The organism is Pseudomonas sp. 05N433 (assembly GCF_056396925.1).
Map to the genome: position 1 here is coordinate 1 of NZ_JBFTML010000039.1, position 48358 is coordinate 48358.

Here is a 48358-nt window from a genome sequence, read left to right on the forward strand (position 1 = left end):
GTGCGTGCCTTTGACGGGGGCAGGGTTGTTCGTATCCGGGCTGATCCATACATCTCCGGCCAGCGGTGTCCGGTCGGGGAAGTAGGCCCAGGCAGCGGCGTCGTCGTCCATGTCCCAATAGCCGCCGAATCGCAAGTCGCCCACAGTGTTGATGTTGTCACTGACCAGAGTGAACTTGACGTTAGCCACGGCGCTCCAGGCGCCAAGCGCACCGGTCACGGCGTTTTGTTGAGCCGATGTCAGAGCGAAGCTGTTCAGGAATTCATTTTTTAAGCTGTATTTGGCAGAGAAATACGATTGGCCGGGGGTGACGAAACTATAGGTCAGCCTTGTCGCGAAGATGTCTGCGCCGAAGTCAGGGCTCAGCCAGGAGGTGCCATAGATCAGGCTGTCGACTTGTTGGTTACCGGTTAGAACAGATGGCTTTGTTAAAATGTAACCAAGAGGAGACGACATTCTAAATATCCTGAGAAGGCTGCGACCGTCCTGTATGTGGCCGCTACAAGGACGCGATTTTGCACCAGAGTCAGCGTCAATTGATATTACATGGCCACTATTTTTTTAATAATGGCGTCAAAAAACTGGCCAGTAAATCTGTGTCGACGTGCGACAGTGAGTCTTGAGGAATGCGCGCTGGTATCCTGTTCGAAATCGACTTATCAGGGCCTCCCGTGAACGCTCCGACCCCCACCCTCATCCGCGAAACCTTCCCCGTCGGCCCTTTGCAGTGCAACTGCACAATCATCGGCGACCCCATCACTAAAAAAGCCATCGTCGTCGACCCAGGCGGCAATCACGAGCTGATCCTGGCGCGGCTCGACGCCCTGGGCCTGAAGGTGGTCAGCATCATTCACACCCACGCACACCTCGATCACTTCCTCGCCTCCGGTCAGTTGAAGGAGAAAACCGGCGCGACCCTGCACCTGCATAAAGAAGATCAATTTCTCTGGGACAACCTGGAGATGCAGTGCCAGATGTTCGGTGTGCCTTACACCCCGGTGCCATCGCCGGATCGCTGGTTGGCCGATGATGAAGAGTTGGCGTGCGGGTGTGGCGTGGCGTTGCACACGCCGGGTCATACGCCGGGTTCCATGAGCTTTTGGTTTTCAGAGGCTAAGCTGCTGATTGCCGGTGACACGCTGTTCAAGCGTGGGGTAGGGCGCACGGATTTGTGGGGTGGTGATCAGGCAACACTCGTGCGATCGATCAAGCAGCGGTTGTATTCCCTCGACGAAGAGGCAACCGTGGTGTCCGGGCATGGCCCGGACACCTGTCTGGGCGATGAAATGCGCGGTAACCCCTTTGTAAGAGCTTGAAGGGCTCTGACGGAATTTTTGTCATTGCCAATGATCCAACACCCGCAAAGGTTCATTGCTTAAGTCCGTTGCACCACAGAATGCAAAAAAAGTAGGAGCTCCTCCATGTTCACCTCGCGTCGTTTGATCGTTGTCGCTACTGCAGTGGCTCTGTTGTCCGGTTGTGCATCGCCGAACCCTTATGACAACCAGGGTCAGGCCGATGGCAGCTCCACGGGCATGAGCAATACCGCCAAATACGGTGGCCTCGGCGCCCTGGCCGGTGCGCTGGCCGGTGCTGCCATCAGTCACGATAACCGTGGCAAGGGCGCGCTGATTGGCGCCGCCGTGGTGGGTGCTTCTGCTGCCGGTTACGGTTACTACGCCGACCAGCAAGAGAAAAAGCTGCGCGCCAGCATGGCCAACACCGGGGTTGAGGTGCAGCGCCAGGGCGATCAGATCAAGCTGATCATGCCGGGCAACATCACGTTCGCCACCGATTCGGCGAACATTGCCTCAAGCTTCTACCAGCCGCTGAACAACCTGGCGGGCTCGCTCAAGGAGTTCAACCAGAACCAGATCGAGATCGTCGGCTACACCGACAGCACCGGCAGCCGCCAGCACAACATGGACCTGTCCCAGCGTCGCGCCCAGAGCGTGGCGACTTACCTGACCTCACAGGGTGTCAGCGGCGCCAATCTGTCGGCACGTGGTGCCGGGCCGGATAACCCGATTGCCAGCAACGGTGATGCCAATGGCCGGGCACAGAACCGCCGCGTCGAGGTCAACCTGAAGGCGATTCCGGGCCAGCAATACGGCGGCCAGCAACAGCAAGGCACTGTCCAGCAGTACCCATGAGAGGCTGACCTCTCCCTGAAATGAAAATGCCCGATCCTTAAAGGATCGGGCATTTTTTTGTGTCGCTTGTTCAGGCGATGAAAAATTCAGAATAAAAAAGCCCTCGGACAATCACTCGTCCGAGGGCTTTTTGTGTCGCGCGAAACCTGATTACTTCTTCAGGCCGTAATGCTCATCGAGCATGCCCGGCGCGTTCGGGGCTTTGGGAGCGTAATCGCGAGGCGGTTCCTGATCGCGCGGTGGCGTCAGGCGTTCCCGTGGAGCCTGCACCGCGTCAGCGTGCAGGGCAGCCAGCAAGCGTTGGCGAGTCTGCTCGTCCAGGGCCAGACGGTTGGCACCCTCGGCGAGATGATCCTGCACTTCCTGATAGCTCTGAGTCAGTTTCTTGACCAGGGATGCAGTGCTGTTGAAGTGGGTGACCACTTCGTTCTGATACTTGTCAAAACGTTCCTGAATATCATCCAGCTGACGTTGCGTGCTGCTCGGAGCGGCATTCGGCACCAGGCGAGCGATCAGGAATCCAATGGCGACACCCACAACCAGGGCAAGAGTCGGCAACAACCAAACTAAGAGCGAGTGTTCCACGAGTCCTTCCTCTATAAACGGCTTTGCTTTACGTTAACGGCTCGAACCTGCGCTGTATACCGCGATTCACTCGCAATAGATTGGCACAGACAATTTGCTAGACGAGTCGACCCGATTCGAGGTCACGGAGTTCCTTCCTTGCTTATGCGCGAAACCCCTGTAGTGATTGATGGCCCGGTGGGTCAGTTGGAAGCCCTGTATCTGGAAAACATGAGCCCGGACAATGAGCAGCCCCGCGGCCTGGCGCTGATCTGCCATCCGAACCCGGTGCAGGGCGGCACGATGCTCAACAAAGTCGTCTCGACCCTGCAGCGCACCGCGCGCGATGCCGGTTTGATTACCTTGCGTTTCAACTACCGTGGCGTCGGTGCCAGTGAAGGCTCGCACGACATGGGCTCCGGCGAAGTCGACGATGCCCAGGCAGCGGCCGAGTGGCTGCGGGCCAAACATCCTGAATTACCTTTGACCCTGTTCGGTTTCTCCTTCGGCGGTTTTGTTGCAGCCAGTCTCGGCGGACGCCTGGAGGCCAAGGGTGAGCAGATCAAGCATCTGTTCATGGTCGCGCCTGCGGTCATGCGTCTGGGCGATCAGGATCAACTGCCGCACCAAGGTACATTGACCGTGATCCAGCCGGAAACCGACGAAGTGATCGATCCGCAACTCGTTTACGATTGGTCCGACGCACTCGATCGCCCCCATGAGCTGCTGAAAGTGGCAGAATGCGGACACTTTTTTCATGGCAAGCTGACCGATCTCAAGGATCTGATCCTGCCGCGTCTTTCGAATTGATTGCAGTCTGACAAGCGATTACCCATGACGACTCGTACCCGTATCCTCACCGGCATCACCACCACCGGCACGCCGCACCTGGGCAATTACGCGGGGGCTATCCGCCCGGCGATTCTTGCCAGCCGCGATAGCAATGCCGATTCGTTCTACTTCCTGGCCGACTACCACGCCCTGATCAAATGCGATGACCCGCTGCGCATCCAGCGCTCGCGTCTGGAAATCGCCGCGACCTGGCTGGCCGGTGGCCTGGACGTGGACCGGGTGACGTTCTATCGCCAGTCCGACATCCCGGAAATCCCGGAGCTGACCTGGCTGCTGACCTGCGTGGCCGCCAAGGGCTTGCTCAACCGTGCCCACGCCTACAAGGCGTCGGTGGACAAGAACGTCGAGAATGGCGAAGACCCGGATGCGGGCATCACCATGGGCCTGTACAGCTACCCGGTGCTGATGGCCGCGGACATCCTGATGTTCAACGCCCACAAGGTGCCGGTCGGTCGTGACCAGATCCAGCACGTGGAAATGGCCCGTGACATCGGCCAGCGCTTCAACCACTTGTTCGGCCAGGGCAAGGAGTTCTTCACCATGCCCGAAGCGCTGATCGAGGAAAGCGTCGCCACGCTGCCAGGCCTCGACGGTCGCAAGATGTCGAAGAGCTACGACAACACCATTCCGTTGTTCAGCAGCGCCAAAGAGATGAAAGACGCGATTTCGCGGATCGTGACCGACTCCCGTGCCCCGGGCGAAGCCAAAGATCCGGACAATTCGCACCTGTTCACCTTGTTCCAGGCTTTCGCTACACCGGCACAAGCCGACGAGTTCCGCAGCGAATTGCTCCAGGGCCTGGGTTGGGGCGAGGCGAAGAATCGCCTGTTCCAGTTGCTGGACAACGAGTTGGGCGAGTCCCGCGATCGTTATCACCAGTTGATCGGCCGCCCGGCAGACCTGGAAGACATCCTGCAGCTCGGCGCCAAAAAGGCCCGTGCAGTGGCCACGCCGTTCCTCAACGAGTTGCGTGAAGCGGTCGGCCTGCGTTCTTTCGTCGCCCAGACTCAAGTCGCTGCCACCACCAAGAAGAAAGCCGCGAAAGCCGCGCGCTTCGTCAGCTTCCGTGAAGACGATGGCAGTTTCCGCTTCCGTCTGCTGGCGGCCGATGGCGAGCAGCTGCTGCTGTCGCGCCACTTCGCCGATGGCAAAACCGCAGGTCAGGTGACCAAACAACTGCAATCCGGCCAGCCATTGGACGTGCGCAGTGAAGACCTGAACTTCAGCGTCTGGCTGGAAGGCGAGTGCGTGGCCGACAGCCCGGCCTTCGCCGACAGTGCTGCTCGCGATGCTGCCATCGGCGCATTGCGGGTTGCACTGACACCGGTTCAGGAATAAACAACGGTTCGGTCCGACCAAGGGCCGATTGCCATTCCCATGGGCCGTCGCTACAGTGACGGCCCGTTTTTGTTGCCTTGCTAACGAATTATGACGCCCCTAGAACGATACCAAGCTGATCTGAAACGCCCGGAATTCTTCCACGATGCTGCGCAGGAAACGGCAGTGCGTCATTTGCAGCGCCTGTACGACGATCTGGTCGCGGCCTCGCAGAACAAACCGGGCCTGCTCGGCAAACTGTTTGGCAAGAAGGACCAGGCGCCGGTCAAGGGCCTGTACTTCTGGGGCGGCGTGGGTCGCGGCAAGACTTACCTGGTCGACACCTTCTTTGAAGCGCTGTCGTTCAAGGAAAAGACCCGTACTCACTTCCACCGCTTCATGAAGCGCGTGCACGAAGAGATGAAGACTCTGGGCGGCGAGAAAAACCCGCTGACGATCATCGCCAAGCGCTTTTCCGACGAGACGCGAGTGATCTGTTTCGATGAATTCTTCGTCTCCGACATCACCGACGCCATGATCCTTGGCACGCTGATGGAAGAGCTGTTCAAGAACGGCGTGACCCTGGTCGCGACCTCGAACATCGTGCCGGACGGTCTGTACAAGGACGGCCTGCAACGTGCGCGCTTCTTGCCGGCCATTGCGCTGATCAAGCAGAACACCGAAATCGTCAACGTCGACAGCGGCGTCGATTACCGTCTGCGTCACCTCGAGCAAGCGGAGCTGTTCCACTTCCCGCTGGACGAAGCCGCCCAGGAAAGCCTGCGCAAGAGTTTCCGGGCCCTGACGCCGGAATGCACGGCTGCCGTCGAGAACGACGTGCTGATGATCGAGAACCGTGAAATCCGCGCCGTGCGCACTTGCGATGACGTGGCCTGGTTCGACTTCCGCGAACTGTGCGACGGCCCGCGCAGCCAGAACGACTACATCGAACTGGGCAAGATCTTCCATGCCGTGTTGCTCAGCGGCGTCGAGCAGATGAGCGTCACCACCGACGACATCGCCCGACGTTTTATCAACATGGTCGACGAGTTCTACGACCGCAACGTGAAGCTGATCATCTCCGCCGAAGTCGAGCTTAAAGACCTCTACACCGGCGGTCGCCTGACCTTCGAGTTCCAGCGCACGCTTAGCCGCTTGCTGGAAATGCAGTCTCACGAATTCCTGTCCCGGGCGCACAAGCCGTAGGACATTTCGGAAAATAAAAAGGGCCTGCATTGCAGGCCCTTTTTTATGCGCGCTGAAGAGCCAATCTGGATTGGTGTCCAGCCCTTAAGCTGCTTGTTGAAACTGCTGCCGATACTGATTCGGCGACAACTCCGTATGCTGGCGGAACAGTCGGGCGAAGAAGCTCGCATCGTCGTATCCGACTTCATAGCTGATGGTCTTGATGCTCTTGCGGCTGCCGGACAACAAGCCCTTGGCGGTCTCGATGCGCAGGCGTTGCAGGTAATGCAGCGGTTTATCGCCGGTGGCGGTCTGGAAGCGTCGCATGAAGTTGCGGATGCTCATGCCGTGTTCGCGGGCCACGTCTTCGAAGCGGAATTTATCGGCGAAGTGTTCTTCGAGCCAATGCTGGATCTGCAGGATGATCACATCCTGGTGCAGTTTTTGCCCGCCGAAACCGATCCGCCCCGGCGCATAGCTGCGTTGCACTTCGTAGAGAATGTCGCGAGCCACGGCCTGGGCCACGTTGGCACCGCAAAAGCGCTCGATCAGGTAAATGTAGAGGTCGCAGGCCGAGGTGGTGCCGCCGGCGCAATACAGGTTGTCGGCGTCGGTCAGGTGTTTGTCCTGGTTGAGGTGAACCTGAGGGAAGCGCTCGGCGAAAGCATTGAAGAAGCGCCAGTACGTGGTCGCTTCCTTACCGTTGAGCAGCCCGGCTTCGGCGAGCCAGAACACCCCCGTGGCCTCGCCACACAGCACTGCCCCGCGGGCGTGTTGTTCGCGCAGCCACGGCAGGACCTGTGGATAACGTTTGCAGAGCGTGTCGAAATCGTCCCAGAAGGCGGGGAGGATGATGACGTCGGCATTTTCCAGGCCGCCGTCCACCGGCATGATCACGTCGCTGAAGCTGTTCACCGGTTTGCCGTCGGGGCTGACCAGTCGGGTTTCGAACGCCGGTGTCAGGCCGTGGCCCAGTTGTTTGCCATAGCGCAGGCTGGCCAGATGGAAGAAATCCTTGGCTTGCATGAGGGTGGAAGCGAAAACCCGGTCGATAGCCAGGATGCTGACGCGCCGCAAGGGCTTGGAGGCTTGGTTAGACATAATTCAACTTTATTCTTATAGGGGAAAGTGGTCACCAGACGGCTGGATCGTCTTATTTTTTGTCGGATGTGTCCAGTGTCCTGTATCGGAAGCGAGGCTTAGTCTCTGAAGATCAATTCCGTCTGACAATAACGACAGGTGACGCATGATCCCCAGAACCTTGTTCAGCCCCGAGCACGAACTTTTTCGCGACAGCGTGCGAACATTCCTCGAAAAAGAGGCCGTGCCGTTCCATGGGCAATGGGAGAAACAAGGCTATATCGACCGCAATCTCTGGAACAAGGCGGGGGAGGCGGGGATGCTCTGTTCGCATCTGCCGGAAGAATACGGCGGGCTGGGGGCAGACTTTCTCTATAGCGCAGTGGTGATCGAGGAGGTCGGTCGTCTGGGGCTGACCGGGATCGGATTTTCTCTTCATTCGGACATTGTTGCGCCTTATATCCTGCATTACGGCAGTGAGGCGCTGAAACACAAATACCTGCCCAAGCTGGTGTCTGGCGAGATGGTCACTGCGATCGCCATGACCGAGCCGGGTGCTGGCTCCGACCTGCAGGGGGTGAAGACTACTGCGGTGCTGGAGGGCGACGAATACGTGATCAACGGTTCGAAGACTTTCATCACCAACGGCTTTCTGGCTGACCTGGTGATCGTCGTGGCCAAGACTGATCCGAAAGCGGGGGCGAAGGGCACCAGTCTGTTTCTGGTGGAGGCCAACACGCCGGGTTTCGCCAAGGGCAAGCGCCTGGAAAAGGTCGGCATGAAGGCTCAAGACACCTCGGAGCTGTTCTTCCAGGACGTTCGGGTGCCCAAGGAAAACCTGTTGGGCCAAGCGGGGATGGGCTTCGCTTACCTGATGCAGGAATTACCGCAGGAGCGCTTGACGGTCGCGGTGGGAGGCTTGGCGTCAGCCGAAGCGGCGTTGCAGTGGACGCTGGATTACACCCGTGAACGCAAGGCTTTCGGCAAGGCCATCGCCGACTTCCAGAACACCCGCTTCAAGCTCGCTGAAATGGCGACCGAGATCCAGATCGGCCGGGTTTTCGTCGATCGCTGCCTGGAACTGCATCTGCAAGGCAAGCTCGACGTGCCGACGGCGGCGATGGCCAAGTACTGGGGCACCGACCTGCAATGCAAGGTGCTCGACGAATGCGTGCAGTTGCATGGCGGTTACGGATTCATGTGGGAATACCCGATCGCCCGGGCATGGGCGGATGCGCGGGTGCAGCGGATTTATGCCGGGACCAATGAAATCATGAAGGAGATTATTGCGCGGTCGCTGTAATGCAGCGTGATCGTTCCCACGCAGAGCGTGGGAACGATCGTCGACGTAAGTTACGGTGCCGGATTCGGCTGATCCTGGTGTATCGCCTCAATGCCTGCCAGCACTTCATCCGACAGCTTCAAATCGACGCTGGCAATGTTGCTGTCCAGTTGCTCAAGCGTGGTGGCGCCAATGATGTTGCTGGTTACGAACGGTTGCTGCGTGACGAACGCCAGTGCCATCTGCGCCGGGTCCAGGCCGTGTTCACGAGCCAGTGCCACGTAACGACTGCACGCTGCTTCCGACTGTGGGTTGAAATAGCGGCTGAAGCGGCTGTAGAGGCTCAGGCGACCTTTGGGCGGACGCGCGCCACCTTCGTACTTGCCCGACAGAAAGCCGAACGCCAGTGGCGAGTAGGCCAGCAAGCCACATTGTTCGCGGATGGCAATTTCCGCCAGGCCGACTTCGAAGCTGCGATTGAGCAGGTTGTAGGGGTTCTGGATGGATACCGCGCGGGGCCAGCCACGGGCTTCGGCGAGGGCAAGGAAGCGCATGGTGCCCCACGGGGTTTCGTTGGACAGGCCGATGTGGCGGATCTTGCCAGCCTTGACCTGTTCGTCCAGCGCTTCGAGGGTGTCCTCCAGTGGCGTCAGATTGGCTTCGATCTTGTGTTTGTAACCGAGCTGGCCAAAGAAATTGGTACTGCGTTCCGGCCAGTGCAGTTGATAGAGGTCGATGTAATCGGTCTGCAAGCGCTTGAGGCTGGCGTCCACGGCTTCGCTGATGTGTTGGCGGTTGTGCCGCAGGTTTTTGTCGCGAATGTAGTCGATGGTGTTGCCGGGGCCGGCGATCTTGCTCGCCAGGATCCAGTCGGCGCGATCGCCGCGACTTTTGAAGTAGTTGCCGATGTAGCGCTCGGTGGTGGCGTAGGTGTCGGCCTTGGGCGGCACCGGGTACATCTCGGCGGTGTCGATGAAATTGATCCCGGCGCCCTTGGCGCGTTCGATCTGGGCGAAGGCTTCAGCCTCACTGTTTTGCTCGCCCCAGGTCATGGTGCCGAGGCAGATGGCGCTCACGTTCAGATCGGTACGGCCTAGCTGGCGATAGTCCATCGGGTGCTCCTTGGGCAAAACAATCATAAAAGCAGGTTGAAATATTTTTCGCAATCTGCATAATTGCGCACCTCTTTCTGCAGTGGAAGTGATGCGCCGCCGCCGAAGAATCTTGCCGTTGAACGGACGCGCCGACCCGAGCCCCCGAAAGCGTCTGTATCCGGCTGCCTTTGACTTGTCAAAGTACGCACTATTCAGTAAGATCCGCCGTCTAATTTACAGGGCGGCCCCTGAGGCTATAAAGAATGAAAACTTTTACTGCTAAACCGGAAACAGTAAAGCGCGACTGGTTTGTCGTCGACGCTGCTGGTCAGACCCTGGGTCGTCTGGCCACTGAAATCGCGAGCCGTCTGCGTGGCAAGCACAAGGCTGAGTACACTCCTCACGTTGATACCGGCGACTACATCGTCGTAATCAACGCTGAGCAAGTACGTGTTACTGGCGCTAAAACCACTGACAAAATGTACTACTCCCACTCCGGTTTCCCGGGCGGCATCAAGTCGATCAACTTCGAAAAGCTGATCGCTAAAGCCCCTGAGCGCGTGATCGAGACCGCGGTCAAAGGCATGCTGCCTAAGAACCCGCTGGGTCGCGACATGTATCGTAAGCTGAAAGTCTATGCGGGCGCTGCTCACCCTCATACTGCTCAGCAGCCCCAAGAACTGAAGTTTTAACGGAATAGTTCATTATGTCGGCGACTCAAAATTACGGCACTGGCCGTCGCAAGACTGCAACCGCACGCGTTTTCCTGCGTCCGGGCACTGGTAACATCTCCATCAACAACCGTTCGCTGGATAATTTCTTCGGCCGCGAAACTGCCCGCATGGTAGTTCGTCAGCCGCTGGAATTGACTGAGACTGTCGAGAAGTTCGACATCTACGTCACCGTGATCGGCGGTGGTGTAAGTGGTCAAGCTGGCGCAATCCGCCACGGTATCACTCGCGCTCTGATGGACTACGACGAAACTCTGCGCTCTGCTCTGCGCAAAGCTGGCTTCGTAACCCGCGATGCACGTGAAGTTGAACGTAAGAAAGTCGGTCTGCGTAAAGCGCGTAAGCGTCCGCAGTACTCGAAGCGTTAATTCGCTTTCACGTTCAAAAAGAACGCCCAGTTTCCTTGCGAAGCTGGGCGTTTTTTTATGGGCGCTATTTATCAACGAATTGCGCTGTGACAACTTGCCACATCCGCAGAGGCCCTATACTACAAGGCTTGGCAGTGGAGCCCTTCGGTAATTACCTTGTCAGAATTGGGGCTTTTCATTACCATTCGGCAAAATTTTTATAAGTTCAGATTTTTACTTAGTAGACGCCTGATTTAACAGGCCACAAAGCTGATGGGAGAGGACTGAATGAGCAATGACGGCGTGAATGCAGGCCGGCGTCGCTTCTTGGTAGCAGCCACATCCGTGGTGGGTGCTGCAGGAGCGGTGGGGGCTGCGGTCCCGTTCGTGGGGTCATGGTTTCCCAGTGCCAAGGCGAAAGCCGCAGGTGCACCGGTGAAAGTGAATGTCAGCAAAATCGAGCCAGGCCAGCAAATGATTGCTGAGTGGCGCGGCCAGCCGGTGTTCATCGTCCGCCGTACCGAGGAAATCCTGGGGAATCTGAAAAAGATTGAGGGCCAGCTGTCTGACCCCGCCTCCAAGAACTCGACGCAACCGACCTATGTCGACCCGCAGACGCGTTCGATCAAGCCAGAAGTCCTGCTGCTGATCGGTATCTGCACTCACCTGGGGTGCTCGCCGACCTTCCGTCCAGAAGTGGCACCTGCCGATCTGGGCAAGGATTGGGTCGGGGGCTACTTCTGCCCTTGCCACGGTTCCCACTACGATTTGGCTGGCCGCGTCTACAAGTCGCAACCCGCGCCTTTGAACCTGCCAGTTCCCCCGCATTCCTATGAGACCGATGACATTATTGTCGTTGGCGTCGATACGGAGAAAGCGTGATGAGCAAGTTCATGGATTGGGTTGATGCGCGCTTCCCCGCGACCAAAATGTGGGAAGACCATCTCAGCAAGTATTACGCCCCGAAGAACTTCAACTTCTTCTATTTCTTTGGCTCCCTGGCGCTGCTCGTTCTGGTCAACCAGATCGTTACCGGTGTCTGGCTGACCATGAGCTATACCCCGTCGGCGGAAGAAGCATTCGCTTCCGTCGAATACATCATGCGCGACGTCGAGTACGGCTCGATCCTGCGTCTGCTGCACTCCACTGGCGCTTCGGCGTTCTTCATCGTGGTTTATCTGCACATGTTCCGTGGCCTGCTCTACGGTTCGTACCAGAAGCCGCGTGAGCTGGTGTGGGTGTTCGGCATGCTGATCTACCTGGCGCTGATGGCTGAAGCCTTCATGGGTTACCTGCTGCCGTGGGGCCAGATGTCCTACTGGGGCGCCCAGGTGATCATCTCGCTGTTCGGTGCGATCCCGGTCATCGGAAACGACCTGACCCAGTGGATCCGTGGTGACTACCTGATTTCCGGTATTACCCTGAACCGTTTCTTCGCCTTGCATGTGGTTGCCTTGCCGATCGTGATCCTTGGCCTGGTGGTGCTGCACATTCTGGCGTTGCACGAAGTGGGTTCGAACAACCCGGACGGCGTGGACATCAAGAAACACAAAGACGAAAACGGCGTACCGCTGGACGGCATTGCTTTCCATCCGTACTACACCGTGAAAGATATCGTCGGCGTGGTGGTGTTCCTGTTCATCTTCTGCGCGATCGTGTTCTTCTTCCCGGAAATGGGCGGCTACTTCCTCGAGAAGCCGAACTTTGAAGTGGCGAACGCCTTCAAGACCCCTGAGCACATCGCTCCGGTCTGGTACTTCACGCCGTTCTACGCGATTCTGCGGGCCGTTCCGGACAAGCTCCTGGGTGTTGTTGCCATGGGTGCTTCGATTGCCTTGCTGTTCGTCCTGCCCTGGCTTGACCGTAGCCCGGTCAAGTCCATGCGCTACAAGGGCTGGCTGAGCAAGATCTGGCTCTGGGTATTCTGCATCTCCTTCGTGATTCTTGGCTGGCTGGGCGTCATGGCGCCTACCCCGGAACGTACGTTGCTGTCGCAGGTTTGTACCTTCCTGTACTTCGCCTACTTCATTCTGATGCCGTTCTACACCAGGCTCGAGAAGACCAAACCGGTTCCGGAAAGGGTGACTGGCTGATGAAAAAACTATTTGCTGTACTGATTCTTGCTGCGCTGCCAGCACTGTCCTTCGCGGCCGAACACGGCGGCCCAGAGCTGGAAAAAGTCGACATCGACGTTTCCGACAAGGCTGCCATGCAGGATGGCGCACGTACGTTCGCCAACTATTGCATGGGCTGCCACAGTGCCAAGTTCCAGCGCTACGAGCGTGTCGCCGATGACCTGGGCATTCCTCACGAGCTGATGCTCGAGAAGCTGGTGTTCACTGGCGCCAAGATCGGCGACCACATGAGCATCGGCATGCAGCCGGCTGACGCCAAGACCTGGTTTGGTGCGGCGCCACCCGACCTGACACTGGTGGCTCGCGTTCGTGGCACGGATTGGCTCTATGGCTACCTGCGTTCGTTCTATGAAGACCCGTCGCGTCCATGGGGCGTGAACAACAAGGTGTTCCCGAACGTCGGCATGCCTAACGTTCTGGTCGGCTTGCAGGGTCGCCAGGTGGTAGGCTGTAAACAGGTTCAAGTCGTCGATGACGGCAAGAAGCAGTTCGATCCGCTGACCGGCACCGCTTTGACTCATGAAGCCTGCGATCAACTGACCGTATTGCCGAAAACCGGCACGCTGACCGAAGAGCAGTTCAACGAGAAGGTCAAGAATCTGGTGACCTTCCTGGCCTACTCGGCCAACCCGGTGAAGCTGCAGCATCAGCGCATCGGTACCTATGTGTTGCTGTACCTGGCGTTCTTCTTCGTATTCGCTTACTTGCTCAAGCGTGAATACTGGAAAGACGTCCATTGATAACGTTGTAAGCCATTGCTGTTAATCGCACGCGCCCAGGGGCGTCTCTGAAGGTGTAACGAGTCTGGTGATCCAGGCGTTACGGGAGGCGCCCTCTGGGCGCGCGTGTTTTTCCGTTTTCGATAATTTCAACAAGCGAGGAGGACCGCCATGGGCGTGACCAATCGGTTGGCCTGTTACTCCGACCCCGCCGACCACTATTCCCACCGAGTGCGCATCGTACTTGCAGAGAAGGGTGTCAGCGCCGAGATCATTTACGTGGAGGCTGGTCGTCAGCCGCCTAAACTGATTGAAGTGAACCCTTACGGAAGCCTGCCCACCCTGGTCGATCGTGACTTGGCGTTGTGGGAGTCGACCGTGGTGATGGAATATCTGGATGAGCGTTACCCGCATCCGCCACTACTGCCGGTTTATCCTGTGGCGCGTGCCAACAGTCGCCTGCTGATTCATCGCATTCAGCGTGATTGGTGTGGCCTGGTGGATCTGATTCTGGATTCGCGGACCAAGGAAGCAGCTCGCGTGGTGGCTCGTAAAGAGCTGCGCGAAAGCCTGACAGGCGTGTCGCCGCTATTCGCCGACAAGCCGTTTTTCCTCAGTGAGGAACAAAGTCTGGTGGATTGCTGCCTACTACCAATACTCTGGCGATTGCCGATTTTGGGTATAGAACTGCCGCGGCCTGCCAAGCCGCTGCTTGATTACATGGAGCGCCAGTTTGCGCGTGAGGCTTTCCAGGCGAGTCTGTCTGGTGTCGAACGCGATATGCGCTAAGGCTTAAGGAGCCGCTATGAACTCCAGTCGACCTTATCTGGTCCGCGCGCTCTACGAGTGGATTGTGGACAACGATTGCACCCCGCACATGCTGGTCAATTCCGAGTATCCGTCGGTACAGGTGCCTCAGGGTTTTGCCAGTGACGGGCAGATTGTCCTGAACGTATCCCCGGCAGCCGTGCGTCATTTGCACATGGATAACGAGGCGGTCAGTTTCGAAGGGCGCTTCGGTGGCGTGCCGCACACCCTGTACGTGCCTATCGCGTCGATCCTGGGCATTTACGCTCGGGAGAACGGCCAGGGCATGGTGTTCGATATGGAATCGCCGCTAGAGGACGAGGAAGACATCGAGCCGGATGATGATATCCCGCCACCCGACAGCGAGCCACCGCGTCCCAGCGGTCGACCCAGTTTGAAGGTGGTGAAGTAATAAAAAAGGCGATCCGCAAGGATCGCCTTTTTTATTACTGTTGGAGCCAGGCTTGCCGGCGAAGGCGATCTCAAGGATGCCATCGCGTAAGCAAGTATCAGTCGATGTACTCAAACAGCTTCACAATCTTCTGCACGCCAGAAACGCCTTGCACCAGATTGGTCGCCTGCGCCGCTTCCTGCTTGGTCAGCAGGCCGAGCAGATAAACGATGCCGTTCTCGGTCACAACCTTGATGCGCGAGCCCGGGATGGAGGGGTCGGTGAGCATCTGAGTCTTGATCTTGGTGGTCAGCCAGGTGTCGTTCTGGCGTGCCAGCAGCGAGGAGGGCTGCAGCACTTGCAGTTCGTTGTGCACCTTCTTCACGCGCTGAACGGAGGCGGCGACCTGTTCGGCCTTGGCCTTGAGGTCGGCGCGCGGGGTTTGCCCGGCGAGCAACACAACACCGTTGAAGCTGGTTACGACGATGTGCGAATCGTTGTCCAGGGCCGGATCGGCCTTGGCGATGTTCACGCCGACCTTGGTGTCGATCAGAGAGTCGTCGATCTTGCTGCCGAAGGTGCGCGTACCGCGGTCATCTTCGATCGGCGCTTCACGGCTGGCGTTAACCACTGATGTGCAGCCGCTGATGCCGAGGCACAGGGTCAAGGCCAGAAGGCTTAGGCGATTAGGGGTCATTCTTCACTCCCGAACAGTTGGCTGTCGATCAGATCGCAAAGGCAATGGATCGCCAGCAGGTGGACTTCCTGAATACGTGCAGTGACATTGGCCGGTACGCGAATCTCGACGTCTTCAGGCAATAGCAGCGATGCCATGCCGCCGCCATCGCGACCCGTCAATGCTACGACAATCATTTCGCGATCATGTGCGGCCTGGATCGCTTGAATAATGTTCGCCGAGTTGCCGCTGGTGGAAATCGCCAGCAATACGTCGCCCGGCTGGCCGAGGGCGCGGATCTGTTTGGAGAAGATTTCGTTGTAGCTGTAATCGTTGGCAATCGAGGTGATCGTCGAGCTGTCGGTGGTCAGCGCAATGGCTGGCAGGCTCGGACGTTCACGCTCGAAGCGATTGAGCAGCTCGGACGAAAAGTGCTGTGCATCGCCGGCGGAGCCACCGTTGCCGCACGAAAGCATTTTGCCCTCGTTGAGCAGGGCGTTGACCATCACCTGGCTGGCTTGCTCGATGTGCGGTGCAAGTACGTCCATCGCCATTTGCTTGGTGTCGATACTGGCCTGAAAAAGCTGGCGAATTCGGGATTGCATGTCCATCTGTGTGACCTTAATTAGCGCGGCTACTTGGCACATGAATGTGCAGCCCGCAAAGCAAAGAGCAAAAGTGTTGGGTGTAGGTGTCCGGTTCGGGGCGCAAGCGATCAGCAGTCGAAGGCATTTTGCATCCAGTTCAACTGATCGAGGCTGCTGTCGATGGCAACCACGTCGAAGCGGCAGGGGGAATCGGCCCAACGCGACTCGCGCTGAAGAAAATACTGCGCGGCGAAAATCAGTTTCTGCCGTTTGCGCCCATCGATGCTATCGAGCGCGCCACCCCATTGGGTGTTTTTTCTGTAGCGGACTTCGACGAATACTACTGTATCGCCATCAAGCATGACCAGATCAAGCTCGCCGCGTTTACATAACCAGTTCTGCGCCAGCAGGCGCAGACCTTGTTGCTGAAGATGCTCGAGCGCATGGCGCTCGGCATCCTTACCGCTTTGCTGGCGTGACCTGTCGGGCATCAGTGCGAGGTGTCCGGCAGGCGTTGAACCTGACCGTTGACGAACTCTGCCCATGGCAACTGACGCACGACCCGTTGATTCTGAGTCATGCCCAGGCTGCCCGATTGACCTTCGATACGGCTGTCCGGCAAGGCCTTGAGTTGCCCCAGGCGTGGTGCCAGGCGATAGGCGTCAACGCCCATCGCGTATAGACGGCCCAGGCTGCCAGCGGCTTGTGGCCATTGTGCGGTGACCTGTTTGCGCAGCGGGTCGTTGGCATCCAGCAGCCATGGGGTTTCGCAGAAGCGAATACCGTTCATGTCGTTGTACTGGTTCTGGTCGCCGCTGGCGCTGAACACGTGGGAGGTGGCGTAAACCGGCACGTCACCCGCGTACTGGAAGTTCAGGGTCGGTTTGATCTGTTGAGCCTGTTGCGGCGTCGCGGCCAGAAAGATGAACTCGATGTCCTGACGACGCGAAGGCTGGGCGGCTACCTGTGAGCCAACGGTGTTTTGCAGGCTCTTGGCGCGGCCTTCGCTCTGACGCAGCTGGAACATGTCGGCAATTTGCTGGGCCAGTTGCACCGGTTGGTCGACGCGCTCGGTCGCGACAATGCTGCCGCCGTTGGCTTGCCAATCCTGGCTGAATGCTCTGAGTACGCGGTCACCCCATTCGCCTTTCGGCACCATGATGGCGGCGCGATGCAGGCCATCGGCGCGCGCACGACGGGATACTTCGCGGGCTTCGTCTTCAGCGGCAAGGCCGAATTGGAACAGCTGGGCCGGACCTTGTTCGCCTTCGCTGTAGTTCAGCGCCAGGGTGGTGATCGGTAGTTGCGGGCGAGCGCTGAGCTGTTTGACCAGCGGTTTTTCCAGCGGCCCGACCACCAATTGCACGCCGTCGGCCTGGGCCTTGCGATAGAACTCGTCAAGGGAGGTCAGGCGCGAGCTGTCATAGAACTCGATGGCTGGCGGCTTCTGCCCGGCTTGTTGCGCCTGGTAGTGTGCGGCCATGAAACCTTCGCGCAATGCTTTGCCGACCGAGGCCAGCGGGCCGTCTTGCGGCAGCAGCAGGGCAATCTTGCTCAGGGGCTGGCTGGCCAGATCCTTGAGTTTGGTCAATGGCAGCGGCAGCTGGATGGCGGCCGGGTGCTTTGGATTGTTCGCGCGCCAGTTGTCGATCGCGGCTTGCTGCTGTTCCAGGGTGCCGGCTGTTTTCACTGCCCGGGCCAGGCTCAACCAGCCGCCGAGGTCGTCGTCGGTGGTCGGCTGCAATTGATCGGTCGGCAGTGAGGCGATCAGGGTCCAGATCGCTTCGTGGTTTTTGCTCGCAGCTTGATCGCTCAGCATGGGGGCGATGAAAATGCGCTCCCGTGCGGCGGCCAGGGTCTGGCCGTCGGCCTCAAGGGCGCGGGCATGGACGGTGCCGGTGCGAACCTGTTGTTCGGCTGGCAGTTCGCTCAGGCGTTGCAGGCTCGGATGGCTCAGGGCTGTCAGCGCCGCTTTGGGCTGATTGCGCACCATGGCCAATTCAGCTGCCAGGGTGCTGGCGAAGACCTGTTGGCCAGGCTTGAGTTGTTCCATCGGTACTTGTTGCAGAATTTGCGCGGATTGGCCGGCATTGCCCTGACGATAAGCCAGGTCTGCCGCGCTCAAGCGCAGCAAGGCTGCCTTGTCCGGCGTTTTACTTTGAGTGGCCTGTTCGAGCAGTTGCTCGACACTGGCATCCGGGGTCCGTGGAAGTTCGCCAAGGCTGGAGGAGGGCGAGCTGGCGCAAGCCGCCAGCAAGGCAGCGAGGCAGAGGGCAGAGAACAGCCGCAGGCAAGCGATCATGTAAGTGTTCCTGATACTCGATCAAATAAGCGTGGAATTGTACCCAAGCGCTGGCCGGGGCGCGATGTTACTGGCGTGAATCGATCAATTTAGCTCATGCAAATGTTGCGACACTGCACAAAAGGCTGGAAAACCGAGGGTTGCTTGCAGGTATCGCGAATGTCGCTACGCGCTACAATGGCGGCTTTTACCGATCATGAGGTGTGCGCTTTGACTGCTCCAGGTGCTTTGAATTCCGCTGCTGGCTCGCTTTATGTGGTGGCGACGCCCATCGGCAACCTGGACGACATCAGTGCGCGTGCGCTGAAGATCCTGCGCGAGGTTTCGTTGATTGCTGCCGAAGACACTCGCCATTCCCAGCGATTGATGCAGCACTTCGGTATCCCCACGCCGCTGGCGGCCTGCCATGAACACAACGAGAGGGATGAAGGCAGTCGCTTTATCACTCGCTTGCTCGCTGGCGACGATGTGGCATTGATCTCCGATGCCGGGACACCGCTGATTTCCGATCCGGGTTATCACCTGGTGCGTCAGGCCCGTGCCGCAGGGATCAATGTGGTGCCGGTTCCGGGGGCCTGTGCATTGATTGCGGCGCTCTCGGCGGCGGGGTTGCCATCGGACCGTTTCATCTTCGAAGGGTTTCTACCGGCCAAGGCTGTCGGCCGACGCGCTCGCCTGGAACTGATAAAAGAAGAGCCGCGCACGCTGATTTTTTATGAGGCTCCACACCGCATCCTTGAATGCCTGCAAGACATGGAGCTGGTATTCGGCGCCGATCGTCCTGCATTGCTGGCGCGCGAGTTGACCAAGACCTTCGAAACCCTTAAAGGCTTGCCGCTGGCCGAGCTGCGCGAGTTCGTCGAATCGGACAGCAACCAGCAGCGCGGCGAGTGCGTAGTGCTGGTCGCTGGCTGGTCTGCTCCCGAGACTGAGGACGCTGTCAGCAGCGAAGCCATGCGTATTCTCAATCTGCTGCTTGAAGAAATGCCGCTCAAGCGTGCGGCGGCATTGGCGGCGCAAATTACTGGCGAGCGCAAGAATGTGCTCTATCAGGTTGCGCTGGATAAGCAGAAGGGCGAGTAAAAAAGCGACGCGCAGCGCCGGCCAGAGGCTTTTAGAGCTTGTTCTTCGACCGCTCTGCCGTTAATCTTCGCGGCGGAGAGTCGATCGGACAGTCGCTGCCCTCTATGAAAATTAGGGGGGGGAGGAAAGTCCGGGCTCCATAGGGCGAAGTGCCAGGTAATGCCTGGGAGGCGTGAGCCTACGGAAAGTGCCACAGAAAATAACCGCCTAAGCGCTTCGGCGCCGGTAAGGGTGAAAAGGTGCGGTAAGAGCGCACCGCACGTCTGGCAACAGTTCGTGGCTAGGTAAACCCCACTTGGAGCAAGACCAAATAGGGTCCCAAGGCGTGGCCCGCGCTGGGACCGGGTAGGTTGCTAAAGATGTCCAGTGATGGCCATCGTAGACGAATGACTGTTCAAGACAGAACCCGGCTTACAGATCGACTCTCCACCTTTTTTTCTCTCTGCTTCAATCATTGGCAGCGATATGCGTAATGGCAGTTTCCCTCCCTGCTGAATCAATAGCAGAAGCGCTTTTGTAATACCGAAAAAATCTTACTCTTAACAAACTACTTTAACTTCTGAACGCAGCCTTCTGTGCTGATTCAAGTTATTGAACGAATTCATCCGCCAGATTCTCGTTTCCCCTCCTTTTACACTCCTAAATCTCCGTTCTGTAAGGCTTTTCCTTCTATCCGCGCCTTGACGGTGTGGTGGGCGCATTCCTATAGTGTGCGCAAGTGGCGGAAAGTGGCATGAAGTGGGTTTTTTGAGCGCAAAACGCTAATATTTGGAGAAACGCTGACGTGTTTCGCGGAGCTAACGCTATCAGTCTCGATGCAAAGGGCCGTCTCGCCATGCCGAGCCGGTACCGTGACGAGCTCGTTTCGCGTAGTTCCGGTCAATTAATCGTCACCATCGATGCCGTTGATCCGTGTTTGTGTGTTTATCCCCTCGATGAGTGGGAAATTATCGAAACCAAACTGCGTGCACTGCCTTCGCTTCGCGAAGAAAACCGCCGCCTGCAACGTTTACTGATTGGTAATGCCGTCGACCTCGAGCTCGATGGCAGTGGTCGTTTTCTGGTCCCGCCGCGTCTTCGCGAATATGCCAAGTTGGATAAGCGCGCAATGTTGGTAGGCCAACTGAACAAGTTCCAATTGTGGGACGAGGATGCCTGGAATGCGGTTTCTGCCGCTGACCTGGCTGCTATTCAACAACCGGGCGCCATGCCTGATGAACTGCGTGATTTGATCCTGTGACTATTGATAGCGGCTTTAACCACATCACCGTACTGCTTGACGAAGCCGTCGAGGCTCTCGCCGTACGTCCTGATGGCTGCTATCTGGACGGCACGTTCGGACGCGGCGGACATAGCCGGTTGATTCTCAGCAAGCTCGGGCCCGATGGTCGGTTGCTCGGGTTCGACAAAGATCCTCAAGCGATTGCCACCGGGCAAACGCTAGCGGCCGAAGACGGCCGCTTTGTCGTTGTACAGCGCAGCTTTGCCGAGCTCGGTTCGGAAGTCGCCGAACGCGGTCTGGCCGGCAAGGTCAGCGGTGTTCTGCTTGACTTGGGCGTGTCTTCGCCTCAGCTCGACGACCCTGAGCGCGGCTTCAGTTTTCTCAACGACGGCCCGTTGGACATGCGAATGGACCCGTCCCGCGGGATCAGCGCCGCCGAGTTCGTCAATACCGCGCCGGTGGAGGAAATCGCCCGGGTGTTCAAGGAATACGGCGAAGAACGTTTCTCCGGCCGCATGGCGCGTGCCGTGGCCGAACGTCGCGACATCAAGCCGTTCGAGCGCACTGCCGATCTGGCAGAAGTGCTGAAAGTCGCCAACCCTGCATGGGAAAAGGGCAAGAACCCGGCCACCCGTGCATTCCAGGGGCTGCGTATTCACGTCAACAACGAGCTCGGCGATCTGGAAGCCGGTCTCGAAGCCGCTCTGGAGTGCCTGGAAGTCGGCGGTCGCCTGGTGGTGATCAGCTTCCACTCGCTGGAAGACCGCATCGTCAAACTGTTCATGCGTAAACTGGTGAAAGGCGAAGCCGACAACCTGCCGCGCAACTTGCCGGTCCGTCACGTCGCCTTCGAACCGAAAATCAAAGTCCATGGCAAAGCGCAGTCCGCCTCCGAGGCCGAACTCAAAGCCAACCCACGTTCCCGTAGCGCCATCATGCGTGTCGCGGAGAAACTGCGGTGAGCAAGCTTTTCGCCAAACCACTTCCCGGCGGAAGCTTTTTCATGCTGCTGCTGTTTATCGGTGTGCTCGTGTCGGCCATCGGCGTGTCCTATAGCGCCCACTGGAACCGTCAGCTGTTGAATTCGCTGTACAACGAATTGAGCGTGCGCGACAAGGCGCAGGCGGAGTGGGGCCGGTTGATTCTCGAACAAAGCACCTGGACCGCCCACAGCCGTATCGAAGTGTTGGCGACCGAACAACTGAAGATGCGCATTCCTGGCGCTGCTGAAGTGCAGATGGTGGCGCCATGATGAAACTCGAAGGTGCACTCTTCCCGTGGCGATTCCGTCTGGTGCTGGGCTTGCTCGGCATCATGGTGGTGGCGATTTCCTGGCGCATCATTGATCTGCAAGTGGTCGACCGTGACTTCCTTAAAGGTCAGGGCGACGCGCGCAGTGTTCGTCATATTCCAATCCCGGCTCACCGTGGTCTGATCACCGACCGTAACGGCGAGCCGTTGGCCGTGAGTACCCCGGTCACCACCCTGTGGGCCAACGCCAAGGAAATGCAGCTGGCCAAAGAGAAATGGCCGGCACTGGCGGCTGCCTTGGGGCAGGATCCCAAAGCCCTGGCCGAACGTCTCGAAGCCCAGGCCAACAAAGAATTCATCTACCTGGTGCGCGGGCTGACCCCTGAGCAGGGCCAGGCTGTGCTCGATCTGAAAGTGCCGGGCGTTTATGGCATCGAAGAATTCCGGCGTTTCTACCCGGCCGGTGAAGTCACCGCCCACATGGTCGGCTTTACCGACATCGACGATCACGGACGCGAAGGCGTCGAGCTGGCCTACGACGAATGGCTGGCCGGGGTGCCCGGCAAGCGACAGGTCATCAAGGACCGGCGCGGCCGGCTGATCAAAGATGTCCAGGTCACCAAAAACGCCAAGGCCGGCAAGCCCTTGGCGTTGTCCATTGACCTGCGCCTGCAATACCTGGCCAACCGCGAACTGCGCAACGCGATCATCGAGAACGGCGCCAAGGCCGGTAGCCTGGTGATCATGGACGTGAAGACCGGCGAGATTCTCGCCATGGTCAACCAGCCGACCTACAACCCGAACAACCGTCGCAACCTGCAACCGGCGATGATGCGCAACCGCGCGATGATCGACGTGTTCGAGCCGGGTTCGACCATGAAAGCGATCTCCATGAGCGCCGCGATCGAAACCGGGCGCTGGAAACCGAGCGACACCGTCGAGGTGTACCCGGGCAGTTTGCAGATTGGTAAATACACCATCAAGGACGTATCCAAGACCGAAGGTCCGGTGCTCGACCTGACCGGTATCCTGATCAATTCCAGTAACGTCGGCATGAGTAAGGTCGCGTTCGATATCGGCGGCGAAACGATTTTCCGTCTGGCACAGAAAGTTGGCCTCGGCCAGGACACTGGCTTGGGTTTCCCGGGTGAGCGCGTCGGCAACCTGCCGAACTACCGCGAATGGCGCAAGGCTGAAACCGCCACGCTGTCCTACGGCTACGGTATTTCCGTGACCGCGATCCAGTTGGTCCACGCCTTCTCGGCCCTGGCTAACAATGGTCGCCTCGCGCCGTTGACCCTGATCAAAACCGACAAGGCGCCGCAAACCACTCAGGTGCTGCCGGAAGCCGTCGCGAAAACCATGCAAGGCATGCTGCAACAAGTGATCGAAGCCCCGCGCGGCGTATTCCGTGCGCAGGTGCCGGCGTATCACGTGGGCGGCAAGTCGGGTACTGCGCGTAAGACGTCGGTCGGAACCAAAGGCTACGCCGAGAACTCCTACCGCTCGCTGTTCGCCGGTTTCGGCCCGATGAGCGACCCGCGTTACGCGATCGTGGTGGTGATCGACGAACCGACCAAGGCCGGTTACTTCGGTGGTCTGGTATCGGCGCCGGTGTTCAGCAAAGTGATGTCCGGGACCTTGCGCCTGATGAACATCACCCCGGACAACCTGCCAGCCACTCAACAAGCGAACGCCGCACCGGTCGTTCCGCTGAAAGCTAATGGAGGGCGCGGCTGATGTCGCTGAGCCTGAACAAGATTTTCGCCCACGCCGGCCATGATCTATTGATCCGCGAATTGGCGCTGGACAGCCGTAACGTACGGGCAGGTGATTTGTTCCTTGCGGTCCCTGGTGGCAAGTTCGACGGTCGTGCGCACATCGCCGACGCCTTGCAGCGCGGTGCTGCCGCCGTGGCTTATGAAGTCGAAGGCGCGACCGTGCTGCCGATTACCGACGTGCCGCTGATTCCGGTCAAAGGCCTGGCGGCGCAGCTGTCGGATATCGCCGGGCGCTTTTACGGCGACCCGAGCCGTCACATGAACCTGATCGGCGTGACCGGCACCAACGGTAAAACCAGCGTGACCCAGTTGGTCGCGCAAGCCTTGGATTTGCTCGGTCAACACTGCGGTATCGTTGGCACTTTGGGCTCCGGTTTCCATGGCGCGCTGGAAAGCGGCTTGCACACCACGCCGAACCCGATTGCGCTGCAAGCAACCCTCGCCGACCTGAAAAAGGCCGGTGCCAAAGCCGTGGCCATGGAAGTCTCTTCCCATGGGCTGGATCAGGGCCGCGTAACCGCGCTGGCCTTCGATGTGGCGGTGATGACCAACCTGTCGCGCGATCATCTGGATTACCACGGCACCATGCAGGCCTATGGCGAAACCAAGGCCAAGTTGTTTGCCTGGAATGATCTGAAGTGCCGGGTGGTCAACCTCGACGACGATTTTGGCCGGCAACTGGCGGCTGATGAGGGTGAGTCGCGGTTGATCACTTACAGCCTGGAAGACTCCCGCGCTTACCTGTATTGCCGCGAAGCCCAGTTCAGTGACGAAGGCGTGCGCGCCACGCTGGTTACGCCGCAGGGCGAACACCATTTGCGCAGCACCTTGCTCGGCCGTTTCAACCTGAGCAACGTGTTGGCCGCGGTCGGTGCCTTGCTCGGTCTGGACTATGCGCTGGACGAAATCCTCAACGTGCTGCCGAAACTCGAAGGCCCGGCCGGTCGCATGCAGCGTCTGGGCGGCGGCACTCAGCCGTTGGTGGTGGTCGATTACGCCCACACACCGGATGCGCTGGAAAAAGTCTTGATGGCCCTGCGTCCTCACGCCAAAGGCCGGTTGCTGTGCCTGTTCGGTTGCGGCGGTGATCGCGATCGCGGCAAGCGTCCGCTGATGGCTGAAGTGGTCGAGCGTCTGGCCGATGGTGTGCTGGTCACCGACGACAACCCGCGCACCGAAGACCCCGCCGCTATTTTCGACGACATCCGCGCCGGTTTCACCGCTGTGGATAAAGTCACCTTCGTCGCCGGTCGTGGCCAGGCGATTGCCCAGTTGATCGCCAGCGCTTCGGCGGATGACGTGATTGTCCTGGCCGGTAAAGGTCATGAGGACTATCAGGAAATCAACGGTGAGCGTCTCGCTTTCTCCGATCTGGTCGAGGCCGATCATGCCCTGACCGCGTGGGAGGTGGCCCATGCTTAAAGCCTTGAAACTGAGCGAACTGACCGGCGCACTGAATGCCCGTCTGATCTCCGTCGATGCCAGCTTCGATGGTGTCAGCATCGACAGCCGCGCGATCAAGCCCGGCCAGCTGTTTATTGCTCTGGCCGGTCCACGTTTCGATGGCCATGACTACCTGAATGACGTCGCCGCCAAAGGCGCCGTGGGTGCACTGGTCGAGCGCGAAGTGGCCGACAGCTCGCTGCCGCAACTGCTGGTCAAGGACACCCGCCAGGCCCTCGGCCAGTTGGGCGCGATCAACCGTGCCGCGTTCACTCAGCCGGTCGCGGCCGTTACCGGCTCCAGCGGCAAGACCACGGTCAAGGAAATGCTGGCAAGCATCCTGCGCACGCGCGGTCCGGTGCTGGCGACCCGTGGCAACCTGAACAATGACCTCGGCGCTCCGCTGACCCTGCTCGAACTGGCGCCGGAACACACCGCCGCCGTGATCGAACTCGGCGCTTCGCGCATTGGCGAGATTGCCTACACCGTCGCCATGACCAAACCCCACGTGGCCATCATCAACAACGCCGGGACTGCCCACGTTGGTGAGTTCGGCGGGCCGGAAAAAATCGTCGAAGCCAAGGGCGAGATTCTCGAAGGGCTGGATGCCGATGGCATCGCCGTGCTGAATCTCGACGACAAGGCCTTCGACATCTGGAAGACCCGTGCCGCCGGTCGAAAAGTGCTGACTTTTGCCCTGAGCAACGTCAACGCCGATTTCCATGCCAGAGACCTGGATCGCGATGCCCGCGGTTGCCCGGCGTTCAACCTGCACAGCCCTGAAGGTGTGGAGCGGGTTCAGCTGAATCTGCTCGGCACCCATAACGTCGCCAATGCCATGGCCGCTGCCGCTGCCGCGCATGCTTTGGGTGTGTCGCTGTTCGGCATCGCCACCGGCCTTGGCGCGGTGCAACCGGTCAAGGGCCGCACCGTCGCGCAACTGGCGCCTAACGGTATGCGCGTAATCGATGACACATACAACGCGAACCCCACCTCTATGTGCGCCGCCGTTGATATACTCGCCGGCTTTTCCGGTCGCACCGTTTTGGTGCTCGGGGATATCGGCGAGTTGGGCGCGTGGGCAGAGCAGGGGCACCGCGATGTGGGCGATTACGCCCGCGGCAAGGTTTCCGCGCTTTACGCCGTCGGGCCAATGATGGCTCACGCCGTGAACGCTTTCGGCGAGCAGGCCTTTCACTTCAGCACACAGGCTGAACTGATCAAGGCCCTGGAAGCCGAGCAGGACACAAACACTACCTTTTTGATCAAGGGCTCGCGCAGCGCTGCGATGGAAAACATCGTTGCCGCTTTGTGCGGGACCAGTCTGGAGAAACATTAATGCTGCTGCTGCTAGCGGAGTATCTGCAACAGTTCTACAAAGGCTTCGCGGTCTTTCAGTACCTGACCCTGCGCGGGATTCTCGGTGTACTGACCGCGCTGGTCTTGTCGCTGTGCTATGGCCCGTGGATGATCCGCACTCTGCAGAACCGTCAGATCGGTCAATCCGTTCGCAACGACGGCCCGCAATCGCACCTGTCGAAGTCGGGCACCCCGACCATGGGCGGCGCGCTGATTCTTTCCTCCATCGGCGTCAGCACCTTGCTTTGGGCTGACCTGACCAACCGTTACGTTTGGGTCGTGTTGTTGGTGACCCTGCTGTTCGGCGCCATCGGCTGGGTTGACGACTATCGCAAAGTCATCGAGAAAAACTCCCGCGGCCTTCCGAGCCGCTGGAAGTATTTCTGGCAGTCGGTGTTCGGCCTGGGCGCGGCGATCTTCCTTTATATGACTGCCGCGACGCCGGTGGAAACCACCCTGATCCTGCCGATGCTCAAGGACTACAGCATTCCGCTGGGCGCGGGTTTCATCGTCCTGACCTATTTCGTGATTGTCGGCTCGAGCAACGCGGTCAACCTGACCGACGGCCTCGACGGTCTGGCGATCATGCCCACCGTGATGGTCGGCGGCGGCCTGGGGATCTTCTGCTACCTGTCGGGTAACGTGAAGTTCGCCGAATACCTGCTGATTCCTTACRTACCGGGCGCGGGTGAGCTGATTGTGTTCTGCGGCGCCTTGATCGGTGCTGGCCTGGGCTTCCTCTGGTTCAACACCTATCCGGCACAAGTCTTCATGGGCGACGTTGGCGCGCTGGCGCTGGGTGCGGCCCTGGGCACCATCGCAGTGATCGTCCGTCAGGAAATCGTCCTGTTCATCATGGGCGGTGTGTTCGTGATGGAGACCCTGTCAGTCGTCATTCAGGTTGCCTCCTTTAAGCTGACCGGTCGCCGTGTGTTCCGCATGGCACCGATTCACCACCACTTTGAACTCAAGGGCTGGCCCGAGCCGCGCGTGATCGTCCGTTTCTGGATCATCACCGTGATTCTCGTGTTGATCGGCCTTGCCACCCTGAAGCTGAGGTAGAACGAGTGTCTCTGATCGCTTCTGACCACTTCCGCATCGTTGTCGGCCTCGGCAAGAGCGGCATGTCCCTGGTTCGCTTCCTGGCGAACCGGGGCGTGTCGTTTGCTGTCGCCGATACGCGGGAAAATCCACCGGAACTGGCCACGCTCAAGCGTGACTATCCGCACGTGGAAGTGCGTTGTGGCGAGCTGGACGTCGAATTCCTGTGCCGTGCCGACGAGCTCTACGTGAGCCCCGGCCTGGCGCTGGCGACCCCGGCCCTGCAGGCTGCCGCCGCCCGTGGCGTGAAAATGTCCGGAGACATCGAGCTGTTCGCGCGTAACGCGAAAGCGCCGATTGTCGCCATTACCGGTTCCAACGCCAAAAGTACCGTCACCACCCTGGTCGGCGAGATGGCGGCTGCGGCCGGCAAGCGTGTTGCCGTTGGTGGCAACCTCGGCACGCCGGCGCTGGATTTGCTCAGCGACGACATCGAGCTGTACGTGATGGAACTGTCGAGCTTCCAGCTCGAAACCACCGATCAGCTCAACGCCGAAGTGGCGACCGTGCTCAACATCAGTGAAGACCACATGGACCGCTACAGCGGTCTGCCGGCCTATCACTTGGCCAAGCACCGGATCTTCCGGGGCGCCAGGCAGTTTGTGGTCAACCGTCAGGACGCCCTGAGCCGTCCGCTGATGGGTGAAGGTCAGCCGTGCTGGACCTTCGGTTTGAACAAACCCGACTTCAAGGCCTTCGGCATTCGAGAGGAGAGCGGCGAGAAATACCTGGCCTTCGAATTCCAGAACCTGATGCCGGTACGCGAGCTGAAAGTTCGTGGTGCGCATAACCAGTCCAACGCCCTCGCGGCATTGGCGCTCGGTCACGCCGTCGGCCTGCCGTTCGACGCCATGCTTTCAGCCCTGCGCAATTTCGCCGGGCTCGAGCACCGCTGCCAGTGGGTCCGCGACCTTGATGGCGTGAGCTACTACAACGATTCCAAAGCCACCAACGTCGGCGCCGCATTGGCGGCCATCGAAGGCCTGGGGGCGGACATCGACGGCAAGCTTGTGCTGATCGCCGGTGGCGATGGCAAGGGCGCCGAATTCAAGGATTTGCGTGATCCGGTGGCGGCCAACTGCCGCGCCGTCATTTTGATGGGCCGTGATTCCGACAAGATCGGTGAGGCCATCGGCGATGCCGTGCCACTGATTCGCGTCGGCTCGCTGATCGAAGCGGTCGAGCAATGCCGCGCCATCGCCGAAAAGGGCGACGCGGTGCTGCTGTCGCCGGCCTGCGCCAGCTTCGACATGTTCAAGAACTATGAAGACCGTGGTCACCAGTTCGTCCGCGCCGTGGAGGATCTGGCATGAGCTTGAGAAACATCATCAAGCCGTATCCATCGCCGCTGATCACCGGGCGCGGTATCGACCTCGATTTCCCGATGCTCGCCGGTTGCCTGGCACTGCTCGGCCTGGGGCTGATTATGATTGCCTCGGCATCGACCGAGGTGGGGGCGGTGCAGTCGGGCAGCGCCCTGTACTACATGATTCGCCACCTTGTTTACGTTGTGCTGGGCCTGGGTGCCTGCGTCGTCACCATGATGATTCCGATTGCCACCTGGCAACGCTTGGGCTGGCTGATGCTGATTGGTGCATTCGGCTTGCTGGTGATGGTGATCATCCCGGGGATCGGCCGGGAAGTGAACGGTTCGATGCGCTGGATCGGCTTCAGTTTCTTCAACGTTCAGCCTTCCGAGATCGCCAAGGTGTTCGTGGTGATCTACCTCGCCGGTTATCTGGTGCGTCGCCAGAAAGAAGTGCGTGAAAGCTGGATGGGCTTCTTCAAGCCGTTCATCGTGCTGTTGCCAATGGCGGGTCTGTTGCTGATGGAGCCGGACTTTGGTGCCACCGTCGTGATGATGGGGGCAGCTGCGGCGATGCTGTTCCTCGGCGGGGTCGGGCTGTTCCGGTTTTCCCTGATGGTGGTCCTGGCTGTCGCGGCGGTGGTGTTGTTGATTCAGATGCAGCCGTATCGAATGGCGCGTCTGACCAACTTTGCCGATCCGTGGGCCGACCAGTTCGGTGCTGGCTATCAGCTCTCCCAGGCCTTGATCGCTTTCGGTCGCGGCGAATGGCTGGGCGTCGGCCTGGGCAACAGCGTGCAGAAACAGTTCTACCTGCCGGAAGCCCATACCGACTTCGTGTTTTCGGTGCTGGCTGAAGAGCTGGGTGCCGTGGGTTCCTTGTGCACGGTGGCGCTGTTCGTCTTCGTGTGTATTCGTGGCATGTACATCGGCCTGTGGGCCGAGAAAGCCAAACAGTTTTTTGCCGCCTACGTTGCTTACGGCTTGTCGTTCCTGTGGATCGGCCAGTTCCTGATCAACATCGGCGTGAACGTCGGCCTGTTGCCGACCAAAGGTCTGACCCTGCCATTCCTCAGTTATGGCGGCAGTTCGTTGGTGATCTGCTGTGCCTGTCTTGGCTTGTTGCTGCGCATCGAGTGGGAGAGTCGAACCCATTTGGGCAGCGAAGAAATGGAATTCCATGAGAGCGACTTCGCCGAGGAGCCGAACCATGGGCGCTAACGTACTGATCATGGCTGGCGGCACCGGGGGCCATGTGTTCCCGGCACTTTCCTGTGCGCGTGAGTTCCAGGCCCGCGGCTACACCGTGCACTGGCTCGGTACGCCCCGCGGGATCGAAAACGATCTGGTGCCGGCGGCCGGTATTGAATTGCATCGGATCCACGCCAGCGGTTTGCGCGGAAAGGGCAAATTGTCCCTGCTCAAGGCGCCGGTCATGTTGCTCAAGTCGATCTGGCAGGCGCGGGCGATCATTCGTCAGCTGCGGCCAGTCTGTGTGGTCGGCTTTGGTGGTTTTGTGACTGGCCCTGGCGGCGTTGCAGCCAGACTGGCCGGCGTGCCGGTCATCGTTCACGAGCAGAACGCCGTGGCCGGTACCGCCAATCGGTTGCTGGTGCCGTTGGCCGCCCGAGTCTGTGAAGCGTTCCCCGACACCTTTACCCTGTCGGACAGCCGTCGGACCACCGGTAACCCGGTGCGCACCGAGCTGTTCCTCGAAACACCGCGACCTGCCCTGGCCGGTCGCAAGGCGCGTTTGCTGATCCTGGGTGGAAGCCTGGGCGCAGAGCCGTTGAACAAATTGCTGCCTGAAGCCCTGTCGCAGGTCGCCCCCGACCTGCGCCCGGACGTGTTCCATCAGGCCGGCAAAAACCACGATGAAGTGACTGCAGAGCGCTATCGCGCGGCTGGCGTCGAGGCACAAGTGCAGCCATTCATCAAAGACATGGCCCAAGCCTATGGCTGGGCCGACCTGGTGGTGTGCCGCGCAGGAGCGCTGACCATCAGTGAACTGGCGGCCGCCGGTCTGCCCTCGATGCTGGTGCCTTTGCCCCACGCGATCGACGATCACCAGACCCGCAACGCCGATTATTTGGCCCGTGAAGGCGCTGCCTTCCTGATGCCGCAAAGAACGACTGGCGCAGCGGACCTTGCCGCTCGCCTGACAGAGGTCTTGATGCAACCGCAACGACTCAACGACATGGCCAGCGCGGCACGCCGCCTGGCCAAACCCGATGCCACTCGTAACGTGGTCGATACTTGCCTTGAGGTGGCCCATGGTTGAGAACAAGAAAGCCATGCCACAACCGGAAATGCGCCGTATCCGTCGTATCCACTTCGTCGGAATTGGCGGCGTGGGTATGTGCGGTATCGCCGAAGTGTTGCTGAACCTGGGCTATCAAGTGTCCGGTTCCGACCTGAAAGCTTCGCCGGTGACCGAGCGCCTGGAATCTTTTGGTGCGCATATTTTCATCGGCCACCGTGCCGAGAACGCCGCAGCCGCCGACGTGCTGGTGGTGTCGAGCGCCGTCAACACGTCCAACCCGGAAGTCGCGACCGCGCTGGAACGCCGGATTCCGGTGGTGCCGCGTGCCGAGATGCTCGCCGAGCTGATGCGCTACCGCCACGGCATCGCCGTCGCCGGTACCCACGGCAAAACCACCACCACCAGCCTGATCGCTTCGGTGTTCGCCGCCGGTGGCCTGGACCCGACGTTCGTCATCGGTGGCCGCCTGAATGCCGCGGGCACCAATGCCCAGCTCGGCACCAGCCGCTACCTGATCGCCGAAGCCGACGAAAGCGATGCCAGCTTCCTGCACTTGCAGCCGCTGGTGGCCGTGGTCACCAACATCGACGCCGATCACATGGCGACCTACGACGGCGACTTCAACAAGCTGAAGAAAACCTTCGTCGAGTTCCTGCACAACCTGCCGTTCTACGGTTTGGCGGTGGTGTGCCTGGACGATCCGGTGGTGCGTGAAATCCTGCCGCTGGTGAAGCGTCCGACGGTCACTTACGGCTTCGGCGATGACGCCGACGTTCGTGCCATCAACGTACGCCAACAAGGCATGCAGACTTTCTTCACCGTGCTGCGCCCTGATCGCGAGCCGCTGGATGTCTCGGTAAACATGCCGGGCAACCACAACGTGCTGAACGCGCTGGCGACTATTTGCATCGCCACCGACGAAGGCGTCAGCGATGAAGCCATCGTCCAGGGCCTGTCCGGGTTCCAGGGTGTTGGCCGTCGCTTCCAGGTGTACGGCGAACTGCCGGTCGAAGGCGGCAACGTGATGCTGGTGGACGACTACGGTCACCACCCGACCGAAGTCGCGGCCGTGATCAAAGCCGTGCGCGGTGGCTGGCCGGAGCGCCGTCTGGTGATGGTCTACCAGCCGCACCGTTACAGCCGCACCCGCGACCTGTACGACGACTTCGTCAATGTGCTGGCCGACGCCAACGTGCTGCTGCTGATGGAAGTCTATCCGGCCGGCGAAGAGCCGATTCCGGGCGCCGACAGCCGCAAACTGTGCAACAGCATTCGTCAGCGCGGTCAGCTCGACCCGATCTACATCGAGCGCGGCATCGATCTCGCGCCGATCGTCAAGCCGCTGCTGCGTGCCGGCGACATTCTGCTGTGCCAGGGCGCCGGTGATATCGGCGGTCTCGCACCCAAACTGTTGAACAGTCCGTTGTTCGCCGGGGCCGTTGCCGCACCGGTAGAGGGGAAGTTGAAATGACTGCTGCTTACGCCAACCTCGTCTCCACTGTAGCGCCGAAGGATTTCGGTCGCGTTGCCGTGCTGTTCGGCGGCAAGAGTGCCGAGCGTGAAGTGTCCCTGAAGTCGGGTAACGCGGTGCTCGAAGCACTGCAAAGCGCCGGCGTGGACGCGTTCGGTATTGATGTAGGCGATGACCTGCTGCAACGCTTGCTGAACGAAAAAATCGACCGCGCCTTCATCATCCTCCACGGTCGTGGCGGTGAAGACGGCAGCATGCAGGGCCTGCTCGAATGCGCAGGAATTCCGTACACCGGCAGCGGCATTCTGGCCTCGGCCCTGGCCATGGACAAACTGCGCACCAAGCAAGTCTGGCACAGCCTCGGCATTCCGACGCCACGCCACGCGGTACTGCGCTGCGAGGCCGATTGTATTTCGGCGGCCAAGGAACTGGGCTTCCCGTTGATCGTCAAACCGGCCCATGAAGGTTCCAGTATCGGGATGGCCAAAGTGATGACCGCGCCCGAGTTGATCGAGGCGTGGAAAGCGGCCAGTACCTACGATTCGCAAGTGTTGGTCGAGCAATGGATTCATGGTCCGGAGTTCACCATCGCCACCCTGCGTGACCAGGTGTTGCCACCGATTGCCCTGGGCACGACGCACAGTTTCTACGACTACGACGCCAAGTACATCGCCAACGATACCCAGTACCGCATTCCGTGCGGCCTGGACAGCGACAAAGAAAAGGAACTCATGGACCTCACGGCCAAAGCCTGTGAGGCGCTGGGTATCGCCGGTTGGGGCAGGGCGGACGTGATGCAGGACGCCGACGGGCAGTTCTGGTTCCTGGAAGTCAACACCGCACCGGGCATGACCGATCACAGTCTGGTGCCAATGGCGGCCCGTGCCGCTGGCCTGGATTTCCAGCAACTGGTTCTGGCGATTCTGGCCGCAAGCATTGAGCCACGAGGGTAAGACCATGCAAGGCGCACAGCTGAGACATCAGCCCTCCGCACCACCCGGCCGCAAGCCGGTGCCGCGGGGTGCCAGCCGAATGGTGGCCAAAGAGCCGATGTCCGTGCGCCTGCCGAAAGCCAACTTCGGTTTTCTGAAAAGCCTGTTCTGGCCCGTGCTGCTGGTGGCGTTGGGGTTCGGTACTTACGAAGGCGCACAGCGTTTGCTGCCGTACGCCGACCGGCCGATCACCAAAATCGCCGTGCAGGGCGACTTGAGTTACATCAGCCAGCAAGCGGTGCAGCAGCGGATCGCCCCGTACGTGGCGTCGAGCTTCTTCACCATCGACCTGGCGAGTATGCGCACCGAGCTTGAACAGATGCCATGGATTGCCCACGCCGAAGTGCGTCGGGTGTGGCCGGATCAGGTAGTGATTCGCCTGGAAGAACAACTGCCGGTGGCCCGTTGGGGCGATGAGTCGCTGTTGAACAACCAGGGACAGGCGTTCACCCCGCGCGAGCTGGCGAACTACGAACACTTGCCACAGCTGTTCGGCCCGCAGCGGGCTCAGCAACAAGTGATGCAGCAATACCAGGTGCTGAGCCAGATGCTCAGGCCATTGGGCTTCTCGATTGCACGCCTGGAGTTGCGTGAACGAGGCAGCTGGTTCCTGACCACCGGCGCAGGCAGCGCCGGTCCCGGAATCGAACTGCTGCTGGGACGCGGCAACCTGGTGGAAAAGATGCGCCGCTTCATTGCCATCTATGACAAGACGCTCAAAGAGCAGATTACGAACATTGCGCGCATCGATCTGCGCTACGCCAACGGCCTTGCCGTTGGCTGGCGGGAACCTGTAGCGCCGACGACAGCCCAACCCGCTGTCGCAAAGAATTAAGAAGAGGCAGGACCCATGGCAAACGTGCAAAGCGGCAAAATGATCGTCGGTCTCGATATCGGCACCTCCAAGGTGGTGGCGCTGGTCGGCGAGGTCGCGGACGACGGCACGCTCGAAATCGTCGGGATCGGTACACATCCGTCCCGCGGCCTGAAAAAAGGCGTAGTGGTGAACATCGAGTCCACCGTCCAGTCGATCCAGCGCGCTATCGAAGAAGCGCAGCTGATGGCCGGTTGCCGGATCCACTCGGCGTTCGTCGGCGTGGCCGGCAATCACATCCGCAGCCTGAACTCCCACGGTATCGTGGCGATTCGTGATCGCGAAGTCAGCTCCGCCGACCTTGAACGCGTCCTCGACGCCGCCCAGGCTGTGGCAATTCCGGCTGACCAGCGCGTGCTGCACACCCTGCCGCAGGATTATGTGATCGATAACCAGGAAGGCGTGCGCGAGCCGCTGGGCATGTCCGGCGTGCGTCTGGAAGCCAAGGTTCACGTGGTCACCTGCGCCGTCAACGCCGCACAGAACATTGAAAAGTGCGTGCGTCGCTGCGGCCTGGAAATCGACGACATCATTCTCGAGCAACTGGCTTCGGCGTATTCGGTGCTGACCGACGACGAGAAAGAACTGGGCGTGTGCCTGGTGGACATCGGCGGCGGTACCACCGACATCGCGATCTTCACCGAAGGCGCGATCCGCCACACCGCAGTGATCCCGATTGCGGGCGACCAGGTGACCAACGACATCGCGATGGCGTTGCGCACCCCGACCCAGTACGCCGAAGAAATCAAGATTCGCTATGCCTGCGCCCTGGCCAAACTGGCCGGTGCCGGCGAAACCATCAAGGTACCGAGTGTCGGCGACCGTCCACCGCGCGAACTGTCCCGCCAGGCCCTGGCCGAAGTGGTCGAGCCGCGTTACGACGAGCTGTTCACCCTGATCCAGGCCGAACTGCGTCGCAGCGGCTATGAAGACCTGATCCCGGCCGGCATCGTGCTGACCGGCGGTACGTCGAAGATGGAAGGCGCGGTCGAACTGGCCGAAGAGATCTTCCACATGCCGGTTCGCCTGGGCGTGCCCCATGGAGTCAAGGGCCTGGACGACGTGGTCCGCAACCCGATCTATTCCACCGGCGTTGGCCTGTTGATGTACGGCCTGCAGAAGCAGTCCGACGGGATTTCGTTCTCGGGCATCGGCAGCCGCGACAGCTACAGCAATGACGAACCGAAAGCCGCTCTGCTCGATCGCATCAAGAGCTGGGTACAAGGCAATTTCTAAAGCTTTACCGCAACACCGCTTCAAAAGCAGTAGGCGAAAAAACTAGAGAATGTAAGGAGAGGGAAAATGTTCGAACTCGTAGACAACATCCCCGCAAGCCCGGTTATTAAAGTTATCGGTGTTGGCGGAGGCGGCGGCAACGCTGTCAATCACATGGTCAAGAGCAACATTGAAGGCGTTGAATTCATCTGCGCCAACACTGATGCCCAAGCGCTGAAAAGCATCAGCGCGCGCACCATTCTGCAACTGGGTACCAGCGTGACCAAAGGTCTGGGCGCTGGCGCCAACCCTGAAGTAGGTCGTCAGGCCGCTCTCGAAGACCGTGAGCGCATTGCCGAAGTCCTGCAGGGCACCAACATGGTGTTCATCACGACCGGCATGGGCGGCGGTACCGGTACCGGTGCAGCGCCAATCATTGCTGAAGTGGCCAAGGAAATGGGGATCCTCACCGTTGCGGTGGTGACCCGTCCGTTCCCGTTCGAAGGCCGCAAGCGCATGCAGCTCGCCGACGAAGGTATCCGTCTGCTGTCTGAAAGCGTCGACTCGTTGATCACCATTCCCAACGAGAAGCTGCTGACCATCCTCGGTAAAGACGCAAGCCTCTTGTCGGCTTTCGCCAAGGCCGACGATGTACTGGCCGGTGCCGTTCGCGGTATCTCCGACATCATCAAGCGTCCGGGCATGATCAACGTCGACTTCGCCGACGTACGTACCGTGATGAGCGAAATGGGCATGGCGATGATGGGCACTGGCTGCGCCAGCGGTCCGAACCGTGCACGTGAAGCGACCGAAGCGGCCATTCGCAACCCGCTGCTCGAAGACGTGAACCTGCAAGGTGCACGCGGCATCCTGGTGAACATCACCGCCGGTCCTGACCTGTCCCTGGGTGAGTACTCCGACGTGGGTAGCATCATCGAAGCCTTCGCTTCCGAGCACGCAATGGTCAAGGTCGGTACCGTTATCGATCCGGACATGCGCGACGAACTGCACGTGACCGTGGTTGCCACTGGTCTGGGCGCTAAAATCGAGAAGCCTGTGAAGGTCATCGACAATACCGTTCACACCTCGATGGCCTCCCAGCCACAACAACAAGCCCCTGTTCGTCAGGAACAGCCAGCGGTGAATTACCGTGACCTGGACCGTCCGACCGTCATGCGCAACCAGGCTCAGGCCGGTGCTGCGACTGCCGCGAAGATGAACCCGCAAGATGATCTGGACTACCTGGACATCCCGGCTTTCCTGCGTCGTCAGGCCGATTGATGAAATGTATCAGGGGTATTAGGGTGATTGGTGTTCAGCAAAGGTCTGGTCTGCTATCATCGCCAGCCTTTGTTGATACCAGTTCGCAATTTGCGCTGAAGCGGCCCATGCCATGATTAAACAACGCACCCTGAAGAATATTATCCGTGCCACAGGTGTCGGCCTGCACTCCGGGGAGAAGGTCTACCTGACCCTCAAGCCAGCGCCTGTCGACACCGGCATTGTGTTTTGTCGTGCTGACCTCGACCCTGTGGTGCAGATTCCTGCCCGCGCGGAAAACGTTGGCGAAACCACTATGTCGACCACGCTTGTTAACGGTGACGTCAAAGTGGACACGGTGGAGCACCTGCTCTCGGCCATGGCTGGCCTGGGCATCGATAACGCCTACGTCGAGCTCTCCGCGTCCGAAGTCCCGATCATGGATGGTAGCGCTGGACCCTTCGTATTCCTGATTCAATCGGCCGGCCTGGAAGAGCAGGACGCCGCCAAGAAGTTCATCCGGATCCTGCGGGAAGTGACAGTGGAAGACGGCGACAAGCGCGCCACTTTCGTCCCTTTCGAAGGTTTCAAAGTGAGCTTCGAGATCGATTTCGATCACCCGGTTTTCCGTGACCGCACACAAAGTGCAAGCGTGGATTTTTCCAGCACTTCGTTCGTAAAAGAAGTCAGCCGCGCGCGTACCTTTGGTTTCATGAGTGATATCGAGTACCTGCGCAAGCACAACCTCGCACTCGGCGGCAGCGTTGAAAACGCAATTGTGGTCGACGCGGATGGTGTACTGAACGAAGACGGCCTTCGCTATGAAGACGAATTCGTGAAGCACAAAATCCTCGATGCGATTGGTGACCTCTACCTGCTGGGCAATAGCCTGATTGGTGAGTTCAAGGGCTTCAAGTCCGGACACGCATTGAACAACCAGCTGCTGCGCAAGTTGATTGAGCAGACAGATGCTTGGGAAGTCGTGACGTTCGAAGACGCCAGCACCGCACCGATCTCTTACATGCGTCCTGTTGCGGCCGTGTAAGCAAAAAACCTCTCTAGTTTTTTAAAGGCTACCTTCGGGTGGCCTTTTTTTATGCCAGCGGGAACGATCAATCCGCAGCGACCACCCGGTTCCGCCCGTTTTCCTTGGCCTGATACAGCGCCTTGTCCGCTGCAAACAGCAACTGTTCCAGGCTGATGTCGGTTGCTGTCGTCCAGGTACTGATACCAATACTGACAGTAATCGGTGACACATCACCTCCCACCAACGGCAATTGCTCCACCGCCATACGGATTTTTTCGGCAATCTGTCGGGCTCCGGCGCTGTCGGTTTCAGCCAGGATCACTGAAAACTCCTCGCCACCATACCGGGCGACCAGGTCCGCCGGCCGTCGAACATGGGTGTCGATCACCTTGGCCACCGAGCGCAAGGCATCGTCGCCCCCTCGGTGGCCGTGGCGATCATTGAACGCCTTGAAGTGATCGATATCGATCATCAACAGCGACAACGGCTGACCGGAACGCTGGGCACGAAACCATTCATGGTGCAGAGCCTGATCCAGGCTTCGGCGATTGGCCAGACCGGTCAAGGGGTCGGTGGCGGCCAGTTGTGCCAGTTCCTGCTCGGCGCTTTGGCGTCGACGCAGCTCCCGGCAGAGCAACCAGGTCAGCCACAGCAGGCTCACGCACAGGGCAACGGTCGCAGAAGTGACTACCACCGCGGTGCGCTTCCAGGCCGCAAAGACTTCATCGCTGGACAGCGCAACGATGACGATCAACGGCAAATTCCCGACCTTGGAGAAGGTGTACAAGCGCTCATCGTTGTATCGACTGGACATGCCGGTGAAGCTGCCGTTGCCTTCTTTGACGATGCGCTGGAAATTGGGGCGGTTGCTGAAATCCTTGCCGATCAGCTCTTCGGCCAGGTGGGGTTGGTGGGCCAGGAGAATCCCGTCCTTGCTGATCAGGCTGACCGTACTGTCGCGGCCGATGCTCAAGCTGTTGAACAACTGATCGAAGTAGCTCAAATGCATGGCGGCCTCGGCCACGCCGAGGAACTCACCCTGGGTGCCGTTCACCCGGCGGCTGAAACTGATCCGCCAATCCTGTTCCGGCGGCCGGGCCTTGAAAGGGCGACTGATGAACATGCCCGGGTCCGGATTGTTGATGTGGGCCTGGAAGTATTCGCGATCGGCAAAGTTGCCCTTTCTGGGCTCCACCGAGGCCGAGTCGGCGATCACATAGCCCTTGTTGTCGAGCAACAAGATGTTGCCCTTGTACGGCGCGGCAGTGGCGCGGTCGAAATAGGCCAGGTGACGAATGGCTGGGGAAACGCTCTTGAGGTCTTCCCGCTGGGAGGCAGCGATCAAACCCAGCAGGGACACGTCATAGAGTTCGACATTGCGCAGCACGTCGGCGTCGATCAATTGCACGATATTGTTGGCGGCGCGAGCGGCGGACAATTTGGCATTGGCGTGTTCGCGGATCAGCAGGAACGCGACGATGCTCAGTATTGCGATCACCAACAACACACTACTGAGAACCAGAAGCCGCTCCGAGCGTGTCGAACGGATCGGATCACCGGATTTCGCACTGTTCACACTCATGGTTCTGACTTCTGCAAATAAGGCGTTATGAAAGTGCTTTTACAAGAATCGGGCAGAGTCCCAGAAACCGGTCGCGTCCTGCGCGCCTATATAAATCCCGGATAATAAAAAGGCCAGCAAAACATGCTGGCCTTTTGCTAATTGAAGCTTAGAAGACATTCACCGGGTAGTCGACAATTACCCGGTATTCATCCGTGTCCTGATCCAGCGCACCGTAACCGTTGCCGCCACGGTTAGACGCCCATTGCAGACGCATCGCCAGGTCTTTGGCCTTGCTACCCTGGACCACGTACTTGAGCTCGATGTCTCGTTCCCGATGCCTGGCGTTTCTGCCGTCGGCGCTGTACCACGAGGCGTAACCGCGGCTGTCCGGATCGACCTTGGTCAGGTCCCCGTGAGTAGGACACCGCCGAGGTCAGGCCGGGCATGTCGAGGCCAGCAAAGTCGTAGGCGTACTTGAGTTTCCACGAGCGCTCATTCGGACCGTTGAAGTCCGAATACTGCTGGGAGTTGTCGAGATAAATGCTGTCGCCCTGGCTGATGTAATCGAACGGCGTGTTGCCGTTGACCCGCTGGTAGGCGGCGGTGACGCTGTGATGGCCCACGTCGACGGTGAAATGCAGGCTGTAGGTGTTGTTGTCGATGTTGCCCAGCAGTGCATCGCCGGTGTCTTGCGTGTGATAGAAGTGCAGGCCCGGGTTGAGGCTGACCAAGTCATTCAGCGAATAGGTGTAGTCCAGGTCGTAGTAGTACTGGTTCCAGATGTCCTTGAGTTCGGCCGCATACAGGCTGCTGGTCAGGCCCGGCAGGCCGCTCCAGGCCACGCCGGCCCAATTCAAATGCCGGCTTTCATCGCCATCGGCCAGGCTGCCATAGGACGTGCCGATGCGGGTGTGGCCGCTCTGGTTGTAGAGTTTGGTGAAGCTGGCCTGACCGCCCTCGATCATCAACCCGTCGACACTGTGGTTGGTCAGGCTGACGCCGCGAAAGGTCTGCGGCAGCATGCGGGTTTCGCCACCGGCGATCACCGGGTTGGCAAGGAACAGGTCGCCGGCCTTCAATTCGGTATCGAAGGCCCGCATTTTCAGGGTGCCGCCAGCGGTGGAAAACGAGCCCGGTGCCTTGCCGTTGCCCTCGCTGATCGGCAGGATGCTCGACCCGTCGGTGCCACCACCGCCGTCGAGCTTGAGCCCGAGCATCGCGTGGGCTTCAACGCCGAAACCGATGGTGCCCTGGCTGAATCCCGATTCGAAGCGACCGAGAAAGCCCTGACCCCACTCGATGTTGTCATCGGCCTTTTGCAGGCGATTGCGGTTCATGTAGTAGTTGCGGGCATTGAGGTTGAGGCTCGCCCCATCGACAAAGCCTTCGCGGCTGGATTCGTCGTCGGCCTGCACGTTGTTGGCCATCGTTGCAGTGATTGCAATGAACAGCGGACTGAATCTGAGAGGGAAACGCACGTGCGGTAAAGCTCCTTGGGTCAACTAAGTACTTCATTGTTTTGAAGTGCGGATGTTTGTTGTCAGGGAAGATGAACTGAAGGGGTTTAAAACCACCACGAAAAAAAGCCGCTGATAGCAGCGGCTTTGAAGACAACTTTTCAAAGGGAAGAGCCGATGAAAAGTGTCGAGGGAAACAGAGCGATACGTATGGATCAGCTGTCTTTCTCAACCCGTGGCTGGGCTTGAGTGCTCGACGCTTGAGGGGTTTGCGCAGCCTCTTGGGCCTTGGCTGTCAGTTCGTTTTGATACTGTTCGTAGGCCTTGGCGCGTTCGGCATTTTGTGCGACGAATGTCTGCGACTCTTCAGCCATGGCGAACGGAGACAGGAACAGGGACGACAAAACGAAAGCGCTGGCAATACCCATACTGTTGGACATCTTTAAACCTTCTTGCTTGGCAAGTGCTGTTTGATGGGGCAACGATAAGGGGCTTGGGCGAGGGGAAAAAGAGTGGATTGCATAAAGGACTGTTGCGCTAAAAGTAACAGTCCGCAGTTGCAAGTGGTTTGGCTTTTTTTGTGGCGAGGGAGCTTGCTCCCGCTCGGCTGCGCAGCAGTCGTAATCGGAGTATGTGGCCTGTCTGATTGAATGTAGTCGTATTTTTGGGGCCGCTTCGCAGCCCAGCGCGAGCAAGCTCGCTCGCCACAGGGAGTGGGGGGTCAGACTGGAAGATGAATCCCGAAGGTATTCATCCCATGATCACTGCGCACAAACACATCCCCGCCATGCATCAGCGCAATCGCCTTGACGATCGCCAACCCCAGGCCATGGTTGTTGCCGCTGTTACTGCGTGACGCATCAACCCGGTAGAAACGTTCGAACAGGCGCGGCAGATGCTCATTGGCAATCGGCGACCCCGGGTTGGCGACGCCGATGCTCACTTGGTGCTCCTCGACTTCGATCCGCACCTGAATCACTTGCCCAGGCGCGGTGTGCTGCACCGCGTTGCTCAGCAAGTTGATCAACGCCCGGCGCAGATGTGCGATCTCGATTCGCACCTGCGCATCGCCACTGACCTCGACCTGAACCTGCGCATCCTCAAGAATGAAATCCAGATATTCCAGCGTCGTCGCCACTTCATCAGCCAGTGAGGTGGACGTCAGTTGGGTGGCCTTGCTGCCTTGGTCGGCGCTGGCGAGGAACAGCATGTCGTTGATGATTGAGCGCAGCCGCTCCAGCTCTTCGAGGTTCGATTGCAGCACTTCGAAATAGTGTTCGGCGGAGCGCCCGCGTGTCAGTGCAACCTGGGTCTGGCCGATCAGGTTGGTCAGCGGCGAGCGCAGTTCATGGGCCACGTCGGCATTGAACGATTCCAGCCGCGAGTAGGCCTGTTCCACCCGTTCCAGCGTGGCGTTGAACGAACTGACGAACTGATCGAGCTCCGGGGGCAATGGCGATAATTGCAGGCGCCCGGACAGCCTCGGTGGTGCCAGGCGCTGGGCTTCCTGCGACAACTTGATCAGTGGTTTGAGGCCGATCCGCGCCACCCAGTAACCGAGTAGCGAGGCCAGCAATACCCCAATGATCGCCAGGCTGATCAGGGCGATCAGCAAGTGGTGCTGCGTCTCGTAAAAGGTTTCGGTGTCGATGCCGATCATGAAGCGCAGCGGTGGGCGCTGGTCCTTGGCTGGCAACTCGGTTAGCAGCACTTTCAGCGGGTACGGATGGTCGGGTAATTCCATGTCGCGCATGCCCAATGGGCCTTGGGCGAACGCGCGGATCGACGCGTCGGGTTGGCCGTATTCATAACCGGGATTACCGCTGACCACCCAAAAGCGAATGCGCTTGTCTTCTTCGCTCAGCAGTTTGAGCTTGGCGTTGATCTTCACCCAATGCTCGGGCGTGCCGTAACGGTTGAGCGCCGATTCGAGCACGCTGTAGCGGGCATCGAGCTCGGCTTCGGGCAGCAGGCCCAAGCCCTTGTCGACCTGTTGATACAGCGCACCGCCGATCAACAGAAACACCAGCAGCGCCACCAGCGTAAACATCCCGCTCAGGCGCAGCGCGATGGAGTTACTGGACACCACGGCTCTCCAGCACATAACCCATGCCACGAATGGTGTGCAGCAATTTCTCGTCGAACGGCCCGTCGAGCTTGGCCCGCAGGCGTTTGATCGCGACTTCGACCACGTTGGCGTCGCTGTCGAAATTGATGTCCCAGACCATCTCGGCGATGGCGGTTTTCGAGAGGATTTCACCCTGTCTGCGCGCCAACACACTCAACAGTGAGAACTCCTTGGCGGTCAGGTCCAGGCGGGTGCCGGCGCGGGTGGCTTTGCGGCTGATCAAATCTATCCACAGGTCGGCGATGCTCACCTGCACCGGCTCGTGGCCACCGCTGCGACGGGTCAGCGCTTGCAGGCGCGCCACCAGTTCGAGGAAGGAAAACGGTTTGCCGAGGTAATCGTCGGCGCCATCGCGCAGACCTTTGATGCGGTCTTCCACCCGCTCGCGGGCGGTGAGCATGATCACCGGGGTTTGCTTGCGCGCACGCAATGCGCGCAGCACGCCGAAACCGTCGAGGCCCGGCAGCATGACGTCGAGGACAATCACCGCGTAGTCATTTTCCAGCGCCAGGTGCAGGCCTTCGACGCCATCGCGGGCCACGTCCACGGTGTAACCCTGTTCCGTCAGACCGCGGTGCAGATAATCCGCGGTTTTTTCCTCGTCTTCGATAATCAGAACGCGCATGACCCCGCCTCAGTCTGTGGTCGCCAGCACCGGCTGCTGTGCTGGTGTGGGTCTATGGAATATCCGCTCAAGCCACAAGTATATGACCGGCGTAGTGAACAGCGTCAGCGCCTGACTCACCAGCAAACCGCCGACCACCGCGATGCCCAATGGCTGGCGCAGTTCGGCGCCGGTGCCGTAGCCGATCATCAACGGCAAGGCGCCGAGCAGGGCGGCAAGCGTGGTCATGATGATCGGCCGGAACCGTGTGAGGCAGGCCTCATGGATTGCCTCCAGCGGTGGCAGGCCACGGTTGCGCTGGGCATCCAGCGCGAAGTCGATCATCAGGATACCGTTCTTCTTGACGATACCGATCAGCAGCACCAGCCCGATCAGCGCCATGATCGAAAAGTCCTGGCCGCAGATCCACAGCATGATCACCGCCCCGAGCCCCGCCGAAGGCAGGGTCGAAATGATCGTCAGTGGATGCACGAAGCTTTCGTACAGCACGCCGAGAATGATGTACACCGCCACCAACGCCGCCAGAATCAACCACGGCTGGCTGGCCAGCGAACTCTGGAACGCCTGGGCCGCGCCCTGGAAGTTACCGCTGATGGCGGCCGGCATACCGATGTCAGCCTTGGCCTGGTTGAGCATGATCACCGCATCACCCAACGCCACGCCGGAAGCCAGGTTGAATGACAGGTTGGCCGCCGGGAACATTCCGTCGTGAGCGATGGACAACGGGCCGATGGTCGGCGCATCGAATTTCGCCAGGGCCGACAGCGGCACCATTTCCCCACTCAGCGGAGAGCGCAGGTAGAAATAGTTGAGGCTTTCGGCCTTGCCGCGCTGTTTGGTGTCCAGTTCCAGAATCACGTTGTACTGGTTGGTCTGGGTCTGGAATTCATTGATCTGCCGCTGGCCGAAGGCGTCGTACAGCGCTTCGTCGACATCGCTGGCGGTCAGGCCGAAACGTGCCGCCGCGCTGCGGTCGATGCTGATGTGGGTGATGCTGCCGCCCAGTTGCAAGTCGTTGGAAATGTCGCGGAACGCCGGGTTGCTGCGCAGTTTTTCCGTCAGGCGCTGGGTCCAGGTACTCAGGAGGGCACCGTCGTTGCTCTTGAGCACATATTGGTACTGGGCGCGGCTCGGGCCGGAACTGAGGTTGATGTCTTGCCCGGCGCGCAGGTACAGCACGATGCCCGGGACTTTCATCAGTTGCGGGCGAATCCGGTCGATGAACTGGCTGGCGGACACATCGCGGTCGCCACGCTTTTTCAGCGAAATCCAGAAGCGGCCGTTGGCGATGGTCTGGTTGCTGCCCGAAACACCGACCGAGTGCGAGAACGTCTCGACGGCGGGGTCGGCGGCGACGATTTCGGCCATCGCCAAGTGTTTTTTCACCATGTCGCCGTAGGAAATATCTGCAGCTGCTTCGGTGGTGCCGAGGACGAATCCGGTGTCCTGTACCGGGAAGAAGCCTTTGGGGATGAAAATGTAACCGGCAATGGCCAGCCCCAGCGACAGGCCGAACACACCGATCATCAATGTCTGATGGGCGAGGGCGCGGCGCAGGCCTTTGTCGTACAGCGCCAGCAAGCGCTCGCCGAAACCTGGTTTGCTGTGGGCATGATGCGCCGGTGCGCGCATGAACAGCGCGGCCAGCGTCGGTGCCAGGGTCAGGGACACCACCACCGAAATCAGGATGGTCGAGGTCGCGGTCAAGGCGAACTCCTTGAACAGCCGCCCGACCACGCCGCCCATGAACAGCAGCGGAATGAACGCCGCCACCAGCGAGAAACTGATCGAGACCACGGTAAAACCGATCTCGCCGGCGCCTTTGATCGCCGCCTCGCGCATGCCGTCGCCGGCCTCCAGGTGCCGGTGAATGTTTTCCACCACCACAATCGCATCGTCGACCACAAACCCGACGGACACCACGATCGCCACCAGCGTCAGGTTATTCAGGCTGAAGCCCATGATGTACATCAGGGCGAAACTGGCAGTCAGCGACACACCGAGCACCGCTGTCACGATCAGGGTCGCCGACAGTTGCCGCAGGAACAGCGCCATCACCGCCACCACCAGCAGGATCGCGATCAGCAGGGTGACTTCCACTTCATGCAGCGAGGCGCGGATGGTCTGGGTGCGGTCGATCAACACCTTGACCTGCACCGAAGCCGGCAACATGGCATTCAGTGTCGGCAGGGCCGCTTGAATTCGATCAACGGTCTCGACGATGTTGTCGCTCGGTTGCCGGAAAATCACCAGGTTCACCCCCGGCTGGCCGTCAGCCCAGGCCTGGATGTAGGCATCTTCGGAACCGTTGACCACTTTGGCCACGTCCTTGAGATGGACAGGGGCACCGTTCTTGTAGGAAACGATGAGTTGGCTGTAATCCTCGGGGTGGAACAACTGGTCGTTGGTGGACAGGGTCGAGATGCTCGACTCGCCGTACAACGCACCTTTGGCCTGGTTGAGGCTGGTTTTCTGGATCGCCAGGCGAATGTCCGCCAGGGTCAGGCCAATGGCGGCGAGTTTGTCCGCCGAGGCCTGCACGCGAATCGCCGGACGTTGCTGACCGGTGATGTTCACTTGGCCTACACCGTCGATCTGACTGATCTGACGGGCGAGTAGGGTTTCTACCAGATCGCTGAGTTCGGTGCCGGGCATTTGCGGTGAATTGATGCTGAGAATCAGCACCGGACTGTCAGCCGGGTTGACCTTGCGCCAGGTTGGCAGGTTGGGCATATCTTTGGGCAGTTTGCCGGCGGCGGTGTTGATCGCGGCCTGGACCTCCTGGGCGGCGGTGTCGATGCTTTTGTCGAGGGTGAATTGCAGGGTCAGGATGGTCGAGCCCAGGGCGCTGCTCGAGGTCATCTGGGTCACGCCGGGGATGGCGCTGAATTGCACTTCAAGCGGCGTGGCCACCGATGAGGCCATGGTCTCCGGGTTGGCGCCGGGCAGTTGCGCGGCCACCTGAATGGTCGGGAATTCCGCTTCCGGCAGTGGCGCAATCGACAGTCGCGGGAAGGCGATGACGCCGAGCAATATAAGGGCAAAGGTCAGCAGGACCGTCGCCACCGGATGATCGATGCACCACGCGGAAATGGAACCGTGGCCCTTCATGGTTTTGGCTCCGATTGGACCACTTGCGGTGGCTCGCTCAGTACCTGAACCGTCGAGCCGGGCTTGAGCCTCGATTGGCCGTCGCTGACCAGCACGTCGCCCGGTTTAACGCCTTTGATAATGTCCTGGCCGCTGCCTTGATAGACCATTTGCACCTGCACGGCTTCGACCTTGTCGCCGTTGACCCTGTACACGAAATGTTGATCGAGCCCGCGTTGTACGACCGTGGGCGGCACCACCAGCGCATTTTTATCCAGCGCCGTCTGAATCTTTACCGTCACCAGCAGGCCCGGCCAGAGTTTCTGTGCGGGGTTGGCGAATTCGGCCTTGGCGCGGATGGTGCCGGTGTTGGCGTTGATCTGGTTGTCGATCAGGGTCAGGTGACCTTCGCCCAGCAGGTTGCCGGTTTCACCGTCAGTGTCGGCGCCGATGTAAGCCTTGACCGGTGCTTGCTGTGGATTGTTGATCAGGCCTTGCAGGGTCGGCAGCATTTGCTGCGGCAGGGAAAACTCCACGGCGATCGGGTCGATCTGGGTCACCGTGAACAGACCTTGGGTGTCGGTCATGCGCAGGAAGTTGCCTTCATCGACTGTGCGAATACCAACGCGACCGGTGACTGGCGAGCGAATCTGTGTGTAGGAAAGCTGCACCAGAGCGGCGTCGATCGAGGCTTGATTGCCTTGGGCGGTGGCTTTGAGTTGGTTGACCAGGGCTTGTTGCTGGTCGTAGGTCTGCTTGGACACGCCGTCGTCGACCCTCAGCAATTTGTAGCGCTTGAGGTTGACCTGGGCCACTTGCAGTTGCGCCTGGCTTTCGCCCAGTTGCGCCCGGGCCTGGTCGAGGCTGGCGCGGATCGAGCGGTCATCGAGGGTGGCCAGCAGGTCACCCTGGTTCACCAGTTGGCCTTCCTTGACCAGCAGTTTGGTGAGGATGCCGTCGATTTGCGGGCGCACGACCACGCTGTGCAAGGACAACACCGAGCCGATGCCGCTGACGTAGCGGGGCACATCTTTTTCGACGACGCTGACCACCCGCACGGGAATGGCGGTGGGGGCGGCCAGTTTGGTGGCGGCGGGTTTGGTGGCGTACCAAACGCCCGTCGCTGCCAGGGCGATCAGAAGGGCGGCGAGCAGGGCGGTTTTTTTCTGAATTCGCATGCGAGTGGGGCGCCGGGCTGAGTGGTCTGGTTTTGTCAGGTTTATACCTTCCTTTATAAACCTGTTCGCCGGTCAGGAGCGTGACTGGTAACTGACGGCTCTGTCAGTTTGGACCTCCTTTGGTTGTTGCTGATTCCTTTGGTCTTGGCGGCCTTTGGGCCGACCATGTTCTTGTGGGTGGTGTACATATCCGTTGCTGCGGTAACGGCGGCTTATGGTTTCGCCCTTACGGCGAGTCCCTTTTGGCAAACGCCCCAAAAGGAACCAAAAGGTCTCGCCCCGAACGTACGGCCCCTCGCTGAGGCTCGGGGTTCCTTCGCTCCGGTATCCATCTGGGGGCATCGCCCTACGGTTGGCTTCGCTTCAACCTACATGCGATGTGTTCGACTGCGTCGAACGGCGCTGCGCGCCAATCCCCAGATGAACACCTCCACTCAGCCTCCCGA

The 48358-nt window shown here is 59.6% G+C and carries 44 protein-coding genes, 1 other RNA gene and 1 pseudogene; 31 read left to right on the forward strand and 15 right to left on the reverse strand.

Going from position 1 to position 48358, the window contains the following annotated elements; all coding sequences use genetic code 11:
* Positions 1-456 (reverse strand): zinc metalloprotease (locus AC1DIS_RS20110; protein ID WP_477781042.1); only part of this gene is annotated, 456 nt, incomplete at its 3' end.
* 170 nt (positions 457-626) lie between these two features.
* Here AC1DIS_RS20110 and AC1DIS_RS20115 point away from each other — a divergent pair.
* Positions 627-1316 (forward strand): MBL fold metallo-hydrolase, encoded by a 690-nt coding sequence (locus tag AC1DIS_RS20115; RefSeq protein WP_477744621.1) that lies wholly within the window; start codon positions 627-629, stop codon positions 1314-1316.
* Between the two features lie 105 nt (positions 1317-1421).
* The gene (locus AC1DIS_RS20120; RefSeq protein ID WP_064616197.1) at positions 1422-2153 is read left to right on the forward strand and encodes a YiaD family glycine zipper/OmpA-like lipoprotein; all 732 of its coding nucleotides are present in this window, start codon (positions 1422-1424) and stop codon (positions 2151-2153) included.
* A gap of 150 nt (positions 2154-2303) precedes the next feature.
* Here AC1DIS_RS20120 and AC1DIS_RS20125 read toward each other — a convergent pair whose 3' ends face one another.
* Positions 2304-2738 (reverse strand): Z-ring associated ZapG family protein, encoded by a 435-nt coding sequence (locus AC1DIS_RS20125; protein ID WP_018930114.1) that lies wholly within the window; start codon positions 2736-2738, stop codon positions 2304-2306.
* A 144-nt stretch (positions 2739-2882) separates the two neighbouring features.
* Here AC1DIS_RS20125 and AC1DIS_RS20130 point away from each other — a divergent pair, with 144 nt between their 5' ends.
* From AC1DIS_RS20130 to zapE, 3 genes are all read left to right on the forward strand, one after another.
* Positions 2883-3527, forward strand: a complete 645-nt coding sequence (locus AC1DIS_RS20130; RefSeq protein ID WP_086946161.1) for an alpha/beta hydrolase — start codon at positions 2883-2885, stop codon at positions 3525-3527.
* Between the two features lie 24 nt (positions 3528-3551).
* Positions 3552-4907, forward strand: coding sequence for a tryptophan--tRNA ligase (locus AC1DIS_RS20135; protein ID WP_064616198.1), 1356 nt, complete (start codon positions 3552-3554; stop codon positions 4905-4907).
* Positions 4908-4997: 90 nt separating this feature from the next.
* Positions 4998-6092 carry a cell division protein ZapE gene (gene zapE, locus AC1DIS_RS20140; protein ID WP_477781043.1) on the forward strand — a complete coding sequence of 365 codons (1095 nt, stop codon included), beginning with the start codon at positions 4998-5000 and terminating at the stop codon, positions 6090-6092.
* 84 nt (positions 6093-6176) lie between these two features.
* Here zapE and AC1DIS_RS20145 read toward each other — a convergent pair whose 3' ends face one another.
* Positions 6177-7073 (reverse strand): GlxA family transcriptional regulator, encoded by an 897-nt coding sequence (locus AC1DIS_RS20145; protein WP_172901249.1) that lies wholly within the window; start codon positions 7071-7073, stop codon positions 6177-6179.
* 244 nt (positions 7074-7317) lie between these two features.
* Between AC1DIS_RS20145 and AC1DIS_RS20150 the strand changes: the two genes are divergently transcribed.
* Positions 7318-8454 (forward strand): acyl-CoA dehydrogenase family protein, encoded by a 1137-nt coding sequence (locus AC1DIS_RS20150; RefSeq protein WP_018930117.1) that lies wholly within the window; start codon positions 7318-7320, stop codon positions 8452-8454.
* Between the two features lie 50 nt (positions 8455-8504).
* Here the strand turns inward: AC1DIS_RS20150 and AC1DIS_RS20155 are convergent, their stop codons facing one another.
* Positions 8505-9545, reverse strand: coding sequence for an NADP(H)-dependent aldo-keto reductase (locus tag AC1DIS_RS20155; RefSeq protein WP_064616200.1), 1041 nt, complete (start codon positions 9543-9545; stop codon positions 8505-8507).
* Between the two features lie 245 nt (positions 9546-9790).
* On the opposite strand from AC1DIS_RS20155, the gene rplM reads away from it, so the two are divergent.
* The 7 genes from rplM to AC1DIS_RS20190 all read left to right on the forward strand — a co-directional run bounded on the left by rplM (position 9791) and on the right by AC1DIS_RS20190 (position 14678).
* Positions 9791-10219: a 50S ribosomal protein L13 gene (rplM, locus tag AC1DIS_RS20160; protein WP_007939824.1), complete on the forward strand. Its 429-nt coding sequence runs from the start codon at positions 9791-9793 to the stop codon at positions 10217-10219.
* A 14-nt stretch (positions 10220-10233) separates the two neighbouring features.
* Positions 10234-10626, forward strand: coding sequence for a 30S ribosomal protein S9 (rpsI, locus tag AC1DIS_RS20165; RefSeq protein ID WP_003228056.1), 393 nt, complete (start codon positions 10234-10236; stop codon positions 10624-10626).
* Positions 10627-10893: 267 nt separating this feature from the next.
* Entirely contained in the window at positions 10894-11487 is a 594-nt protein-coding gene (gene petA, locus AC1DIS_RS20170) for a ubiquinol-cytochrome c reductase iron-sulfur subunit (RefSeq protein WP_007939825.1), read from the forward strand.
* Positions 11487-12698 (forward strand): cytochrome b, encoded by a 1212-nt coding sequence (locus AC1DIS_RS20175; protein WP_018930119.1) that lies wholly within the window; start codon positions 11487-11489, stop codon positions 12696-12698. Before petA ends, AC1DIS_RS20175 begins: the two co-directional genes overlap by 1 nt.
* Entirely contained in the window at positions 12698-13480 is a 783-nt protein-coding gene (locus AC1DIS_RS20180) for a cytochrome c1 (RefSeq protein ID WP_018930120.1), read from the forward strand. Before AC1DIS_RS20175 ends, AC1DIS_RS20180 begins: the two co-directional genes overlap by 1 nt.
* A gap of 150 nt (positions 13481-13630) precedes the next feature.
* Positions 13631-14248: a glutathione S-transferase N-terminal domain-containing protein gene (locus tag AC1DIS_RS20185; protein ID WP_007939828.1), complete on the forward strand. Its 618-nt coding sequence runs from the start codon at positions 13631-13633 to the stop codon at positions 14246-14248.
* A 16-nt stretch (positions 14249-14264) separates the two neighbouring features.
* Positions 14265-14678, forward strand: a complete 414-nt coding sequence (locus AC1DIS_RS20190; protein WP_064616201.1) for a ClpXP protease specificity-enhancing factor — start codon at positions 14265-14267, stop codon at positions 14676-14678.
* A gap of 97 nt (positions 14679-14775) precedes the next feature.
* Here the strand turns inward: AC1DIS_RS20190 and AC1DIS_RS20195 are convergent, their stop codons facing one another.
* From AC1DIS_RS20195 to AC1DIS_RS20210, 4 genes are all read right to left on the reverse strand, one after another.
* Positions 14776-15354 (reverse strand): BON domain-containing protein, encoded by a 579-nt coding sequence (locus tag AC1DIS_RS20195; protein ID WP_018930122.1) that lies wholly within the window; start codon positions 15352-15354, stop codon positions 14776-14778.
* The gene (locus AC1DIS_RS20200; RefSeq protein WP_008025961.1) at positions 15351-15944 is read right to left on the reverse strand and encodes a phosphoheptose isomerase; all 594 of its coding nucleotides are present in this window, start codon (positions 15942-15944) and stop codon (positions 15351-15353) included. The genes AC1DIS_RS20195 and AC1DIS_RS20200 overlap by 4 nt, the downstream gene beginning before the upstream one ends.
* Before the next feature lie 104 nt (positions 15945-16048).
* Entirely contained in the window at positions 16049-16411 is a 363-nt protein-coding gene (locus AC1DIS_RS20205; RefSeq protein WP_018930123.1) for a YraN family protein, read from the reverse strand.
* A complete protein-coding gene (locus AC1DIS_RS20210) occupies positions 16411-18222 on the reverse strand; it encodes a penicillin-binding protein activator (protein WP_018930124.1) in 1812 nt (603 codons plus the stop codon). The genes AC1DIS_RS20205 and AC1DIS_RS20210 overlap by 1 nt, the downstream gene beginning before the upstream one ends.
* Positions 18223-18399: 177 nt before the next feature.
* Here AC1DIS_RS20210 and rsmI point away from each other — a divergent pair, with 177 nt between their 5' ends.
* From rsmI to lpxC, 18 genes are all read left to right on the forward strand, one after another.
* On the forward strand, positions 18400-19305 hold the full coding sequence (gene rsmI, locus AC1DIS_RS20215; RefSeq protein ID WP_018930125.1) for a 16S rRNA (cytidine(1402)-2'-O)-methyltransferase: 906 nt from the start codon (positions 18400-18402) through the stop codon (positions 19303-19305).
* Positions 19306-19381: 76 nt separating this feature from the next.
* Positions 19382-19735: RNase P RNA component class A (gene rnpB, locus AC1DIS_RS20220), an RNA gene on the forward strand.
* Between the two features lie 354 nt (positions 19736-20089).
* The gene (gene mraZ / locus AC1DIS_RS20225) at positions 20090-20545 is read left to right on the forward strand and encodes a division/cell wall cluster transcriptional repressor MraZ (protein WP_003205355.1); all 456 of its coding nucleotides are present in this window, start codon (positions 20090-20092) and stop codon (positions 20543-20545) included.
* Positions 20542-21489, forward strand: coding sequence for a 16S rRNA (cytosine(1402)-N(4))-methyltransferase RsmH (gene rsmH, locus AC1DIS_RS20230; protein ID WP_018930127.1), 948 nt, complete (start codon positions 20542-20544; stop codon positions 21487-21489). Before mraZ ends, rsmH begins: the two co-directional genes overlap by 4 nt.
* Positions 21486-21779: a cell division protein FtsL gene (ftsL, locus tag AC1DIS_RS20235; protein ID WP_003205353.1), complete on the forward strand. Its 294-nt coding sequence runs from the start codon at positions 21486-21488 to the stop codon at positions 21777-21779. Before rsmH ends, ftsL begins: the two co-directional genes overlap by 4 nt.
* Positions 21779-23518 (forward strand): peptidoglycan D,D-transpeptidase FtsI family protein, encoded by a 1740-nt coding sequence (locus tag AC1DIS_RS20240; RefSeq protein ID WP_018930129.1) that lies wholly within the window; start codon positions 21779-21781, stop codon positions 23516-23518. The genes ftsL and AC1DIS_RS20240 overlap by 1 nt, the downstream gene beginning before the upstream one ends.
* Positions 23518-24981 (forward strand): UDP-N-acetylmuramoyl-L-alanyl-D-glutamate--2,6-diaminopimelate ligase, encoded by a 1464-nt coding sequence (locus AC1DIS_RS20245; protein ID WP_018930130.1) that lies wholly within the window; start codon positions 23518-23520, stop codon positions 24979-24981. The genes AC1DIS_RS20240 and AC1DIS_RS20245 overlap by 1 nt, the downstream gene beginning before the upstream one ends.
* Positions 24974-26341 carry a UDP-N-acetylmuramoyl-tripeptide--D-alanyl-D-alanine ligase gene (locus tag AC1DIS_RS20250; RefSeq protein WP_477744622.1) on the forward strand — a complete coding sequence of 456 codons (1368 nt, stop codon included), beginning with the start codon at positions 24974-24976 and terminating at the stop codon, positions 26339-26341. Before AC1DIS_RS20245 ends, AC1DIS_RS20250 begins: the two co-directional genes overlap by 8 nt.
* Positions 26341-27423, forward strand: a complete 1083-nt coding sequence (mraY, locus tag AC1DIS_RS20255) for a phospho-N-acetylmuramoyl-pentapeptide-transferase (RefSeq protein ID WP_477781044.1) — start codon at positions 26341-26343, stop codon at positions 27421-27423. The genes AC1DIS_RS20250 and mraY overlap by 1 nt, the downstream gene beginning before the upstream one ends.
* A gap of 5 nt (positions 27424-27428) precedes the next feature.
* The gene (gene murD, locus AC1DIS_RS20260; protein WP_064616203.1) at positions 27429-28775 is read left to right on the forward strand and encodes a UDP-N-acetylmuramoyl-L-alanine--D-glutamate ligase; all 1347 of its coding nucleotides are present in this window, start codon (positions 27429-27431) and stop codon (positions 28773-28775) included.
* The gene (ftsW, locus tag AC1DIS_RS20265) at positions 28772-29989 is read left to right on the forward strand and encodes a putative lipid II flippase FtsW (protein ID WP_064616204.1); all 1218 of its coding nucleotides are present in this window, start codon (positions 28772-28774) and stop codon (positions 29987-29989) included. The genes murD and ftsW overlap by 4 nt, the downstream gene beginning before the upstream one ends.
* Positions 29979-31049: an undecaprenyldiphospho-muramoylpentapeptide beta-N-acetylglucosaminyltransferase gene (gene murG / locus AC1DIS_RS20270; RefSeq protein WP_018930134.1), complete on the forward strand. Its 1071-nt coding sequence runs from the start codon at positions 29979-29981 to the stop codon at positions 31047-31049. The genes ftsW and murG overlap by 11 nt, the downstream gene beginning before the upstream one ends.
* The gene (gene murC, locus AC1DIS_RS20275; protein ID WP_018930135.1) at positions 31042-32502 is read left to right on the forward strand and encodes a UDP-N-acetylmuramate--L-alanine ligase; all 1461 of its coding nucleotides are present in this window, start codon (positions 31042-31044) and stop codon (positions 32500-32502) included. The genes murG and murC overlap by 8 nt, the downstream gene beginning before the upstream one ends.
* Positions 32499-33455 (forward strand): D-alanine--D-alanine ligase, encoded by a 957-nt coding sequence (locus AC1DIS_RS20280; protein ID WP_477744624.1) that lies wholly within the window; start codon positions 32499-32501, stop codon positions 33453-33455. The genes murC and AC1DIS_RS20280 overlap by 4 nt, the downstream gene beginning before the upstream one ends.
* A gap of 4 nt (positions 33456-33459) precedes the next feature.
* Entirely contained in the window at positions 33460-34329 is an 870-nt protein-coding gene (locus tag AC1DIS_RS20285; protein ID WP_007939848.1) for a cell division protein FtsQ/DivIB, read from the forward strand.
* Positions 34330-34344: 15 nt separating this feature from the next.
* The gene (gene ftsA / locus AC1DIS_RS20290) at positions 34345-35604 is read left to right on the forward strand and encodes a cell division protein FtsA (RefSeq protein WP_007939849.1); all 1260 of its coding nucleotides are present in this window, start codon (positions 34345-34347) and stop codon (positions 35602-35604) included.
* A gap of 66 nt (positions 35605-35670) precedes the next feature.
* Positions 35671-36864 (forward strand): cell division protein FtsZ, encoded by a 1194-nt coding sequence (ftsZ, locus tag AC1DIS_RS20295; RefSeq protein ID WP_007939850.1) that lies wholly within the window; start codon positions 35671-35673, stop codon positions 36862-36864.
* Positions 36865-36976: 112 nt separating this feature from the next.
* Positions 36977-37888, forward strand: a complete 912-nt coding sequence (lpxC, locus tag AC1DIS_RS20300) for a UDP-3-O-acyl-N-acetylglucosamine deacetylase (protein WP_007939852.1) — start codon at positions 36977-36979, stop codon at positions 37886-37888.
* A gap of 67 nt (positions 37889-37955) precedes the next feature.
* On the opposite strand, the gene AC1DIS_RS20305 is transcribed toward lpxC, so the two are convergent.
* From AC1DIS_RS20305 to AC1DIS_RS20335, 7 genes and pseudogenes are all read right to left on the reverse strand, one after another.
* Complete coding sequence (locus AC1DIS_RS20305; RefSeq protein ID WP_028939844.1) at positions 37956-39452, reverse strand: sensor domain-containing diguanylate cyclase; 1497 nt, start codon at positions 39450-39452, stop codon at positions 37956-37958.
* Positions 39453-39600: 148 nt separating this feature from the next.
* A pseudogene (locus AC1DIS_RS20310) lies at positions 39601-40912 on the reverse strand (OprD family porin).
* A gap of 194 nt (positions 40913-41106) precedes the next feature.
* Positions 41107-41331 carry a hypothetical protein gene (locus AC1DIS_RS20315; RefSeq protein WP_064616208.1) on the reverse strand — a complete coding sequence of 75 codons (225 nt, stop codon included), beginning with the start codon at positions 41329-41331 and terminating at the stop codon, positions 41107-41109.
* A 281-nt stretch (positions 41332-41612) separates the two neighbouring features.
* Complete coding sequence (locus AC1DIS_RS20320; protein WP_018930140.1) at positions 41613-42977, reverse strand: heavy metal sensor histidine kinase; 1365 nt, start codon at positions 42975-42977, stop codon at positions 41613-41615.
* Complete coding sequence (locus tag AC1DIS_RS20325) at positions 42967-43644, reverse strand: heavy metal response regulator transcription factor (protein ID WP_018930141.1); 678 nt, start codon at positions 43642-43644, stop codon at positions 42967-42969. The genes AC1DIS_RS20320 and AC1DIS_RS20325 overlap by 11 nt, the downstream gene beginning before the upstream one ends.
* Before the next feature lie 9 nt (positions 43645-43653).
* Positions 43654-46755 carry a multidrug efflux RND transporter permease subunit gene (locus tag AC1DIS_RS20330; RefSeq protein WP_477781045.1) on the reverse strand — a complete coding sequence of 1034 codons (3102 nt, stop codon included), beginning with the start codon at positions 46753-46755 and terminating at the stop codon, positions 43654-43656.
* Complete coding sequence (locus AC1DIS_RS20335) at positions 46752-47912, reverse strand: efflux RND transporter periplasmic adaptor subunit (RefSeq protein WP_064616210.1); 1161 nt, start codon at positions 47910-47912, stop codon at positions 46752-46754. Before AC1DIS_RS20335 ends, AC1DIS_RS20330 begins: the two co-directional genes overlap by 4 nt.
* Positions 47913-48358: the final 446 nt, after the last annotated feature.

Coding starts and splice junctions, on each gene's coding strand:
- AC1DIS_RS20205 (WP_018930123.1), bottom strand. CDS start 16,411: ATGCCCGACAGGTCACGCCAGCAAAGCGGTAAGGATGCCGAGCGCCAT.
- AC1DIS_RS20330 (WP_477781045.1), bottom strand. CDS start 46,755: ATGAAGGGCCACGGTTCCATTTCCGCGTGGTGCATCGATCATCCGGTG.
- AC1DIS_RS20280 (WP_477744624.1), top strand. CDS start 32,499: ATGACTGCTGCTTACGCCAACCTCGTCTCCACTGTAGCGCCGAAGGAT.
- AC1DIS_RS20335 (WP_064616210.1), bottom strand. CDS start 47,912: ATGCGAATTCAGAAAAAAACCGCCCTGCTCGCCGCCCTTCTGATCGCC.
- ftsW (WP_064616204.1), top strand. CDS start 28,772: ATGAGCTTGAGAAACATCATCAAGCCGTATCCATCGCCGCTGATCACC.
- AC1DIS_RS20195 (WP_018930122.1), bottom strand. CDS start 15,354: ATGACCCCTAATCGCCTAAGCCTTCTGGCCTTGACCCTGTGCCTCGGC.
- AC1DIS_RS20200 (WP_008025961.1), bottom strand. CDS start 15,944: ATGGACATGCAATCCCGAATTCGCCAGCTTTTTCAGGCCAGTATCGAC.
- petA (WP_007939825.1), top strand. CDS start 10,894: ATGAGCAATGACGGCGTGAATGCAGGCCGGCGTCGCTTCTTGGTAGCA.
- ftsZ (WP_007939850.1), top strand. CDS start 35,671: ATGTTCGAACTCGTAGACAACATCCCCGCAAGCCCGGTTATTAAAGTT.
- AC1DIS_RS20185 (WP_007939828.1), top strand. CDS start 13,631: ATGGGCGTGACCAATCGGTTGGCCTGTTACTCCGACCCCGCCGACCAC.
- AC1DIS_RS20245 (WP_018930130.1), top strand. CDS start 23,518: ATGTCGCTGAGCCTGAACAAGATTTTCGCCCACGCCGGCCATGATCTA.
- AC1DIS_RS20115 (WP_477744621.1), top strand. CDS start 627: ATGCGCGCTGGTATCCTGTTCGAAATCGACTTATCAGGGCCTCCCGTG.
- AC1DIS_RS20180 (WP_018930120.1), top strand. CDS start 12,698: ATGAAAAAACTATTTGCTGTACTGATTCTTGCTGCGCTGCCAGCACTG.
- AC1DIS_RS20150 (WP_018930117.1), top strand. CDS start 7,318: ATGATCCCCAGAACCTTGTTCAGCCCCGAGCACGAACTTTTTCGCGAC.
- rplM (WP_007939824.1), top strand. CDS start 9,791: ATGAAAACTTTTACTGCTAAACCGGAAACAGTAAAGCGCGACTGGTTT.
- lpxC (WP_007939852.1), top strand. CDS start 36,977: ATGATTAAACAACGCACCCTGAAGAATATTATCCGTGCCACAGGTGTC.
- murC (WP_018930135.1), top strand. CDS start 31,042: ATGGTTGAGAACAAGAAAGCCATGCCACAACCGGAAATGCGCCGTATC.
- rpsI (WP_003228056.1), top strand. CDS start 10,234: ATGTCGGCGACTCAAAATTACGGCACTGGCCGTCGCAAGACTGCAACC.
- AC1DIS_RS20315 (WP_064616208.1), bottom strand. CDS start 41,331: ATGTCCAACAGTATGGGTATTGCCAGCGCTTTCGTTTTGTCGTCCCTG.
- AC1DIS_RS20325 (WP_018930141.1), bottom strand. CDS start 43,644: ATGCGCGTTCTGATTATCGAAGACGAGGAAAAAACCGCGGATTATCTG.
- rsmI (WP_018930125.1), top strand. CDS start 18,400: ATGGCGGCTTTTACCGATCATGAGGTGTGCGCTTTGACTGCTCCAGGT.
- zapE (WP_477781043.1), top strand. CDS start 4,998: ATGACGCCCCTAGAACGATACCAAGCTGATCTGAAACGCCCGGAATTC.
- AC1DIS_RS20210 (WP_018930124.1), bottom strand. CDS start 18,222: ATGATCGCTTGCCTGCGGCTGTTCTCTGCCCTCTGCCTCGCTGCCTTG.
- ftsA (WP_007939849.1), top strand. CDS start 34,345: ATGGCAAACGTGCAAAGCGGCAAAATGATCGTCGGTCTCGATATCGGC.
- murG (WP_018930134.1), top strand. CDS start 29,979: ATGGGCGCTAACGTACTGATCATGGCTGGCGGCACCGGGGGCCATGTG.
- AC1DIS_RS20190 (WP_064616201.1), top strand. CDS start 14,265: ATGAACTCCAGTCGACCTTATCTGGTCCGCGCGCTCTACGAGTGGATT.
- AC1DIS_RS20155 (WP_064616200.1), bottom strand. CDS start 9,545: ATGGACTATCGCCAGCTAGGCCGTACCGATCTGAACGTGAGCGCCATC.
- AC1DIS_RS20135 (WP_064616198.1), top strand. CDS start 3,552: ATGACGACTCGTACCCGTATCCTCACCGGCATCACCACCACCGGCACG.
- AC1DIS_RS20285 (WP_007939848.1), top strand. CDS start 33,460: ATGCAAGGCGCACAGCTGAGACATCAGCCCTCCGCACCACCCGGCCGC.
- AC1DIS_RS20120 (WP_064616197.1), top strand. CDS start 1,422: ATGTTCACCTCGCGTCGTTTGATCGTTGTCGCTACTGCAGTGGCTCTG.
- AC1DIS_RS20175 (WP_018930119.1), top strand. CDS start 11,487: ATGAGCAAGTTCATGGATTGGGTTGATGCGCGCTTCCCCGCGACCAAA.
- AC1DIS_RS20240 (WP_018930129.1), top strand. CDS start 21,779: ATGAAACTCGAAGGTGCACTCTTCCCGTGGCGATTCCGTCTGGTGCTG.
- AC1DIS_RS20305 (WP_028939844.1), bottom strand. CDS start 39,452: ATGAGTGTGAACAGTGCGAAATCCGGTGATCCGATCCGTTCGACACGC.
- AC1DIS_RS20130 (WP_086946161.1), top strand. CDS start 2,883: ATGCGCGAAACCCCTGTAGTGATTGATGGCCCGGTGGGTCAGTTGGAA.
- AC1DIS_RS20250 (WP_477744622.1), top strand. CDS start 24,974: ATGCTTAAAGCCTTGAAACTGAGCGAACTGACCGGCGCACTGAATGCC.